Annotated in this window: 60 protein-coding genes (1 of these 60 running past the window's edge); 47 read left to right on the top strand and 13 right to left on the bottom strand. The window is 54.8% G+C overall.

The window, feature by feature from the left end:
- Positions 1-43, top strand: the final stretch of a protein-coding gene (locus tag GZ1_RS08260) for a 3'-5' exonuclease (RefSeq protein WP_013523550.1). Its footprint begins 686 nt before the window's first position; the window shows 43 of its 729 coding nt (coding positions 687-729); its start codon lies off the left edge, out of view; the stop codon is at positions 41-43.
- Positions 44-220: 177 nt separating this feature from the next.
- Here GZ1_RS08260 and GZ1_RS08255 read toward each other — a convergent pair whose 3' ends face one another.
- Together GZ1_RS08255 and GZ1_RS08250 are read right to left on the bottom strand one after the other, a co-directional pair.
- On the bottom strand, positions 221-691 hold the full coding sequence (locus tag GZ1_RS08255; RefSeq protein ID WP_369806429.1) for a PCYCGC motif-containing (lipo)protein: 471 nt from the start codon (positions 689-691) through the stop codon (positions 221-223).
- A 231-nt stretch (positions 692-922) separates the two neighbouring features.
- Complete coding sequence (locus tag GZ1_RS08250) at positions 923-1,897, bottom strand: ABC transporter substrate-binding protein (protein ID WP_013145575.1); 975 nt, start codon at positions 1,895-1,897, stop codon at positions 923-925.
- A 199-nt stretch (positions 1,898-2,096) separates the two neighbouring features.
- Here GZ1_RS08250 and GZ1_RS08245 point away from each other — a divergent pair, with 199 nt between their 5' ends.
- The 8 genes from GZ1_RS08245 (at position 2,097) to GZ1_RS08210 (ending at position 9,475) form a co-directional block, all read left to right on the top strand.
- On the top strand, positions 2,097-3,098 hold the full coding sequence (locus tag GZ1_RS08245; RefSeq protein ID WP_060788299.1) for a FecCD family ABC transporter permease: 1,002 nt from the start codon (positions 2,097-2,099) through the stop codon (positions 3,096-3,098).
- Positions 3,095-4,147 carry a FecCD family ABC transporter permease gene (locus tag GZ1_RS08240; protein ID WP_020756817.1) on the top strand — a complete coding sequence of 351 codons (1,053 nt, stop codon included), beginning with the start codon at positions 3,095-3,097 and terminating at the stop codon, positions 4,145-4,147. The genes GZ1_RS08245 and GZ1_RS08240 overlap by 4 nt, the downstream gene beginning before the upstream one ends.
- Before the next feature lie 12 nt (positions 4,148-4,159).
- Entirely contained in the window at positions 4,160-4,972 is an 813-nt protein-coding gene (locus GZ1_RS08235) for an ABC transporter ATP-binding protein (RefSeq protein WP_060788298.1), read from the top strand.
- Positions 4,972-5,709, top strand: a complete 738-nt coding sequence (locus GZ1_RS08230) for an IucA/IucC family C-terminal-domain containing protein (protein WP_060788297.1) — start codon at positions 4,972-4,974, stop codon at positions 5,707-5,709. The genes GZ1_RS08235 and GZ1_RS08230 overlap by 1 nt, the downstream gene beginning before the upstream one ends.
- Positions 5,710-5,843: 134 nt before the next feature.
- The gene (locus GZ1_RS08225; RefSeq protein WP_060788303.1) at positions 5,844-7,823 is read left to right on the top strand and encodes a putative bifunctional diguanylate cyclase/phosphodiesterase; all 1,980 of its coding nucleotides are present in this window, start codon (positions 5,844-5,846) and stop codon (positions 7,821-7,823) included.
- Between the two features lie 77 nt (positions 7,824-7,900).
- Positions 7,901-8,203, top strand: a complete 303-nt coding sequence (locus GZ1_RS08220; protein ID WP_033005359.1) for a DUF5634 family protein — start codon at positions 7,901-7,903, stop codon at positions 8,201-8,203.
- Between the two features lie 48 nt (positions 8,204-8,251).
- Complete coding sequence (locus GZ1_RS08215) at positions 8,252-8,713, top strand: GNAT family N-acetyltransferase (protein WP_020754740.1); 462 nt, start codon at positions 8,252-8,254, stop codon at positions 8,711-8,713.
- Between the two features lie 135 nt (positions 8,714-8,848).
- Entirely contained in the window at positions 8,849-9,475 is a 627-nt protein-coding gene (locus GZ1_RS08210) for a histidine phosphatase family protein (RefSeq protein WP_060788296.1), read from the top strand.
- Positions 9,476-9,680: 205 nt separating this feature from the next.
- On the opposite strand, the gene GZ1_RS08205 is transcribed toward GZ1_RS08210, so the two are convergent.
- Genes GZ1_RS08205 through GZ1_RS08195 form a run of 3 tightly spaced genes read right to left on the bottom strand, consistent with a single transcriptional unit; the run spans position 9,681 to position 12,025 of the window.
- Entirely contained in the window at positions 9,681-11,075 is a 1,395-nt protein-coding gene (locus GZ1_RS08205; protein ID WP_060788295.1) for a nucleoside recognition domain-containing protein, read from the bottom strand.
- Positions 11,044-11,778, bottom strand: a complete 735-nt coding sequence (locus GZ1_RS08200; RefSeq protein ID WP_033005361.1) for a FeoB small GTPase domain-containing protein — start codon at positions 11,776-11,778, stop codon at positions 11,044-11,046. The genes GZ1_RS08205 and GZ1_RS08200 overlap by 32 nt, the downstream gene beginning before the upstream one ends.
- Positions 11,768-12,025 (bottom strand): FeoA family protein, encoded by a 258-nt coding sequence (locus GZ1_RS08195; RefSeq protein WP_033005362.1) that lies wholly within the window; start codon positions 12,023-12,025, stop codon positions 11,768-11,770. The genes GZ1_RS08200 and GZ1_RS08195 overlap by 11 nt, the downstream gene beginning before the upstream one ends.
- A 237-nt stretch (positions 12,026-12,262) precedes the next feature.
- Between GZ1_RS08195 and GZ1_RS08190 the strand changes: the two genes are divergently transcribed.
- A complete protein-coding gene (locus GZ1_RS08190; RefSeq protein WP_060788302.1) occupies positions 12,263-14,251 on the top strand; it encodes an acetoacetate--CoA ligase in 1,989 nt (662 codons plus the stop codon).
- A 376-nt stretch (positions 14,252-14,627) separates the two neighbouring features.
- On the opposite strand, the gene GZ1_RS08185 is transcribed toward GZ1_RS08190, so the two are convergent.
- A complete protein-coding gene (locus tag GZ1_RS08185) occupies positions 14,628-15,014 on the bottom strand; it encodes an Mce/MlaD family protein (RefSeq protein WP_014195646.1) in 387 nt (128 codons plus the stop codon).
- A gap of 161 nt (positions 15,015-15,175) precedes the next feature.
- Here GZ1_RS08185 and GZ1_RS08180 point away from each other — a divergent pair, with 161 nt between their 5' ends.
- The 10 genes from GZ1_RS08180 (at position 15,176) to GZ1_RS08135 (ending at position 24,460) form a co-directional block, all read left to right on the top strand.
- The gene (locus GZ1_RS08180; RefSeq protein WP_011230983.1) at positions 15,176-16,147 is read left to right on the top strand and encodes an ABC transporter ATP-binding protein; all 972 of its coding nucleotides are present in this window, start codon (positions 15,176-15,178) and stop codon (positions 16,145-16,147) included.
- Positions 16,144-16,917 carry an ABC transporter permease gene (locus GZ1_RS08175; RefSeq protein ID WP_060788294.1) on the top strand — a complete coding sequence of 258 codons (774 nt, stop codon included), beginning with the start codon at positions 16,144-16,146 and terminating at the stop codon, positions 16,915-16,917. The genes GZ1_RS08180 and GZ1_RS08175 overlap by 4 nt, the downstream gene beginning before the upstream one ends.
- Before the next feature lie 2 nt (positions 16,918-16,919).
- Entirely contained in the window at positions 16,920-17,708 is a 789-nt protein-coding gene (locus GZ1_RS08170) for an ABC transporter permease (RefSeq protein ID WP_060788293.1), read from the top strand.
- A gap of 351 nt (positions 17,709-18,059) precedes the next feature.
- Entirely contained in the window at positions 18,060-18,449 is a 390-nt protein-coding gene (locus tag GZ1_RS08165; RefSeq protein ID WP_025950097.1) for a MerR family transcriptional regulator, read from the top strand.
- The gene (locus GZ1_RS08160) at positions 18,446-19,972 is read left to right on the top strand and encodes a class I adenylate-forming enzyme family protein (RefSeq protein WP_060788292.1); all 1,527 of its coding nucleotides are present in this window, start codon (positions 18,446-18,448) and stop codon (positions 19,970-19,972) included. Before GZ1_RS08165 ends, GZ1_RS08160 begins: the two co-directional genes overlap by 4 nt.
- Positions 19,973-20,067: 95 nt before the next feature.
- A complete protein-coding gene (locus tag GZ1_RS08155) occupies positions 20,068-21,750 on the top strand; it encodes an acyl-CoA dehydrogenase family protein (RefSeq protein WP_060788291.1) in 1,683 nt (560 codons plus the stop codon).
- A 126-nt stretch (positions 21,751-21,876) separates the two neighbouring features.
- Positions 21,877-22,818 (top strand): alpha/beta hydrolase, encoded by a 942-nt coding sequence (locus tag GZ1_RS08150; RefSeq protein ID WP_060788290.1) that lies wholly within the window; start codon positions 21,877-21,879, stop codon positions 22,816-22,818.
- A 96-nt stretch (positions 22,819-22,914) separates the two neighbouring features.
- Positions 22,915-23,598 carry an SOS response-associated peptidase gene (locus GZ1_RS08145; RefSeq protein WP_060788289.1) on the top strand — a complete coding sequence of 228 codons (684 nt, stop codon included), beginning with the start codon at positions 22,915-22,917 and terminating at the stop codon, positions 23,596-23,598.
- Positions 23,598-24,002, top strand: a complete 405-nt coding sequence (locus GZ1_RS08140) for a thiol-disulfide oxidoreductase DCC family protein (protein WP_060788288.1) — start codon at positions 23,598-23,600, stop codon at positions 24,000-24,002. The genes GZ1_RS08145 and GZ1_RS08140 overlap by 1 nt, the downstream gene beginning before the upstream one ends.
- Before the next feature lie 62 nt (positions 24,003-24,064).
- Positions 24,065-24,460, top strand: a complete 396-nt coding sequence (locus GZ1_RS08135; protein WP_060788287.1) for a hypothetical protein — start codon at positions 24,065-24,067, stop codon at positions 24,458-24,460.
- 12 nt (positions 24,461-24,472) lie between these two features.
- Here the strand turns inward: GZ1_RS08135 and GZ1_RS08130 are convergent, their stop codons facing one another.
- A complete protein-coding gene (locus GZ1_RS08130) occupies positions 24,473-25,663 on the bottom strand; it encodes an MFS transporter (RefSeq protein ID WP_015374684.1) in 1,191 nt (396 codons plus the stop codon).
- Between the two features lie 275 nt (positions 25,664-25,938).
- Here GZ1_RS08130 and GZ1_RS08125 point away from each other — a divergent pair, with 275 nt between their 5' ends.
- The 9 genes from GZ1_RS08125 to GZ1_RS08085 all read left to right on the top strand — a co-directional run bounded on the left by GZ1_RS08125 (position 25,939) and on the right by GZ1_RS08085 (position 35,225).
- A complete protein-coding gene (locus GZ1_RS08125) occupies positions 25,939-27,459 on the top strand; it encodes a bifunctional ADP-dependent NAD(P)H-hydrate dehydratase/NAD(P)H-hydrate epimerase (protein WP_015374685.1) in 1,521 nt (506 codons plus the stop codon).
- Positions 27,460-27,773: 314 nt separating this feature from the next.
- Positions 27,774-28,217 (top strand): GNAT family N-acetyltransferase, encoded by a 444-nt coding sequence (locus tag GZ1_RS08120; protein WP_033006629.1) that lies wholly within the window; start codon positions 27,774-27,776, stop codon positions 28,215-28,217.
- Between the two features lie 132 nt (positions 28,218-28,349).
- The gene (locus GZ1_RS08115; RefSeq protein WP_015374687.1) at positions 28,350-29,099 is read left to right on the top strand and encodes an IclR family transcriptional regulator; all 750 of its coding nucleotides are present in this window, start codon (positions 28,350-28,352) and stop codon (positions 29,097-29,099) included.
- Positions 29,096-29,788, top strand: coding sequence for a 5-oxoprolinase subunit PxpB (gene pxpB, locus GZ1_RS08110; RefSeq protein WP_015374688.1), 693 nt, complete (start codon positions 29,096-29,098; stop codon positions 29,786-29,788). Before GZ1_RS08115 ends, pxpB begins: the two co-directional genes overlap by 4 nt.
- Positions 29,781-30,752, top strand: a complete 972-nt coding sequence (locus tag GZ1_RS08105; RefSeq protein WP_033006630.1) for a 5-oxoprolinase subunit C family protein — start codon at positions 29,781-29,783, stop codon at positions 30,750-30,752. Before pxpB ends, GZ1_RS08105 begins: the two co-directional genes overlap by 8 nt.
- On the top strand, positions 30,749-31,519 hold the full coding sequence (locus tag GZ1_RS08100) for a 5-oxoprolinase subunit PxpA (RefSeq protein WP_015374691.1): 771 nt from the start codon (positions 30,749-30,751) through the stop codon (positions 31,517-31,519). Before GZ1_RS08105 ends, GZ1_RS08100 begins: the two co-directional genes overlap by 4 nt.
- On the top strand, positions 31,516-32,259 hold the full coding sequence (locus tag GZ1_RS19810; RefSeq protein WP_083509288.1) for a 2-thiouracil desulfurase family protein: 744 nt from the start codon (positions 31,516-31,518) through the stop codon (positions 32,257-32,259). The genes GZ1_RS08100 and GZ1_RS19810 overlap by 4 nt, the downstream gene beginning before the upstream one ends.
- A 303-nt stretch (positions 32,260-32,562) precedes the next feature.
- A complete protein-coding gene (locus GZ1_RS08090; RefSeq protein ID WP_060788285.1) occupies positions 32,563-34,245 on the top strand; it encodes a long-chain fatty acid--CoA ligase in 1,683 nt (560 codons plus the stop codon).
- A complete protein-coding gene (locus tag GZ1_RS08085) occupies positions 34,245-35,225 on the top strand; it encodes a phosphotriesterase family protein (RefSeq protein ID WP_015374694.1) in 981 nt (326 codons plus the stop codon). Before GZ1_RS08090 ends, GZ1_RS08085 begins: the two co-directional genes overlap by 1 nt.
- A gap of 227 nt (positions 35,226-35,452) precedes the next feature.
- On the opposite strand, the gene GZ1_RS18890 is transcribed toward GZ1_RS08085, so the two are convergent.
- On the bottom strand, positions 35,453-35,623 hold the full coding sequence (locus GZ1_RS18890) for a hypothetical protein (protein ID WP_155467694.1): 171 nt from the start codon (positions 35,621-35,623) through the stop codon (positions 35,453-35,455).
- Between GZ1_RS18890 and GZ1_RS08080 the strand changes: the two genes are divergently transcribed.
- From GZ1_RS08080 to thiE, 5 genes are all read left to right on the top strand, one after another.
- Positions 35,613-37,292 (top strand): DUF6044 family protein, encoded by a 1,680-nt coding sequence (locus GZ1_RS08080; RefSeq protein WP_013523628.1) that lies wholly within the window; start codon positions 35,613-35,615, stop codon positions 37,290-37,292. The genes GZ1_RS18890 and GZ1_RS08080 overlap by 11 nt on opposite strands.
- Position 37,293: 1 nt before the next feature.
- Complete coding sequence (locus tag GZ1_RS08075; protein ID WP_015374695.1) at positions 37,294-38,316, top strand: glycosyltransferase family 2 protein; 1,023 nt, start codon at positions 37,294-37,296, stop codon at positions 38,314-38,316.
- Positions 38,317-38,488: 172 nt separating this feature from the next.
- Positions 38,489-39,298, top strand: coding sequence for a hydroxyethylthiazole kinase (gene thiM, locus GZ1_RS08070; protein WP_060788301.1), 810 nt, complete (start codon positions 38,489-38,491; stop codon positions 39,296-39,298).
- An 18-nt stretch (positions 39,299-39,316) separates the two neighbouring features.
- A complete protein-coding gene (gene thiD / locus GZ1_RS08065) occupies positions 39,317-40,117 on the top strand; it encodes a bifunctional hydroxymethylpyrimidine kinase/phosphomethylpyrimidine kinase (protein ID WP_053413475.1) in 801 nt (266 codons plus the stop codon).
- A 5-nt stretch (positions 40,118-40,122) separates the two neighbouring features.
- On the top strand, positions 40,123-40,788 hold the full coding sequence (gene thiE / locus GZ1_RS08060) for a thiamine phosphate synthase (RefSeq protein ID WP_013145493.1): 666 nt from the start codon (positions 40,123-40,125) through the stop codon (positions 40,786-40,788).
- Between the two features lie 90 nt (positions 40,789-40,878).
- Here thiE and GZ1_RS08055 read toward each other — a convergent pair whose 3' ends face one another.
- Positions 40,879-41,874 (bottom strand): acyltransferase family protein, encoded by a 996-nt coding sequence (locus GZ1_RS08055; RefSeq protein ID WP_015374699.1) that lies wholly within the window; start codon positions 41,872-41,874, stop codon positions 40,879-40,881.
- A 125-nt stretch (positions 41,875-41,999) separates the two neighbouring features.
- On the opposite strand from GZ1_RS08055, the gene GZ1_RS08050 reads away from it, so the two are divergent.
- The 4 genes from GZ1_RS08050 to GZ1_RS08035 all read left to right on the top strand — a co-directional run bounded on the left by GZ1_RS08050 (position 42,000) and on the right by GZ1_RS08035 (position 43,363).
- The gene (locus tag GZ1_RS08050; RefSeq protein ID WP_223813664.1) at positions 42,000-42,161 is read left to right on the top strand and encodes a hypothetical protein; all 162 of its coding nucleotides are present in this window, start codon (positions 42,000-42,002) and stop codon (positions 42,159-42,161) included.
- A complete protein-coding gene (locus tag GZ1_RS08045; protein ID WP_060788284.1) occupies positions 42,162-42,341 on the top strand; it encodes an H-type small acid-soluble spore protein in 180 nt (59 codons plus the stop codon).
- A 108-nt stretch (positions 42,342-42,449) separates the two neighbouring features.
- A complete protein-coding gene (locus GZ1_RS08040) occupies positions 42,450-42,620 on the top strand; it encodes a twin-arginine translocase TatA/TatE family subunit (RefSeq protein ID WP_011231011.1) in 171 nt (56 codons plus the stop codon).
- Positions 42,621-42,787: 167 nt separating this feature from the next.
- Positions 42,788-43,363 carry a YitT family protein gene (locus GZ1_RS08035; RefSeq protein WP_015374701.1) on the top strand — a complete coding sequence of 192 codons (576 nt, stop codon included), beginning with the start codon at positions 42,788-42,790 and terminating at the stop codon, positions 43,361-43,363.
- Positions 43,364-43,560: 197 nt separating this feature from the next.
- Here GZ1_RS08035 and GZ1_RS08030 read toward each other — a convergent pair whose 3' ends face one another.
- Positions 43,561-44,922 (bottom strand): S8 family peptidase, encoded by a 1,362-nt coding sequence (locus GZ1_RS08030; RefSeq protein ID WP_060788283.1) that lies wholly within the window; start codon positions 44,920-44,922, stop codon positions 43,561-43,563.
- A gap of 457 nt (positions 44,923-45,379) precedes the next feature.
- On the opposite strand from GZ1_RS08030, the gene GZ1_RS08025 reads away from it, so the two are divergent.
- Positions 45,380-45,922, top strand: a complete 543-nt coding sequence (locus GZ1_RS08025) for a hypothetical protein (protein WP_255211280.1) — start codon at positions 45,380-45,382, stop codon at positions 45,920-45,922.
- 302 nt (positions 45,923-46,224) lie between these two features.
- On the top strand, positions 46,225-46,365 hold the full coding sequence (locus GZ1_RS19255) for a hypothetical protein (protein WP_013145486.1): 141 nt from the start codon (positions 46,225-46,227) through the stop codon (positions 46,363-46,365).
- Positions 46,366-46,439: 74 nt separating this feature from the next.
- On the opposite strand, the gene GZ1_RS08020 is transcribed toward GZ1_RS19255, so the two are convergent.
- The gene (locus tag GZ1_RS08020; protein ID WP_060788282.1) at positions 46,440-46,802 is read right to left on the bottom strand and encodes a hypothetical protein; all 363 of its coding nucleotides are present in this window, start codon (positions 46,800-46,802) and stop codon (positions 46,440-46,442) included.
- Positions 46,803-46,840: 38 nt separating this feature from the next.
- A complete protein-coding gene (locus GZ1_RS08015) occupies positions 46,841-47,944 on the bottom strand; it encodes a histidine kinase N-terminal domain-containing protein (RefSeq protein WP_060788281.1) in 1,104 nt (367 codons plus the stop codon).
- A 193-nt stretch (positions 47,945-48,137) separates the two neighbouring features.
- On the opposite strand from GZ1_RS08015, the gene cysK reads away from it, so the two are divergent.
- Positions 48,138-49,061, top strand: coding sequence for a cysteine synthase A (gene cysK / locus GZ1_RS08010; protein ID WP_033009303.1), 924 nt, complete (start codon positions 48,138-48,140; stop codon positions 49,059-49,061).
- On the opposite strand, the gene GZ1_RS19375 is transcribed toward cysK, so the two are convergent.
- Complete coding sequence (locus GZ1_RS19375) at positions 49,047-49,430, bottom strand: hypothetical protein (protein WP_015374709.1); 384 nt, start codon at positions 49,428-49,430, stop codon at positions 49,047-49,049. The two genes, cysK and GZ1_RS19375, sit on opposite strands and share 15 nt — an antisense overlap.
- 152 nt (positions 49,431-49,582) lie before the next feature.
- Here GZ1_RS19375 and GZ1_RS08000 point away from each other — a divergent pair, with 152 nt between their 5' ends.
- From GZ1_RS08000 to GZ1_RS07970, 6 genes are all read left to right on the top strand, one after another.
- Positions 49,583-50,716 carry an AbrB family transcriptional regulator gene (locus GZ1_RS08000; RefSeq protein ID WP_020755709.1) on the top strand — a complete coding sequence of 378 codons (1,134 nt, stop codon included), beginning with the start codon at positions 49,583-49,585 and terminating at the stop codon, positions 50,714-50,716.
- Positions 50,717-50,764: 48 nt separating this feature from the next.
- Entirely contained in the window at positions 50,765-51,403 is a 639-nt protein-coding gene (locus GZ1_RS07995; RefSeq protein WP_020755708.1) for a Bax inhibitor-1/YccA family protein, read from the top strand.
- Positions 51,404-51,584: 181 nt separating this feature from the next.
- The gene (gene hyi / locus GZ1_RS07990; RefSeq protein WP_083509287.1) at positions 51,585-52,382 is read left to right on the top strand and encodes a hydroxypyruvate isomerase; all 798 of its coding nucleotides are present in this window, start codon (positions 51,585-51,587) and stop codon (positions 52,380-52,382) included.
- Positions 52,379-53,284 (top strand): NAD(P)-dependent oxidoreductase, encoded by a 906-nt coding sequence (locus tag GZ1_RS07985; protein ID WP_060788279.1) that lies wholly within the window; start codon positions 52,379-52,381, stop codon positions 53,282-53,284. The genes hyi and GZ1_RS07985 overlap by 4 nt, the downstream gene beginning before the upstream one ends.
- 244 nt (positions 53,285-53,528) lie before the next feature.
- Positions 53,529-54,851, top strand: a complete 1,323-nt coding sequence (locus GZ1_RS07975; RefSeq protein WP_060788278.1) for an FAD-binding oxidoreductase — start codon at positions 53,529-53,531, stop codon at positions 54,849-54,851.
- Positions 54,851-55,940, top strand: a 1,090-nt coding sequence (locus GZ1_RS07970) for a (Fe-S)-binding protein (protein WP_157074363.1), incomplete at its 3' end; no start/stop codon positions are given. The genes GZ1_RS07975 and GZ1_RS07970, both read left to right, overlap by 1 nt.

Below are 55,940 nucleotides of genomic sequence, written 5' to 3'. Positions count from 1 at the left end.
CGACACGCTGCATGATCTGTACGCCGCGCTCAGCCGGTGTTGATGTGCCTGTGCGAAGCCTTTGTGAACTCTCCTTGAGAAGAGCGAAATCCAGTTTAAGCAGCCTGTTTCTGTTGATCGAAAAGCAGTGGGCGCTCGGCGGGGCAAAAAGGGGTTTGCAGGCAAAGGGGGCTGGTTGCAGTGAAAAAAGCGCCGGATTTGGCGCTTTTTTTCGTTCGTATTAGAGCGGCTTTGTCGGCGTCGGTTCGGCGTAGCCTTCTTTATATTTTTGATCGATCATATGCCGAATGTCTTTGATCGATTTCCCTTGATCGTAAGCGGCGATCGATTCGGCGGCGATCTCCAAGCAGACGCCGCATTTGGTCGCATGATCATCCCAGACGACCGAGCCGTCTTGTTTATTTTCATAGACGAAGCAGTCGTAATTGTTCTTATGGCCAGCTGATTGCCCGCAGCCGCAATAGCAAGGGATATTCTCAAGCAGCTCGCGGTGTTCAGCAGCCTGTTGGTACAAGACAGCCATCTCTTCTTCAAACGCGCTCAAAAAGCTTGGCAAATGCTCGATCGATTTTGTTGTTTCGCGAATATCGCCAGTAGCTGTTTTCGTTATATGCGAATGGCTTTGTTCTTGGCTGTTGCCATCTGCGCAGCCTGACAGAAGAACGCTAAACGACAACATACATGCCGCCATCCATACTGGACGTCTCAAATTTCTTCTTCCTTTCTTTTTGGTCGTTTCCTGGCTCGGTTATTGACAGTTTGAATGTATCATACTTTGTCTTGGGCGGCAACCATCTTGTAGCTAGGCGCGCTGCGCTCACCATTCCGGCATAAAAATGGCTGATCAAGGCAAGTGCGTTTTCAATAAGAAAAAAGAAGACGATGCAAAGGAAGAAGAGGCTTTGCATCGTCTTTCACTGCATTACTGGCCTTGCAGAAAATATTTTTCAATATCATCCAACATCAAATGAGCCGCGAGCACACCGCCAGCCGTGTTCCAAATCGTGTCGCTCACTTTGTACACCTTGCCTTGTTTCGCGACGTTTAAGTTTTGAAAGAGCGGGTCGTTGATCCATTCTTTTTCAAGTTCGCTCGCTTTGCCGTCCCCCGTCTCATATGTAAAGTAGAACAGGATGTCGCCATCCATTGCTGGAATGCGTTCTTTCGTCACGCCGGTTTCCGCAAAGTCGTTTACGTTTTGCGATTCCGGGCGGGCGAAGCCAAGTTGATCCAAAATGACGCCGGAGAACGAGTCTTTATGGTAAATGCGCACGTCGCCGGCCATAAAGCGGACGATCGATACTTTCATCTTCAGCTTGTCGCCAAGTTTTGCTTTTAAGTCTTCAATGCGTTTGTCATATTCAGCAATGATTTGTTTCCCTTTTTCCTCTTGGTTCACAGCTTTCGCATACAGCATAAAGTTGTCTTTCCAGTTGCCGCGCAGCGTTTCTGAGAACACGGTCGGGGCGATTTGGTTCAACTGTTCATAAATTTTTTCATGGCGCAGTTTGTTGCCGATAATCAAATCTGGTTTCAAGGCGGCGATCGCTTCCACGTTCGGCTCTGACTCCAAACCGAGCTCTTTGACGCCTTCCATTTTATCTTTAATATGGTCGTACCACGGATCGCCCGTCCACGATTTGACGGCGCCGACTGGTTTCACGCCTAGCGCGAGCAGCGCTTCCGTTCCTTCGTTCGTTAAAATGACGACTCGTTTTGGCGTTCCTTTGATTTCGGCCGTGCCCATGGCGTGTTCGACCGTGTAGCTCACTTCCGCTTTCGCCCCATTGTTTTCCGCTGGTTTGGCTGTTTTTTCTTCCTGCTTTCCGCCGCAGCCGGCAAGAAGCAGGAGGGAAAGGATGAAGGCGGAAAGAAGGGTGAGATGCCTTGATTTCATTAGCTAATCCCCCTTTGAATTTGATAATGAATTTCATTTACGTTGATATAATAAATAAAATTGAGAATCATTGTCAACTATAAATGAAAAAATGATAAAAAAATCATAAGAAAATGCGAAAAAACATTGACGATGAGAGTCATTATCAAATAGACTTGACGATAGAGATATAGAGAATGAAGCAAGGGAGATCTCAGAGATGCTGTCGACAAACCGTCAAAAAATGGTTGGCCTCATCGGTTTGCTGATTGTGCTGCTTGCCGCCATGTGGATGAGCATCGTTTGTGGATATACCGACACGAGTTGGCGGCAGGCGATGGCGGCTCTTATCGACAATAACGGATCGAACGCCCATTTAGTCGTGGCGACGGTTCGGCTGCCGCGAGCGTTGATTGCGGCAGTCGTTGGCGCAAGCCTAGCGATGGCTGGGGCGCTCATGCAAGCGCTGACGCGAAACCCGCTCGCTTCGCCAGGCATTTTCGGCATTAACGCCGGGGCCGGTTTTTTCATTGTTGTGATGGTCACCTTTTTTTCCATTTCTTCATTGCAAATGTTGTCATGGATCGCGTTTATTGGGGCGGCGGCCGCGGCGGCGATCGTGTTTGTGATCAGCGCCGCAGGGAAAGACGGGCTGACACCGCTGAAGATGACGCTTGCCGGCACGGCGGTCGCGGCTTTATTTGCCTCGCTGACGCAAGGAATGCTGGCGATGAATGAAAAAGCGCTTGAAGAAGTGCTCTTTTGGCTGGCCGGGTCGGTCGCTGGCCGGAAGCTCGAGTTGTTGACGGCCGTTTTTCCGTATTTGGCGGCCGCCTGGGCTGGGGCCATGCTGCTGGCGCGCCATGTCAACATCTTAATGATGGGAGACGATGTAGCGAAAGGACTCGGACAGCGAACGAATTTGATCAAGGCTGCCGCCGTTCTGTTAGTCGTGCTGCTGGCTGGCGGATCGGTCGCCGTCGCCGGTCCGATCGGCTTTATCGGTATCATGGTGCCGCATATGGCGCGGGCGTTGGCCGGCGTCGACCACCGCTGGCTGCTCCCGTATTGCGCCTTGCTCGGCGGGATTTTGCTTCTTATGGCCGATATTGGGGCGCGCTACGTTCTGATGCCGCGCGAAGTGCCGGTCGGCATCGTCACCGCCTTGCTCGGCGTTCCATTTTTCATCTACATTGCCCGCAGGGGGATCGCCGCAAAATGAAAAAATACATCACGGTCCGAATGGGAAAACACATCTCGTTTTTCTATGACAAAAAAGCTGTTGCGGTGCTCGCCGCGCTCATAGCAGCGGCCGTCTTCCTTTTCGTTATCAGCATTGGCAGCGGCGAAATGCGCATGTCCCCGCTTGAGGCCGCTGCCGCGCTGTTCGGATACGGAGAGGAAATTCATCAGACGGTGATTGTGACGTTCCGCCTGCCGCGCGTATTGGTTGCCTGGATGGCGGGGATGGCGCTGGCTGTCGCCGGCGCGGTTTTGCAAGGAATGGTGCGCAATCCGCTCGCTTCACCGGATGTGCTCGGCATCACCGGCGGAGCGGTGGCCGCGGTTGTTGGCTTTTTGGCGCTGTTTAGCGATGAAAACAACTCTCTCACCGTCAGCATCCACTGGCTGCCGCTTGCCGCCTTTCTCGGCGCTACGGCCGCTGCTTGGCTCGTATATATGCTGGCGTGGAAAAACGGCCTCGCCCCGCTTCGGCTCGTGCTTGTCGGCATCGGCGTTTCTGCGCTCATGCAGGCGTTGACGACACTGTTGATGATCACAGGACCCATCTATCGGGCGAGCCAGGCAAACGTGTGGATTACGGGCAGTGTGTATGGTGCTTCTTGGCAACACGTTTCGCTCATGGCGCCATGGGTCATCGGACTGCTCCTTGTGGCGATGTTGGCCGCGCGGCATGTCAATGTGCAGGAGCTGGGCGATGAGCTGGCGATTGGGCTTGGCGGGGCGGTCGAACGGCAACGGCTAGGACTTGTTTTGCTTAGCACCGCGCTCACCGGCGGCGCGGTCGCTTTCGCCGGCGGCATCGGCTTTGTCGGGCTGATGGCGCCGCATATGGCGCGCCGCCTTGTCGGTTCGGCGTTTGGCGCGCTTCTTCCGACCGCTGCGCTGTTAGGCGGTGTGTTCGTCATGGGGGCGGATTTGGCTGGGCGGCTGCTTTTGGCGCCGACGGAAATTCCGGCCGGAGTGTTTACCGCGGCGATTGGAGCACCGTATTTCATTTATTTATTGTACCGAAGTCGGAAATTATAAGGAGGGATGCGCATGCATGGGTTGCAGGCGAAAGAGTTGACGCTATCCTATGGCGAGGCGATCGTGATTGACCGTTTAGACTTGACGATTCCGAAAGGAAAAATCACGGTGTTCATCGGCGCGAACGGCTGCGGCAAGTCGACGTTGCTGCGCGCCTTGGCCCGGCTGCTAAAACCAACAAGCGGCGCTGTGCTGCTGGATGGAAAAGAAATCGCCAAACAGCCGACAAAAGAAATCGCCCGCCGGCTCGCCATTTTGCCGCAGTCGCCTACGGCTCCGGAAGGACTGACCGTTTTGCAACTTGTGAAGCAAGGGCGCTACCCGTATCAAACGTGGTTCAAGCAATGGAGTGACGAAGATGAGCGCGCCGTTGCGCGCGCCTTGGCGGCCACAGGGCTGAAAGAGCTTGCCGAGCGGCCGGTTGATTCGCTGTCCGGTGGCCAGCGCCAACGCGCATGGATTGCCATGACGCTGGCGCAAGAAACAGACATCATCTTGCTTGACGAGCCGACGACGTATTTGGATCTCGCGCATCAAATTGACATTTTAGATTTATTGTTTGAGCTGAATGAAAAAGAACGGCGGACGATCGTCATGGTGCTTCACGATTTAAATTTGGCGTGCCGCTATGCGCATCATCTCGTCGCCATTCGCAACAAAACGGTGTACGCCGAAGGGAAGCCGGAGGATGTCATTTCCCGCCAGCTCGTGAAAGATGTGTTCCAAATGGATTGCCAAATCACGTATGATCCGCTCTTTGGCACTCCGCTTTGCATTCCGTACGGCAAAGGGCGGCGCATCCTACAGAAAGAAGGCGTATCGTGATGAGGTTAAGTGAAGAAGAAGTGAAAGCGTTGGAAACGTACCGTTTTTCGAGCGAAGCTGCTGATGTCTCGTCATCGATGTTGTTGGCCTGGCTGCTGAATGATGACGGGCAGCTCGCGAAGTATGTGGCGCACGTCCACGCCGAGATGGGGGCGGCAAACGACGCGGTTGCCGCTTCGATGCTCGTCAAGCGCCTAAGCTTTTTGGCGCCGATGGCCTTATACGCCATGTCGGTGTGGAACAAGCGGCTTGTGCTCGATCCTGAGCGAATTTGGCTTGATACGGACGGCGAAGGGGAAATGTGGATGCCGCGCTTTCGCCTTGCGTCGCCGGAAGCGGAGATGTGCGGCATTGAGCGCAGCCGCTGGCGCGAGCAAGCCGTTCGCGACGTGTTCGCCGGCTTGTTCGCTCCGCTCATCGCTCGGTTGCGGCGTCTGACGCGCGTATCGCCGCTCGTCTTATGGGAAAATGTCGCGATTTACGTGTATTGGGTATATGAACGTTGGCTTGAGGATGAGTCGCTTGCCCCGGTCGCCGACCGGCTGCGCGATGATTTTTATTTCCTTGTTTATGACGCAGACGGCCGCCTGTTTGGCCAAAAAGACAATCCGCTCCGTCGCTTTTGGAAAGGCGCGAGCGGCATGCAGCGGACGACGTGCTGCCTGTACGTGAAAACAAATGGGGGAACGTGCTGTCAAACGTGTCCCATTCGCGCCCGCCAACGGCAAACCGGGTGACCGGAAGGCCGCCGGCGGGCAGTTCCATATTTTTGACAAAATGTTTGCGAAATTTGTTGATTTTTGCCGTGATTTTCGTGAAAATGGAAGTGTGGACATCGCTTATTTTGGTGAAACGGCGAGGTAGCAATTGCATGGACAAATATACGGCCTTTTTCCATCACTCCACAGAAGCAGTGGTCATCTTGAATTTGCAAGGCGTGATCATTTACAACAATCCGGCTTTTGCCGGCTTGGCGCTGAGTGAAGAAGAACAGAGGACGCTGTCCGTCGAAGGACGGGCGTTGGTTGAACGGGTGAAACAGCGCCCGGCTGCCTTTCGCTGGGAGTTGCTTGACGGCTTATTGGTTGCGGGCGTGTCGCCGATCATCGGTGAAAACGGACAGACGGCCGCTGTCCTATGCGTTCTTCGCCGCCAAGCGGAGGAGCGCGGCCTGCAAGCGCGGCTTGCCGAAGCGGAACGGCGTCTGCAGCTGATTGTTGAGCATTCGAACGATTACGTGTTGATTTTTTCTCCTAATCGTGAATTGTCATACATTCCGCCGTCATGGAAGCGAAAAACAAACAAGCGTCTTCCAGTGTCATACGAAGAGGTGCTGACGTTTGTCCACCCTGATGACGCCCCGGTCGTGGCACAAAAATTGGCTGAGCTGTACGATACATACGAGACGCAATCCGCCGAATTTCGCAAGCAAGGCGAGAAAGGCGAATGGGTTTGGATGGAGGCGCAAGGGAAGGCGATCATCGATGAAGCGGGGACGCTCGATTGCGTCATTGTGACCGTGAAAAACATCAGCGAGCGGAAGCGGTACGAAGAAAAGCTCCGTCAGCTTGCTTACTTCGATTCGCTCACGGGCATCGCCAACCGCAGCTATTTCGAGCGGCATATTCATAAGCTGATCGCGAGTCAGACGCCGTTTGCTCTTTGTTATTTGGATTTTGACAAATTCAAATGGATCAACGATCATTTTTCCCATCAAGCCGGCGATTACTTTTTGCGCGAGGCGGTCAAGCGCGTCGAGCGGGCGTTGCGTCCCGGCGACTTTTTTGCCCGCATCGGCGGTGATGAGTTTGTTCTCTTGTTGCCGAACATCACGAAAACGGAGATGACCGCCTTGGCGGAGCGGCTTGTCAGTTCGTTTCACGAGCCGTTTTATTACGAAAAACAGCTCATCCAATCGACCTTATCGATCGGCATCGCTTTTTTCCCGAAAGACAGCGATCGGATCGAGCAAGTGATGAAATACGCTGATCAAGCGCTGTACGAAGTGAAAGAGCGGGGGCGGAACGGCTATGCCTTTTACCGCCCGACCGAGCATCGGCAGGCGGTGATTGAGCAAGATTTGCCGTTTGCTATTATGCGCGGGCAGTTGTATTTATGCTATCAGCCGAAAGTGCAGCTCGCGAAAGGAAAGGCGATGGGGGTTGAGGCGCTGTTGCGCTGGCGCCACCCGGCGCTTGGCGACATTCCGCCGCTCGATTTCATTCCGTTGGCGGAGGAAAGCGGGTTTATTTTTGAAATTACATTATGGGTGTTGGAACTGGCGTGCCGCCAAGTGAAAGAATGGGAAAGAAAATTTCCCGGACTGAAGTTAGCGGTTAATTTATCGCCGTTTTTGCTCAACCGCCCCGAACTTGTCGAGCATGTGAAGCGCATTTTGCGCGAGACGGGGCTTGCGCCTAACCGGCTCATTTTGGAAGTGACGGAGAGTGGATTGATGGAAAACATTGAGACCGGCAGGCACATTTTAACCGAACTGCAGCGACTTGGCGTACAGGCGGCGATCGATGACTTTGGAACCGGTTTTTCATCATTGGCTTACATCCGCAATTTGCCGGTGTCGCTGTTGAAAATCGACCGCAGTTTTATTCAAGGCATTGCGGAAAACTCGAAAGATGCCACGATTGTCGATACGATCATTCATTTAGCCAAAAGTTTGGATATTGAAGTGTTGGCGGAGGGAGTCGAGACGGAGTCACAAGTGGCGCTTCTTTCGCAAATGCATTGCGACTATGCGCAAGGATTTTATTTCAGCCGTTCGCTTGAAGCGGAAAAGCTGCAACAATGGCTGGAAGAACACAACCGCAACGCTTGCGGCGAACCGCCGGCGTAGCCGATCTTTTCCGTTCATTCTTTTCCTCGTTTTGCCGCACACTAACATTGAGCATGGGCAAAGAGGAGGAAACGAAGATGGAATTTGCGCCAAGAAGCGTTGTGATCGAGGAGTTCATCGACACGCTCGAGCCGATGATGGAAGCCTATGGACTCGACCAAGTCGGCATTTTTGAAGAGCATGGTGAAGGCAATCGCTATTATGTCGGCTATACGATCAACAAAGACGATGAGATGATCACCATTCACATGCCGTTTGTAAAAAACGAACGCGGTGAACTGGCGCTTGAGAAGCAGGAATGGACCGTTCGAAAAGACGGTCGGGAGAAAAAAGGCTTTCATTCGCTGCAAGAGGCGATAGAAGAAGTGATTCATTCATGACAAGCGGCCGGGCTCGGCCGCTTTTTCGCCATCGAAAGGGAGAGGAGCATGATTGCGGAACTTCACATAACAGACGACGAAACGGCTGCTGCGGTGCTGCACCTACAACGGCGCGCGTATACGATCGAGGCGCAGCTCATCGGCAGCAAGGCGCTCCCGCCGCTTCGCGATACGATCGCTTCTCTGCAACGATGCGGCGAGCGCTTTTTCGGCTATTGTCAAGGCGGGCGGCTCGTTGGGGCGATCGCCTATGAGCGAAGCGGCCCGACGCTTCACCTTTGCCGGCTGATGGTCGATCCAGATTGTTTCCGCCAAGGGATCGCCAGTGCGTTGCTTGCCTTTGTCATCAAGCAAGAGCCATCGGCATGCGAAATGGTTGTAACGACCGGCAGCGGCAACACGCCGGCCATTCGTTTTTACAAACGTCATGGGTTTCAAGTGATTGAGGAGAGGGAGACGCCGGAAGGAATCAGACTGACAAAGCTTGTGAAAAGGAATATCAAAAGCTGAACATTACTTGTGTCGAGGCGCTAGGTCCGGCGGCCGCGTTGCCAACGGCATTCAAGCGGCAGTGGAAACGGACAATAGCGAATCGGCTGCACTTCGTCTGTAGTAGATTGATAGAGGGGAGACGTACGGAAGGATATGACGACAACATTGTATTTAACAAGACATGGGGAAACAAAGTGGAACGTCGAAAAGCGGATGCAAGGCTGGCAAGACTCGCCGCTCACGGAAAAAGGGCGGCAAGACGCCATGCGGCTTGGAAAGCGGCTTGAAGCGGTGGAATTGGCCGCGATTTACACAAGCACAAGCGGCCGGGCGCTGGAAACGGCCGAGCTCGTCCGCGGCGGGCGGCTCATTCCGATCTATCAAGACGAGCGGCTGCGCGAGATTCGTCTTGGCGATTGGGAAGGCAAGACGCATGACGAGATTCGGCAAATGGATCCGACTGGGTTCGATCATTTTTGGAACGCGCCCCATCTGTACGCTCCAAGGCGAGGCGAGCGGTTTTGCGACGTGCAGCAGCGGGCGCTTGAAGCGGTGCGGCGCATCATCGAGCGGCACGAGGGAGAAACGGTGTTAATCGTCACTCACGGCGTCGTGCTGAAAACGCTTGTCACAGCCTTCAAAGGCGCGCCGCTTGACCAGCTTTGGGCGCCGCCGTATATGTACGGCACGAGTGTGACGATTGTGGAGGCGGATGGGAAGGGGTTTTGCGTTGTCGTGGAAGGGGACGCATCCCATGTGGAGGAAGTAAAAGAAGTATAGAGGGTTGGTGAGTTAGTTCAAAAGGTTGCTGATCTCAGGCATTTTGTAATGGGAGAAAGCTCTGTGAGATCGTCTTTCTTTTTGGCGAGATATCGCTTGGTTTGCACGTGACCGTCCATATTCATCGGCCTTATCATGGATGGAGGTTTCATTTAATTAAAAAAACAGCCCCGTTTCCCTCGATCGGGAAGCAGGGCTGCGTCGTTTATACGAGCCCGAGCCATCTCGCCAGCTGTGCGGTCGTAAAGGTGACCGCAATGGCAATCGCTGTCGGCAAGGCAAAGGCGACGAACGTCCATTTCGCGCTTTTCGTTTCTTTGTAAATGTTGACGAGCGTCGTGCCGCATGGGTAGTGAAGCAGGGAAAACAGCATCATATTGAGGGCGGTGAGCCACGTCCAGCCGTGGTCGAGCAAAAGTTGTTTAAGAGAATGCAGACCATCGGCTTCAATGAGCGCCCCTGCGGATAAATAGCCCATCAGCAAAATCGGCACGACAATTTCATTGGCTGGCAAGCCTAAAATGAACGCCATCAAAATGTAGCCATCCAATCCCAATGCTTTGGCAAATGGGTCAAGCCAGTGGGCGAAAGCGGCCAGCGCGGTTGTGTCGCCGATATGAAGATTGGCGAGAATCCATGTGATTACGCCGGCTGGCGCCGCAACGGTGACCGCCCGTTTCAGCACATAGAGTGATTTGTCGAGGGTGGCCCGGATGATCGTCTCCATGATTTTCGGGCGTCGGTACGGCGGCAGCTCCAGCGTGTAATGGGTCGGAATGCCGCGCAAGGCCGTCTTGGATAAGACCCATGAAACGGTCAACGTGACGACGATGCCAAACAACACCATGGCGACGACCACACCCGCCGTAACGAACGTTTTCCATCCGCCTGTATAGCCGGCTGCCATAAATAAGGAAGAAAGCAAAATCAGCGTTGGCCAACGCCCGTTGCACGGGACGAAGTTGTTCGTCAAAATCGCGAGCATCCGCTCGCGCGGCGATTCGATAATGCGCGTCGACATGATGGCCGCCGCGTTGCAGCCGAAGCCCATGGCCATCGTCAGTGATTGTTTGCCATGCGCTCCCGCTTTTTGAAACAAGCGATCCATGTTAAAGGCGACACGCGGCAAGTAGCCATAATTTTCGAGCAACGCGAATACGGGAAAGAAAATCGCCATCGGCGGCAGCATCACGCTGACGACCCAAGCCGTGCCGCGGTATAGGCCAAGTACAATGAGGCCGTGCAACCAGTCGGGGGCGTGAATCGCTTGAAAGGCCATGGTGAGATACGTTTCGATCGTTCCGAACAAGCGGGCGAGCGAATCGGAAAATACGTTGGCGCCGGCGATCGTCATGTAAAGGACAGCGGCGAGAAGCGCCAGCATAATTGGAAATCCCCACCGCTTCGACGTGACGATCCGGTCAATTTGTTCCGTTCGATCGCGTTTTGCGACCGCTGTATGCGTGACACATTCTTGAGAAAGCGCAGCTGACGTTTGGAAAATGGCAGAAACGATCTGTTCACGCGTGTCAGCCGGTGCTAATGACTTGGCTTCGTTCATTAGCTGGTCAAACTGATTTGACAGATCCGCAGCAGGCATACGCGTTCCCCTCCTTGATCAATGGTTGCGGCGGTTGTTTCAGCGCTTGAAGCAGCGATGTATCGCCGTCAAGGAGACGAAGAGCGATCCAGCGAGCAGGATACGTGTCTCCCATTACGTCTTTCACGAGTGGAAGAAGTTTGGCAATGCCTCGTTCGATTTCCGGGCTGTACCGGATGGAAAGCGGGTTGGTGTTGATGCGGCCATGCGCCATGGCATCCACTGTATCAAGCAGTGCATCGATTCCTTCCCGGTTGCGGGCCGAGATCGGCACGACCGGCACGCCGAGTTTGGCAGCCAATTTTTTTGTATTGATATGAATGCCTTTCTTTTTCGCTTCATCCATCAAATTGATAGCGATAATGACGCGGTCGGTCATTTCCAATACTTGAAGCGCTAGATTCAAGTTGCGTTCTAATGCCGTAGCGTCGACCACAACGATCGTAACGTCAGGACGTTGAAACAGGAGAAAATCCCGCGCCACCTCTTCATCGGCTGAATTGGAATAGAGCGAATACGTTCCCGGCAAGTCGACGATCCGGTACAATGTGCCGCGGTGGCGGCATTCTCCTTCGGCATGAGTGACCGTTTTCCCGGGCCAGTTGCCGGTATGTTGGCGCAGGCCCGTTAAGACGTTGAACAACGTGCTTTTGCCGGTGTTCGGATTTCCCATTAAGGCAACGGTATATGTTTTATCCATCATGATCAATCGTCTCCCCGTAAATATAGTCGCTTTCTTCTTTCCTTAATGCGATCGTCGTGCCACAAACGCGATAGGCGGTCGGGTCGCCAAGCGGGCTTCTTTGTCCAACCTTCACTTCCCCGCCGGGTACAAATCCCAAATCAAGCAACCGCCTTTTTAACACAGGATCAGGAACATCAACCTTTTCGATGCGAAATCGATCGCCCGGTTTCGTATCGGAGAGGCGGCAACGTTTTCCTTGTGCCATAAAAGTTTCCCTCCGGTTAATATTTTTTACTAAAGACATTTTTTTTGCTTAGACCAACTTTTGAATTTATCATATTCCAGTTGCCTCGCTGTTGTCAACAAATTTGTTTCATCTTTTTCTGACAGAGTTGTCGAACCAACAACTATTCAAAACAGTAGGAAATCATGTTATCATATGAATAGTCTGAACAAATTATCGGCAGAAAGGCGGTGACGGCGTCCATTGACGCACGATGAAATGAAAGCGATTACGGAAGGGACGATTCTTTGGCAGCCGACGGAGGAACAAATCAAGAGCTCCAACCTTCATCGATATATGGATTGGTTGAGAGAACATAAAGGGCTCTCCTTCTCTTCATACCGCGAGCTGTGGACATGGTCGGTCGACGAGCTTGAGTCATTTTGGGAAACGGTTTGGGAATATTGTGGTGTTCAGGCGGCAACGCCGTATGAGTGTGTGCTGCGGGAGCGGAAGATGCCAGGGGCGGAGTGGTTTCCAGGCGCTGCGCTCAACTATGCGAAACATATTTTCCGGCATGCGCGCGCCGACCGCCCGGCCATCATTTTCCGCTCGGAACGCGTGCCGTACCGGGAAGTGTCATGGCAGGAGCTCGGCGAAAAAACGGCGGCGATCGCCAAAGCATTGCGAGCGATGGGAGTGAAGCGCGGCGACCGCGTCGTCGCTTATATGCCGAATATCCCCGAGACGGTGATGGCGTTTTTGGCGTGCGCCTCGATCGGCGCCATTTGGTCAAGCTGCTCGCCGGATTTTGGCGCTGGCAGCGTCATTGACCGGTTCGCGCAAATCGAGCCGACTGTCTTGTTTGCCGTCGACGGCTGCCAATACAACGGCAAAGAATTTGACAAAATGCCGGTCGTATCCGAATTGCGCGCCAAATTGCCGTCATTGAAAAAGACGGTGCTGCTTCCGTATTGGCGCGGGCAGATGGAAGCACCGGATGAGGGCGTCGTGCTGTGGGATGATGTCGTGGCGGACAAGGCGGAGCTCGTCTATGAAGACGTTCCGTTTGACCATCCGCTTTGGATTTTGTATTCTTCGGGAACGACCGGTTTGCCGAAGCCGATCGTCCAAGGGCATGGCGGCATTTTGCTTGAGCATTTAAAAGCGCTCACGATTTCCGAAAACTTGACGAAAGACAGCACGTTTTTCTGGTTTACGACGACTGGATGGATGATGTGGAACTTTCTCGTCGGCGGACTGCTGGCCGGGTCGACCATCGTGCTCTATGACGGCAGCCCGACGTATCCGGATGGCAACGTTTTATGGGAGCTCGCCGAGAAGGCAGGCATCACCCATTTCGGCACAAGCGCGGCGTTTATCAACATCTGCATGAAGCTCAGCCTGAAGCCAAAAGAGCAATATGACTTGTCAAAGCTCGAGGCCGTGCTCTCGACCGGTTCGCCGCTGACGGTCGAAGGGTTCGCCTGGGTGTATGAAAACGTCAAGGATGACATTTGCCTGGCATCATGCAGCGGCGGAACGGATGTGTGCACCGCGTTTGTCGTCGGTTCGCCGATTTTGCCGGTGCGCGCCGGCATCCTCTCGTGCCGCGCGTTGGGCGCGGATGTGCAGGCGTTTGACGAAAACGGCCAGCCGCTTGTGAATGAAGTCGGTGAACTTGTGATTACAAAACCAATGCCGTCGATGCCGCTCTTTTTCTGGAACGATCCAGACGGCGAACGGTATCGGAACAGCTATTTTGACACGTACCCGGGCGTCTGGAAGCACGGCGACTGGATTAAAATTGACGAACAAGGGGGATGCGTCATTTACGGACGCTCCGACTCGACGATCAACCGCGCCGGCGTCCGCATGGGCACGAGCGAAATTTACCGTGCGGTCGAAGCGGTCGACGGGGTGTTCGAAAGCCTCATTGTCGATTTGGAAATGATGGGCAAGCAATCGTTTATGCCGCTGTTTGTCGTCCTCAAGCCGGGCGCAGTGCTCGATGACGAGCTGAAAGAACGCATCCGCCAATCGATTCGGCAACACGTCTCGCCGCGCTTTGTTCCAGATGAAATTTACGAGGTGAAGCAAATTCCGAAAACGCTAAATGGAAAGAAAATGGAGATTCCGATCCGGAAACTGCTCTTAGGCTTCCCGCTCGAAAAGGCAGTCAACCCGGGCTCAATGGCCAATCCAGAGGCGCTCGACTTTTTCCTCGAGCTGGCGAAGACGCTGGCGGCGAAGACGCAGACAAGCTGAAATGCGAAAGGTTGTTATTAAGTGACGATGCTTAATAACAACCTTTCTATGTATTAGTGAATTATAAATAGAGGAGTCGGGGGCATGGAAGAAAGCAAGCGGACTAGGCCAGTTTGGAAATCCATCGGTGATTGAGGAGCGGACGACGGTGAAAGAGATGTTGGGGCGATGAGACGAGACGGTGTCCGTTTTCATGATGAGAAAGTCCGGAAGATCTGTTTAGGAGAACCTTCCGGGCTTCATTTGCGGCGACGATGATTCGGAGTTTTAGTATGACGTAAGCAGGGGGATGTTGTTTGATGATGGCTATGTTCACACAGGATATGGAACAAGCTTTAAACGTCGAAGAGATCAACGAAATGGAGCGGACTGACGTCTAGTACATATTGAGCGCCGTCTTGACCCGCTTGATCTCCTTTTTGTTTTCGAACAGCTCTTCAACTAAAATGTTTTGGCCGTTGGCGACATCGGTGATCCGTTTGTCCATGTCGGCCACTTGCTGGCTTAATTGGTTGAGTTGTTCATTCGTTTGCTGCACTTGTTTGGCGAGCTGGTCGACTTGCTCATGAGTTTGCTGTACTTGGTGGTTCAGCTGCTGCACTTGGCTGTTAAGGTGTTGGACTTGTTGGCCCAGTTGCTGTACTTGCTCATTTGTTTGTTGCACCTGTTGGCCCAGTTGCTGCACTTGTCCGTTCGTTTGTTGCAGCTGCTCGGCAAGTTCTTTAATGGCTTGCCAAATCATTTCATTTGAGATCGCTCCCATTCGACAATCCCCTTTCTGGTTCGATTCTCCTTCTATTATACATGACGAAAGAAAGAGATGATAGAAGAAAGATGACGAAACGTTTTTCTTTGCGGCGCGTCCTTCGAATGTGATATAACAAAAGAATGTCAGTAGTATGCACATACTGGAGGATGAACATGGTGATCCGTGTCAGCCATTTGCATAAATCGTTCCGCGTCCATCGCCGCGAAGCGGGATGGCTTGAGGCGGCGCGCAGTTTATGGCGGCGCGACTACCGCGTCATTGAGGCGGTGAAGGACGTTTCGTTTACGATTGAAAAAGGGGAGATTGTCGGCTTTTTAGGTCCAAACGGGGCGGGGAAAACGACGACGATGAAAATGCTTGCTGGCCTCTTGCATCCGACATCAGGAGAGATCACGGTCGGCGGGTTTGTGCCGTTTGAGCAAAAGCCGGAGTTTAAAAAAATGATGAGCTTGGTGATGGGGCAAAAAAGCCAGCTCATTTGGGACATCCCGCCGATGGAGACGTTTTTGGTCAATAAAGCCATTTATGACATCGACGATCGGGCTTTCCGCCAGACGCTCGAGGAATTGACGGAACTGCTCGACTTGGCGCCGCTGTTGGACAAGCCGACGCGCAGTCTGTCGCTCGGGCAGCGGATGCGCTGCGAGCTGGCGGCGGCGCTTTTGCATCGGCCGCAAGTGTTGTTTTTGGATGAGCCGACGATCGGGCTTGACGTTCATACGCAAGAAAACGTGCGTCGCTTTATCGTTGACTACAATCGGGAGCACGAGACGACGATTTTGTTGACATCGCATTACATGGGTGATGTTGCAGCGCTTTGCGACCGGGTGATGATCATCAACTACGGGCGATTGATTTACGACGGGGAACTGTCAGTGCTGACAGAGAAGCTGGCGCCGTACAAGCGATTGGAAGTCCGGTTTTCACGGGTTCCGGACATGGATTGGGGAGAGTATGGCGAAGTGGCGGAAATCGAAGAAGGAACAGTCGTATTGCGGGTGGCGCGCGAGAAGGCGGCGGGGACAGCAGCGCGGTTATTAGAGCGGTTTGATGTCCGCGACATCAATATTGAAGACCCGCCGCTTGAGGAAGTGATTACGCGCGCGTTTCAGGAGGAGCGTGTATGATTCGCAAATATATCGCTTTGTTGCGGATGAAATACATCGAAATGCTCGCGTATCGTTTGGCGACGTTCGTCTGGATGACGGGTGCGATCACGCAGCCGCTGATCACGATGTTTGTCTGGATGAACATTCATCCGGAAGAGAGCGATTCGTTTGTCTTTTATTTTATGGCCGTCATTTTTGTCGAACGAATGACGAGCGCGTGGGATGTATGGGAGCTGGACCGTGAAATTCGCGAAGGGACGTTTTCGAATTTGCTGCTTAGGCCGCTTCACCCGATCCATTGGGCGATCGCGGAAAACATCGTTTACAAATGGCTGTTTGCCGTCATTTTAGCGCCGGTTTGGCTGGTGGGGGCGGTGTTTTGGCCGCCGCTTCGCCCGCATATGACGGCAGGGCAAGCGGTGCTGTTTTTGGCGGCGGTCGTATTGGGTGCGGCGCTTCGGTTTTTGTTGAGCTACTCGTGCGGGCTGCTCGCGTTTTGGGTCACAAAGGTGGCGGCGGTGTACGGCGTGATCGATGTCATTTCGTTGTTTTTATCGGGCAGAATTGCGCCGCTTGAAATGCTGCCGCCGGCGCTTCGCGAATGGAGCGAATGGCTGCCGTTCCGCTATATGATCAGTTTTCCGATTGAAATCGCCACCGGGGCGGTGGATGGAGGAGAGTTGGCGCGCGGCTTTGCGGTGGCGGCCGGGTGGATGGCCGTGTTTGTCGCGGGGGTGCAGTGGCTTTGGAAAGCAGGAATGCGAAAAAACCAGGCGGTAGGTGGATGAACATGCGGCGATACGGGCGGGTGTTCCGCGAGTTTTTCCGCGCTTGTTTGGTCGAGGAAATGGAATACCGGAGCGAATTTTTCGGCAATTTTATCGCCAGCTTTTTTGGCGTCGGCATCGCCCTGCTCACCGTCCATATCTTTTTTTACCAGACGGACCGCTTGGGCGGCTGGACGTATGGGGAAGTGCTTGTGCTGCTCGGCGTTTTTAATACGCTGCGCGGATTCATTGACTTTGCGCTCCGCCCGAACATGCCGCGGCTGCTTGAGCATGTCCGGCGCGGCACGCTCGATTATATTTTGACGAAGCCGGTCGACAGCATGTTTTACGTCAGCTTCCGCCATCTTGTCTTTTGGCGGCTGATCGATGTAGCGCTTGGCCTCGGCGTCATCGGCTACGGCTTGTATGTCGAACGCTACGTGCCGTCGGCGGCGGACGTCTTGATGTTTTTCGTCGTGATGACCGCGTCACTCTTGCTTATTTATTCGTTATGGATGATGCTCATGACGACGTCGTTTTGGGTGGTGCGCATTGATGATTTGTCGTTTATTTTCGACTCGTTTTTTGACACGGCCCGCTTCCCGGGCAGCATGTACCGCGGCGCGGTGCGCTTCGTGATTACGTACGTTCTGCCGGCGGTGTTGATCACCAATACGCCGGCTTTGGCGCTGCTTGGGAAATGGAGCATGGCTGCGGTGCTGGCGGCTTTGGCTGTGGCTATGCTCTTTTTATGGGCTTCCCGCCGCTTTTGGCGGTTTGCCTTGCGCTTTTATACGGGAGCGGGCGGGTGAGAGGAAAAGCCTTCTTAGACGAGGGCTTTTTTTCTTTGGTCAATCACTGTTTCGCCTGCATCTCGACAGTGGTCGGTCAGCGGGGGTGGCGAGCGGCGCATCGTTCGTGGCCGGCTTGTGCAGATGGTTTGAGACGTGTTAGGTTGCGCATGAACTTAGAAGGCTCGTAAAAAAGCGGCCGTTTTTGCCGGACTCGTTGCTTTTGGCTGAAGGGGAAGCGTTGTTTGGGCAAAATGTTCATCCTATAATGGAAGGCCGTACTCCCGCTTCTTTGTATTCCTGCTCGTTGACTTTTACGTCAACGTCAATTAAAATAAAATTCAGAATATTACTTCTAGAAAAGGGATGGCTATGCACTATTTCACCATTTCCGATTTGGCGCACGAGTTTGATGTGAGCACCCGGACGATCCGCTATTATGAAGAACGCGGATTGCTTTCCCCGATTCGGACCGAGTCAGGGCAGCGGCTGTACACGAAAAAGGAGCGGGCGAAGCTCAAGCTCATTTTGCGCGGCAAACGGTTCGGCTTTTCGCTTGACGAGATTCATGAGATGATTTCGCTGTTTGATGAGGACCGAACGGGGAAGAAACAGCTGGAAAAAACGGTCGAATACGGGCGGCGGAAATTGAAGGAGGTGAACGAGCGGATTGAGGATTTGCTGCAGCTGAAGGCGGAGATGGAAGCGCTGCTTTCCGATTTTGAACAGCGATTGCGACAATGGGAGGGATCGGATGGATGAACATTTCAGAGCTGCTTGCCCGCAATGCGAGGAAATTTCCCGACAAGACGGCGATTATCGATGGGGAAACGGAGCTTTCCTACGCCGAAGTCAACCGAACGGTCAACCGTCTGGCGTCAGCGCTCGCGCGGCTTGGTGTCGGACGCGGCGATAAAGTCGCGCTGTATATGCCCAATACCAAAGAGTTTGCCGTTTCGTACTTTGCCGTTTTGCGCCTCGGCGCCGTGGTTGTGCCGATTAACGCGCGCTTGACGGCGGCTGAGGTGCAGTATATTCTCGGCCATAGCGAGGCAAAGGCGCTGATCGCTCATGATTCGGTTCATCAAGTGCTCGCCCCGCTCGTCGGCGGAAGCGATGTGATCTGGGTGAAGACCGGGAAGGCGGAAGGCGGCTGGCTGTCGCTCGAGGAGTTGATCGATTCGGGTGATTCCGACGAGATCGTCTGCCCAGCCAAAGAGGATGATGAGGCAACGATTTTGTATACATCGGGGACAACGGGGCGGCCGAAAGGGGTGTTGTTCACGCATCGCAATGTGATCACGGTTGCGGACATGATCGTGATCGAAACGAAAATCGACCGTCAAAGCCGCCTGCTGCATCTCATGCCGCTCAGCCACTCGGCGCCACTTCATTTGTTTTTCATAGGCGGCACGTATGTCGGCGCGACCCATGTCTTGGCTCCTTCCTTTTCCCCGGATGCCTTGCTTGAACTCGTTGAGCGCCATAAGATCACCCACTTTTTTGGCGCGCCGGTGGCGTACTTGTTGACGGCAAAGCACCCGCGCTTTGACGAATACGACCTTTCTTCGGTCCGCTGCTGGATGTACGGCGGGGCGCCGCTGTCGCGCGAGGAAGTGAAGTTTGTCGCCAGCCGTTTTGGCGCCGGGCGGATGATGGGTTTATACGGTTTGACTGAAGCGGGCCCGAACGGCACGTACTTGTCCCCTGAGGAGCATGGCGAAAAAGCGGGAAGCGTCGGCCGCTATGCCGCTCTTCATTGCGAGGTGGCCATCGTCGATGAGAACGGACAGGAGGTCGCGCCCGGCGAGGTCGGGGAGATCGTGCTGCGCGGGGAGAGCGTGATGAAAGGATACTATAAGGACGAAGAAAAAACGAACGAAGCGATCAAAGACGGCTGGCTGTACACCGGCGATTTGGCGCGCCGCGACGAAGATGGCTACATTTGGATCGTCGACCGGAAAAAAGATGTCATCATTTCCGGTGGCGTCAACATTTATCCAAAGGAAGTGGAAGATGTGCTGCGGACGCATCCGGCGGTCGCGGATGTCGCTGTGATCGGCGTGCCGCATCCGGAGTGGGGCGAAACGGCAAAAGCATTTGTGGTATTAAATCAACCGCTTGAACCGCTTGCGGAGGAATGTAAGCGCTTCCTATCTGACAAGCTGGCTGACTATAAAATTCCGCGTCTGTATGAGGCGATCGCCGAACTGCCGCGCAATGCGACGGGAAAAGTGTTGAAACAAGTGCTGCGGGCGCGGGAGGCGGTCGCGCAAGGAAGATAAGGAGCGTTGGGGGCGGCGCAATGGGATCGCCTAGCCGTCTTGATAGAGCTCCAAAAATTGTGAGGGGAACGAAAATCGAAGAAAGGGGAGAGACGATGAAACCGCTTTGTGAAGTCGATCCGAATTTGTTGGCGAATTTGAAACGGCATTTGGATGACGAATTGTATCGGTATGCGGAAGAAAAGCTCGCGTCGTTTTACGAATTTTGTTTGACAGACGTTGACCGCCGCGCTGTGCATACCGACCGCGAAGGGCAGCCGCGCCTGATCAAATATGACCGCTTTGGCAACGACATTTCCGAAGTATGGGTGAATGAAGGATACGAGCAGACGGCGAAACAGACGTACGAGACGGGGATTGTCGGCTATGTGCACAAGCCGATTCCTGAGCTTGGGAGAAAAGGGAACTATGTTTATTCATATGCCCAAGGGTACATTTTATCCCAAGCCGAGCCCGGGTTTTATTGTCCGGTGACGTTGACGATGGCGACCGCCTATGTGCTCGAGCATTTTGCCGATGAAAAGCTGAAGGCGACGTATTTGCCCCATGTCATCTCCACCGGGGAAGTCGAGTTGTACGAAGGAGCGACGTTTTTAACCGAGCGCCAAGGCGGGTCGGACGTTGGTGCCAATGCGGTGCGCGCCGTGCCGTGCGGCGATCATTATCAGTTATACGGGGAAAAATATTTTGCCAGCAACGCCGGCCGCTGCGGCGTAGCGCTCGTGTTGGCGCGCATCGACGGGAGCGGGCCGGGGACGAAAGGGCTGAGCTTGTTTCTCGTCCCATGGCGCAACGAGGATGGGACATTAAACGGCATCACCATCCGCCGCTTAAAGGATAAATTAGGGGTGCGCGCCGTGCCGTCCGCCGAAGTCGTGTTTGACGGCGCCAAGGCGTATGTCGTCGGCGATCCGGCGAAAGGCTTCTATTATATGATGGAAGCGCTTAATCTCTCGCGCGTCTGCAATGCGGTTGCTTCCGTCGGCATCATGAAGCGGGCGCTTGAAGAGGCGAAACAATACGCCGAGCGGCGCACGGCCTTTGGTCATGTGTTGACGAATTACCCGATGGTGCGCGGGACGCTCGCCAATTTGACAGCGAGACAGGAAGTGGAAACGAGCGCCTGCTTTGACATGATCGCCTTGTTTGACCGCGTCATGGCCGCGCCGCATGAAGCGAGCGAGGCGGAGAAAGCATGGCTCAGGCTTCTGATTGCGCTCCTTAAGATGCGCACCGCCGAAGAGGCGATCGCGTTCAGCCATGAGGCGATTGAAATGCATGGAGGCAACGGGTATATTGAAGATTTTGTTACGCCACGCCTGTTGCGCGATGCGCAAGTGCTGACGGTTTGGGAGGGGACGGCGAACATTTTGGCGCTCGAGGTGCTGCGTTTGATGCGCAAATATCGCATCCACGAACGGTTTGCCGCCGAGATGCAGGAGCGCCTTGAGCGGTTGACGGCCGAGGTTAAGCCGCTTGCCCGCCCGGTTGAAGAAGGGTTGAAGGAGTTGGTGGCCGCGCTCGCCCGTCTTGGCGGCCAAGCGGATGAGGTGCAGACGTTCCACGCGAAAGCGATTGCCAATCGAATGTGTGATCTGTATTTGAGCATCATCGCCCTTGAACGCGGACAGGAAAACGATCGGAATCAGCGGATCGCCGAGCTGTTTGTGCGTCATGTGTGGGAGCGCGGGCTCGTCGATGAACGCATGACGTCGGTGCGTGAGTTTGACTTGATCGTCAGATGTAAAGGAGCGTCTGCCCCGCTTGCCCATTCGTAAATTGGCGGCATGAAGCGGGCCGTGAGTGAAAGGGATGTTCGTGTTGGGCGGACATCTCTTTTTTTGATTGCCAAATGAGCAATGGAACAAGTAGGATGAAAGAAAAGGGAAAAGCGAGAGGGGGAAATGCGCATGGAATTGGTGCGCACGCCGCGCCGGACGAAACGGCGCGTGTGGATTTCGGCGGCCATTGGCGTCGTGATGTTGGGGGTGCTCGCCTGCGTCGGTTTGTCCGTTTATGTCGGCTGGCAGCTGACGCATAAACCGCGCGAGCCGATTACCATGACGCCGAAAGACTATGGCATGGCGTATGAAAGTGCGACATTTACAAGCAAAGATGGGAAAACGGCGCTCGAAGGCTGGATCATTCCGCCTAAAGGAGCGGCGAAGATGACGGTCATTTTTGCCCATGGGTATGCCGGCAACCGGATTCAGAAAAACGTGCCGTTTTTGCCGCTCGCCAAGCGGCTTGTTGACGACGGGTACCGCGTCATCTTGTTTGACTTTCGTGCGAGCGGTGAGTCGGAAGGCGATATGATTACGATCGGCGTCAAAGAGAAAGACGATCTGCTTGGCGTCATCGATTACGCGAAGCGGCACTATCGCGAGCCAGTCGCCTTATACGGCGTTTCGATGGGAGCGGCGACATCGATCTTGGCGGCGGCAGAAGACAATGACGTGCGCGGGGTGATTGCGGACAGCCCGTTCAGCGACCTCGAATCGTATTTGCGAGCCAATATGCCGGTATGGACGCATCTGCCGAACGTGCCGTTTACGTATTTGATTTTGGCGATCGTTCCGGCGCTGGCCGATTTGGATCTAGGCGTGTCTTCGCCCATCCATGCCGTCGATCGTGTCGCGCCGAGGCCGATTTTGTTCATTCACAGCAAAGACGACCGTTCGATTCCGTATGAAGAAAGCGTAAAACTGTACAAAACCCATCCGGATGCGTTTCAGCTATGGCTGACGGACAAAGCGGATCATGTGAAAAGTTTTTCTCTCTACAGCGATGAGTATGTAGAACGGGTGTTGGTGTTTTTGCGCTCATTGGAAAAGACTGCTTCCTAGAGACGGCTGCGATTCGTGTTCGGCCGCTTTTTGTATTATAATGGATGCAATAGAGGATCAAGATGGCATCGGCCAACTGGTCAAGGAGTGAATGCTGTGTGTGGCCGGTTTACGTTAACCGCTGATTCGGAAACATTGCAGACGCTGTTTCGTTTCCGTTATCAAGGCCTGCTCGCGCCCCGGTTTAACATCGCTCCGGGTCAAGATGTGTTGACCATCGTCGCCGAGGGGGGAGAAAGAGTCGGGAAAATGATGCGCTGGGGGCTTGTGCCGTTTTGGGCGAAAGATGCCCGCATCGGCGCCAAGATGATCAACGCCCGGGCGGAAACGGTCGATGAAAAGGCGAGTTTTCGCCATGCGTTCAAGCGGCGGCGCTGCCTCATTTTAGCTGACGGGTTTTACGAGTGGAAAAAGGAAGGAACGAAAAAAGTGCCGTACCGGTTCACCCTCAAAACGGGCGAGCCATTTGCCTTTGCCGGACTGTGGGAGCGCTGGAAAGGGCCGAGCGGGCCGCTTGAGACGTGCACGATCATGACGACGAGGGCGAACGAGCTCATTGCCCCTATTCACGACCGGATGCCGGTCATATTGCCTCCCGAGCGGCATGATGACTGGCTTGATGCAAGTTTTGATGACAGCGAGTATTTGAAATCGTTGTTGTTGCCGTATCCGAGCGAACTAATGCGAATGTACGAAGTGTCGCCGCTTGTCAACTCGCCGAAAAACGACGTGATCGCCTGCATCGAGCCGGTCGACAGCCGGTCAATGGAGGGAACGTGATGCATCCTGTCATCTTATTTGATGGCGATTGCCTGTTTTGCCATGCGAGCGCGCACTGGATCGCCGCCCGCGACCGCCAGGCGGTGTTCCGCTTTGCGGCGCAACAGAGCATCGTTGGCCAAGCGTTGCTGGCAAAGCAGGAGATGTCAGCAGAAGACAGCGTCGTCCTCATCGAGAACGGGTGCTGTTATGTAAAATCCGAGGCTGTCCTGCGCATCGGCCGGCGTCTAGCTTGGCCGTGGAATTGGATGGCAGCGGCTGGGTTTCTCATCCCTCGGCTGTTGCGCGATCATATGTATGATCAGATTGCGAAACGTCGGCATCGTCTCGCACCGAAGCACGATCATTGCCAGTTGCCGCCGCCTGAACTGCGGGCTCGTTTTCTTGATGAATTGCCGCGGTAAAGAAGGAAAATATGTTTGTTTGTCGTATTGAAAAGAGAAAGAAATAAGGGAGGTGAAATGGCATGGCGAACGAAACAAAACGGTGGCTCGAACAATGCACGGCTGCGGCGCTTGAGCAGTTCGCCGATGATTTGGCGGCATCCGCAGAGCAGGGCGAGGGAGACCGCCGCCGGTTTTACGAAGGGATGGCGGTGGCGGCGAAACTCATCGCGCTCCGTTGGGAAGGAAAATGTGCCTATATTGATGATCATTTGCTTGATAATGTATACGAGGCGTTGGCTGTCTTCTCATTGGAAAAACTTGAGGAAACGCTGGCCATGGAGACGGAAGAGGCGCATGGCGGCGTCCGCTGCTCGTTTTGTCTCAAAGAAAAACCAAGGCTGGCCAAAGGTCCGCTGGCGGCGATTTGCGACGATTGCCTGCAGTTTGGGCTGCAAGTGATCGCCAAGCAATCATGACGGAGGCGGCGGTCATCGCGAAGGCGATGGCCGCCGTTTTTCCGCATAGAAGATAAGCGGGCCGGACAGAGCGAGGAGTGTGATGACAAAAGCGATGACACCGCTCCAATGGAAATGCGTCCAGACGTAGCCGCCGGCTGTTCCGGCAAGGCTTGACCCTAAATAATAGAAAAGAAGATACAAGGAAGACGCCTGCGCCTTATAGACGTGCGCCTGTTCGCCGATCCAGGCGCTGGCGATGGAGTGGCAGCCGAAAAAGCCAAACGTAAACAGCGCCAAACCGGCTATTTTCACGAGCACGGACGGAGCGAGCGTGGCGAGCGCCCCGAGCGCCGTCAAAGCGACCGACAAACGCAAGGTGCAGGCGTGGCCGCGAAGATCCGCCCGCCGTCCCATATAGACAGAGCCGATGCCGCCAAATATGTAAACGATAAACAAAAAGCCGAGCACGGATTGTCGGAATGAATACGGAGGCTCGCTCAGCAAAAAGCCGATGTAATTGTACAGCGTCACAAACCCGCCCATGAACAAAAAGCCAAGCACTACGAGCGCCATAAGCGGCTTGTTGCGAAGGTGGACGGCGTATGCCTGCCGCAGCGTTTCCCTGTTCCGCCGCCGGACGGCCTGTCTTGGTGCGGGCAGAAAGACGGTAAAGGCAAGGGAAAGCGCCAATGATAGAAATCCGATCGTGATCAGCGCCGAGCGCCAGGAAAAAAGATCGGTCAGTACGCCCGTCAAAATCCGCCCGGCCATGCCGCCGATCGATGTGCCGCTAATATAGAGCCCCATGGCCTTGCCGATGCTGGCCGGATGGAACTCTTCGGCGACATACGCCATGGCCAAGGAAGGGATGCCGGCTGCCGTGATGCCAACGAGCGTGCGCGCCGCAAGCAGCGTCGGAAAATCCGGGCTGAACGCCATTGCGATGGCCAACAGCGATGTCAGCCACATCGAGGCGGCCATCACCCGCTTTTTGCCGATCCGGTCCGACAAGTTGGCCGCGGCCAGCATCGCGACGGCAAGTGCGCCGGTCGATGCTGATACGGTTAAACTCGCCGCTGCGGCCGAAACGTGAAACTGTTTGGCGAAAATCGGCAGCAACGGCTGGGGTGTATACAGCACGGCAAACGTCACAAACCCGCCGAAAAAGAGCGATATGCTTGCTTTCAGATAGGTGATGCTTCCCTTTTCGATGTATGTCAAGGTCGGTCGCCTCTTTTTTTCGAGTGAACGAAGACTGAACATTTCTACTTTCTACTATACTGCTTTTCCCGATTGATCGTCTACAAAAAGAAACACCCGCCGCCCGCAAGGCGGCAGATGTTGGTGAGATTTGAATTTGTCCGAGTCAATGCCCATCGGGGCGGTCGGTGCAACGATGGCCTCTAAAAGATCTAAGTGGTATTCTTTTGCGAAGTTTCCTGGTAAAATTGTACAATTTATATGTATGGGAAGAACAATCGAAAGGGGCAACGTATATGATTCCGATCGTAACGGCTGAGGAAATGTACGCCATTGACCGGGAAGTGGCAGAACGGATCGGCATCAGCGCTGACTCGTTGATGGAAAACGCCGGACAGGCGCTGTTTTGGGCGCTGAAGAAGCGGATTCCGCCCGCTGCCAAGGTGGCGGTGCTCGCGGGCACGGGCAACAACGGCGGCGATGGGTTCGTCATCGCGCGCATGTTGAAAAGTTATGGCTATGAAACCGATGTCTGGCTCGTTCCGCCAAAGGAAAAGGTGAAAGGGGCGGCGCGCACGGCGCTTGAGGTGTACGAGCGGTCCGGTTATGCATGGATCGCTTATGAAGGAAAAGAGCGGGAGTTGGCGGCGCTCTTGCCGCATTATGACATCATCATTGACGCCTTGCTTGGCATCGGCGTCAAAGGGGATGTGCGCCAGCCGTACAAAGACATCATTGAACAAGTGAATGGCTCGCGGGCGGTTGTATATGCCATCGATGTGCCAAGCGGGGTGCCGGCCGGTGGTGGGGATGTGACTGCAGCGGTACGTGCGGATGTGACATTTACCATTCAATGCCCAAAGCTTGGGGCGTATACGTTCCCAGCAGCCGATTATTACGGAGAAATCGCTGTTGTCGATATCGGCATTCCGCCGGCGGCGGTGCAGGCGAAGGCGGCTGCTCGGTTTTTGTGGGAAAAGAGCGATGTGGTGCGGACGATGCCGAAGCGAACACGGTCATCTCATAAAGGAACGTACGGCAAGTTGCTCATCGTCGGCGGGTCCAAGGCGATGGCCGGAGCGGTGACGCTCGCCGCGAAGGCGGCGCTTCGCAGCGGGGCGGGGCTGGTGACGATCGCCGTTCCGGAAACGGTGTATGAGGCGGTTGCCAACCGCGTGCCGGAAGCGATGTGCCGACCATGGCCGGCCGAGGGCGGCGCGTTTGCCGGCGCGGCCGATTGGGATGGGCTTGAGATCGATGCGATCGCTGTCGGCCCAGGGATGGGCCGGACGGAAGGGGTTCGCCGCTTGGTCAATGAGCTTGTGCGCCAGCCGGTGCCGCTTGTCATCGACGCCGATGCCTTGTTTTTTTGGGGCGATTACGCCGAGCTGGTGCGCGAACGGAGCGCGCCGACGGTGATCACGCCGCATCCGGGGGAAATGGCGCGCCTCCTTCGCCGCCCGGTCAGCGAGGTGGAACGCGACCGGTTTGGCGTGTCGAAGCGGCTGGCGATGGAATATGGCGTGTATGTCGTGTTGAAAGGGCCGTATACGATTGTGACGGCGCCGGATGGATCGCAATATGTCAACACGACCGGCAACCCGGCTTTGGCGAAAGGCGGGAGCGGCGACGTGTTGACGGGCATCGTGGCGGCGTTTTTGCTGCAGCACGAGGCGGTGCAGCCGGCGGTGAGCAATGCGGTGTTCGTGCATGGAAAGGCTGCTGATAGGCTTGTTCAACACGGTCATTCGCCCTGGGATGTATTGGCGTCGGACGTTGTGGATGCCTTGCCGGCTGTGCTTGCTTCGCTGACGTGATCAACCGCTTCAATGAAAGGAGCGCTGGGGGATGAACACGATTCCAGCCGGTTTGCGATGACCGGCTGGCGTTGTCTTTTTCCTGCGCATAAGGCATGCGGTTCGGGCGCAAACCGCTGAGGCCGTATTTGCGGCTGCGGCTGTAATGGTTGGTTTATCAGCCGACATTCAGCTTTCGCTGATCGCTGGGTTGCGCCCTTCACGCGCTTGAAGCGGGAGTCTTCTTTCGAAACGATGATCAACGTTGCGGAAAGGCGGCAGTTCCATTTTTGGACAAACATGGCTATAATGAATGTAGAAATAGAAGAAGGGAGATGGGAATCGTGCCGCAATTCGTTTGGCTTGAAACGGAGGAAGAAGTGAGAAGCGCCTTTCCGGTGATGCGCGAGCTGCGCACCCATTTGGATGAGGAAACATACACGGCGCTTGTGCGGGAAGCGCAAGAAAAAGAAGGGTATAAGCTTGCGGCGTTATATGATCAGGACAAAATGGTTGCCGTTGTCGGATTCATGCCGATGATCACGCTCTATAACGGCCGCTTTATTTGGGTGTGCGATTTGGTGACCGCTTCGAGCGAACGTTCGAAAGGGTATGGAAAAGCGTTGCTGTCCTATGTACACGAGTGGGCGAAGGAGCACGGCTACGGGATTGTCTCGCTCTCCTCCGGCTTGCAGCGGATTGACGCCCATCGCTTCTATGAGGAAAAAATGGAATATGAAAAAGTCAGTTATGTGTTTTTGAAACGCTTATCGAGTTGAATCCAACGGCGTCTGTTCAGCAGACGCTTTTCATTTTTGGAGTAGAAAGTTGTCCCACTTTTCATTATAATACGAAATATATAGGTCGTATTTTGGAATTGATATTCTGATATTCGGAACAGAGGGGCGACGATGAACAAAACGGTGTTAAAAACAAAAGAACTGCTTGATTTGTTTCTCGATTGCGAACGGTTGACATTGCCGGAGATGGTCGAACGGCTTCGGATGCCGAAAACGTCGGTGTATCGAATGGCCCAGTCGCTTGTTGTCCTCGGTTTTTTGCAAAAACGAGACGATCACTATGAGCTCGGTTTAGCCTTCTTGACGTTTGGCGCACTCGTCGCCGAGCGGCTTGATATTCGCCGGGCGGCGCTGCCCGTGATGAAGCGGCTGAAAGAGGAGACGAACGAAGCGGTGAATCTTGTCATTCGCGACGGTGATGAGGCGCTGTATATCGAAAAAGTCGAGACGTCCGAGCCGGTGCGCGTCTATACGAAAGTCGGGCGGCGCGCTCCGTTGTACGCCGGTGCGTGTCCCCGCGTGTTGCTTGCGTTTATGGACAAGGCGGAGCGGGAACGTTATGTAGAACAAGTCGAACTTGTTAAAATCGCCAAACATACGGTGACCGACAAAGAAGCGCTGCGCCGGTTGTTGGAAGAAGACCGGTGCCGCGGCTATACGGTCAGCTATTCTGAGCTGGAAAACTATTCGGCCGCCGTTGCGGTGCCGATTTTCAACCATGAAGGGACGGCGGTTGCCGGGCTGAGCGTCGCCGGGCCGGAACAACGCTTTTCGCCAGATGATGTGGCGCGCATCGTTCCGCGATTGAAGCAGGCGGCGATGGACATTTCGCGCGAACTCGGCTTTCGGGGGAAGGGATGACGGTGGAGTATACGTTGTTTCCATTATGCGAATATGCGGTGACGGTTCGGTTTTCAGACCGCATTGACGAGGACGTGAATGATATCGTCCACCAAACGGCCGCCCGGCTTCAGGCCGAGCGAAAAGAAGGCATCGAGGAGATCGTGCCGGCGTTTTCGTCGCTCACCATCTACTATGATCCATTGATGATCGATTACATCGGCATAGGCGCATGGCTAAGGAAAAACATCAGGCGGTCTGAACAAGCGGTGCGGCGTTCGGCGCGGACGGTCGTCATTCCCGTCTGTTACGGCGGCGAATTCGGTCCGGATTTGCCGGATGTCGCTCGTTTCCATGGGATGACAGAAGACGAAGTGGTAGCGCTCCATTCGGCCGGACGCTACCGAGTTTATATGATCGGCTTTTCTCCTGGATTTGCCTATTTAGGAGGGTTGTCGCCGCGCTTGGCGACGCCAAGGCGGTCGGTGCCGCGCACAAAAGTGCCTGCCGGTTCGGTCGGCATCGCCGGCGGACAGACGGGCGTCTACCCGCTTGCGACGCCGGGCGGCTGGCAACTGATCGGTCGAACGCCGCTGAAGCTATTTGACCCGCACCGAGAGAAGCCAAGTTTGCTTGCGGCTGGTGATATCGTCGCGTTTCAGCCGATTGGGGCTGATGAATTTGCACGTTGGAGCGAGGAACATGATTGACGTCATCGAGGCTGGGTTGTTTACAACCGTGCAAGATGGCGGGCGTTTTGGCTACCGGCATGCCGGCGTGCCGGCGGGCGGGGCGATGGATGCGTGGGCGTATCGCCTGGCTAATGCGCTTGTCGGCAACAACGGTGATGAGGCGGTGCTTGAGGCGACGATGGCCGGACCGACGCTTCGGTTTCGCGTCGAGGCCGTCGTTGCGGTATGCGGCGGCGATTTCCCGTGTACGCTCAATGGGCGGACGTTTGCACTTTGGAAGCCGATGGCTGTTGAGCCGGGCGATGTGCTCGAAGTAGGGGTGTGTCGGACGGGGTTTCGAGCGTATATCGCTGTATCAGGCGGCATCGACGTCCCGCCCGTGATGGGCAGCCGTTCCACGTACGTTCCAGCCCAGCTTGGCGGGCTTTCAGGCCGCCCGTTGCAGCGGGGCGATGCACTGCCGGTCGGCGTTACTCATGGGCGTCGTGTTATCGGCCGGATGCGTTGGGGTCTTGCTTCGGCCGCCCGCCGCTATATCGGTGGGAAAACGAAAACGGTGCGCGCGGTTCCTGGTCCGGAGTATGACGAATTTACGCCGGCGAGCCGCCGCCAGTTTTTCGCCGCCCGCTATGAGGTGACGACGCAGTCCGATCGGATCGGCTATCGGCTTTCCGGTCCAACGTTGGCGCTTGTGCGCGAGCGGGAGATGGTCTCGGAAGCGGTCGTTTTCGGCACGGTGCAAGTCCCAGCATCCGGCCAGCCGATCGTATTGATGGCGGACAGCCAGACGACCGGCGGCTACCCGCGCATCGCCCAAGTCGCGGCTGTGGATTTGCCGATTCTCGCGCAGGCTCGCCCGGGTGACTTTATCCAATTTCAGCCGATCGGGCCGGAAGAAGCGATGTGGCTTTATAAGGAACAACAGCAACGGCTGGCTCGATGGATTGCGGCCATTCGCCGTCAATGGGAGGGAGAACGGTGAGGACGATTGATTTGAATTGCGATTTCGGCGAAAGCTTTGGGGTGTATAGGCTTGGGCAGGAAGAAATCTTATCGTACGTGACCTCTGTCAACATCGCCTGTGGGTTTCACGCCGGCGACCCGCTCGTCATGCGGCGGACGGTGCAACTCGCCATCCAGCATGGCGTTGCCATCGGCGCCCACCCGGGGTTTCCGGATTTGCTTGGCTTCGGACGGCGCGCCATGGCCGTTTCGCCAGAGGAGGTATACGCCTATGTAGTCTACCAAATCGGCGCGCTGGCTGCGTTTGTGAAGGCGGAAGGCGGCGTGATGACGCATGTGAAGCCGCACGGCGCCTTGTACAATATGGCGGCGAAAGACGCGGCGCTGGCCGAAGCGATCGCCAAAGCGGTGCATGATGTCGATCCGATGCTTGTCTTATACGGCTTGTCGGGAAGCGAACTCATCCGCGCCGGCCGCGCCTACGGCTTGTGTACGGCGAGCGAAGTGTTCGCCGACCGGACGTATCAGGCGGACGGTTCGCTCACCCCAAGAAGCGATCCGCGCGCCATCATCGCGGATGAAGACGAAGCGGTCACGCAAGTGCTTATGATGATCCGCGACCGGCGCGTTCGCTCGGTGCAAGGGACGGACGTGGCGATTGAAGCCGACACCGTCTGTCTCCATGGCGACAATGAACAGGCGGTGCGATTTGCCAAGCGGCTCTATCAAGCCTTGCAAAACGAAGGCATCGCCATTCAGGCGCCGCGCCGAGAGGAAAGACGATGAAGAAAGCCGGAACACCATATTTGGCGCCCTTGCCGTCTTCTTTAATGGTGTATATGGGCGTGTGCACTGCCATGCAGCAGCTGCCGAATAAGCGCCTTAAGCAGGAAACTCGCTTAGGGCGCTGTTTTCATTTGGAGCTGTTTATTGCTTCTTCTAACTTATACCGATTTTTTGGCTGGCTCAATGAAATGGCCTTCATGACAGTCGATCTTCAATTGGTTACAATAACAAAGAGAGGTGACGGAACGAGAAAGGAGTACAAAAGGATGCACTACGCCATTCCGACAGTGGTGGTCAGCGAATGCCTCGGCTTTTCTGCCTGCCGGTATAACTGCGATATCATTCACAATTCGTTTGTCTCTCGTTTAGGGGAGTTTGCTCGGCTTGTGCCTGTATGCCCAGAAGTGGCCATTGGGCTTGGGGTTCCGCGGGAGACGGTCCGACTTGTGAAACGAGGCGAGGAAAGGCGGCTTGTGCAGTCGTCGACGAACCGAGATTGGACGAGGGAAATGAATTTGCCACCTCCTTTGTTTTTGACAGAGGCGGAGCGGGCCGCGCCCCCTGGATACTCTTTGTTCAGCGCGGTGCAGTTTGGATACGTTTTGATTTTGGCTGCCGCTTCGGCCGAACGGAACGAGTCGAAGAAAAAGCTGGCTGCGAGCGCAAAGGAAAGGACAAGCGGGATCACGAATCTCATCATGTGTTCCTCCTCTTTGCAACATAATGGTAAGCTTTTCTAGAATCATATTTTGCCATATTGGCTTTTGTCTATCAACCAAAAACGAACAAGCAAATGATGACGGGCCAAGAAAGGGGAAACGGTATGCACGGAGCAGACATCAAAGCGATCGTCTGCCGCCTGTTGTAGGCGGTGTATTTTTTTGTTTTGTATATTCAGAAAATTATTGAAAATATTCATGAAAGCGTGTACAATAAAAAATAGTCGGCTATATACCAACTGGTCAGTAAAAAAAGCTATCCAATGCTGCTTGCGTGGAGGCTGCCGCAGTGAACGATCGCGTGAAAAGGAGGAGGAAAACGGAATGAATACGAGACATTACCCGTATTGGCCGAAACGGCTCTCAAAAACGCTGGCTGTGCCGGAGACGACGCTGGTCGACCATTTGGAAACAACGGCGAAGCGCTATCCGAACAAAACGGCGATTTACTATTACGGAGCCGTGTATTCGTACAAACAGTTGCTCGATGAAGTGAACGCGTTGGCCGGCTATTTGCAGCAAAAGCTGTCCGTCAAACCGGGCGACCGCGTTCTCTTGTACATGCAAAATTCTCCGCAGTTTGTCATCTCCTACTATGCCATTTTGCGCGCTGAAGCGATCGTCGTGCCGATCAATCCGATGAACACCTCAGAGGAGCTTTCCTTTTACGTCCATGATTGCGAAACGAGAGTCGCCATCGTTGGACAGGAGCTGCTTGACAAAGCGGCCCCGCTCCTTGGACGAACGGCGTTGGAACAAATCATCGTCGCCGCTTATTCTGATTATGCTTCCGATGAATCGCCGGTTTCGCTTCCGGCTGAAGTGGCGGCGCCGCGGCGGGCCATTGGGGATGAGCGCATTCTTTTATGGGCGGACTGCCTCGGCGCCCAATTGCCGCCGCTTCCATACAACGGCCATGTTGATGACATCGCCGTCTTGCCATACACATCCGGGACGACCGGGGTGCCAAAAGGCTGCATCCACCCGCACCGGACGGTGAACGCCAACATCGTCGGCGCCTACCACTGGGGCGATGTGACGAGCGATTCGGTCGCGTTGGCGACGCTGCCGTTTTTCCATGTCACGGGGATGGTCCATAGCATGCATACGCCGATTTTCGCCGGCGCCGCCATGGTGTTGATGACGCGCTGGGATCGGGACGCGGCCGCCCGACTGATTGAATTGCACCGCTGCACGCATTGGGTGAACATCAGCACGATGCTGATCGACTTTTTGGCCAACCCGGCGCTTGGCCGGTATGACATTTCCTCGCTTTCGAGCATTTCCGGCGGCGGAGCGGCGCTTCCGGAAGCGGTCGGGGAAAAATTGTTCCAGCTCACCGGCGTCCGTTATTTTGAAGGCTACGGGCTGACGGAGACGATTTCGCAGACGCATTTCAATCCGCCGGACCGGCCGAAATTGCAATGTCTCGGCGTTCCGTCGTTTGACGTCGACGCGCGCATCATCGACCCGGCGACGGGGCGGGAGCTTGGCGTCGGCGAAGTCGGGGAGATCGTCGTTTGTGGTCCGCAAGTGTTCCGCGGCTATTACCGGCGTGAAAAAGAAACGGAAGAAGCGTTCATCGAGCTCGACGGCAAGCGGTTTTTCCGCACCGGCGACATCGGGCGGATGGATGAGGAAGGCTACTTTTTCATCGTCGACCGCGTCAAACGGATGATCAACGCTTCTGGATACAAAGTGTGGCCGACCGAAGTCGAGTCGCTTTTGTACAAACATCCGGCTGTTCAGCAGGCGTGCGTCGTCGGCGTGCCGGATCCGCGCCGCGGCGAAACGGTGAAGGCGTTTATCGTCCTTCATGACGAGTATGTCGGCAAAGTAACGGAAGAAGAGATCATTGAATGGTCCAAGACGCAAATGGCGGCGTACAAATATCCGCGCCTCGTCGAATTCCGCTCGTCGCTGCCGATGACGTCAAGCGGCAAGTTGCTTTGGCGAAAATTGCAGGAAGAGGAATATGAAAAAGCGGGGAAAGGGGTGAACGCCTGATGGCGAAGACGGTCGAAACCGTCCTTGGCCCAGTGCCGGTGGAACAGCTTGGCAAAACGCTCATCCACGAGCATTTCCTCTTCGGCTATCCAGGGTTTCAAGGCGATGTGACGCGCGGCACGTTCCGCGAAGACGAGGCGCTTCGCGTCGCAGTCGAGGCGGCGGAAAAGATGAAGCGGCACGGCATTCAAACGGTTGTCGATCCGACGCCGAACGACTGCGGGCGCAACCCGGCATTTTTGCGGCGCGTTGCTGAAGAGACGGGACTGAACATTATTTGCGCCACCGGCTATTATTATGAAGGGGAAGGGGCGCCGCCGTACTTCCAATTCCGCCGGCTTCTCGGAACAGCGGAAGATGATATTTACGACATGTTTATGGCCGAGCTGACCGAGGGCATTGCCGATACCGGAATCAAGGCGGGTGTCATCAAGCTCGCCTCGAGCAAAGGGTGCATCACCGAGTACGAAAAGATGTTCTTCCGCGCTGCCGCCCGCGCGCAAAAAGAGACGGGTGCGGTCATCATCACCCATACGCAAGAAGGAACGATGGGGCCGGAACAAGCCGCCTATTTGCTTGAGCACGGCGCCGATCCGAAAAAAATTGTCATCGGCCATATGTGCGGCAACACGGACCCGGACTATCATCGAAAGACGCTTGCTTACGGCGTTTACATTGCGTTTGACCGCTTCGGCATCCAAGGGATGGTCGGCGCGCCGACTGATGAGGAGCGGGTGCGGACGCTCCTTGCTCTGCTCCGCGATGGGTACGAGAAACAAATTATGCTGTCGCATGACACTGTCAACGTTTGGCTTGGCCGGCCGTTTACGCTGCCGGAGCCGTTTGCGGAAATGATGAAAAATTGGCATGTCGAGCATTTGTTTGTGAACCTCATTCCCGCGCTGAAAAATGAAGGAATCCGCGACGAAGTGCTTGAGCAAATGTTCATCGGCAATCCGGCGGCGCTGTTCTCGGCTTGACGCCGTTTGCAAGGTCGGTAAAAACCGCGCTTTCTGCAAAATCGTTGTTGCGAACGCGCGGAAAAGCGGTTGTTGATCATCCTGAACCGAGAAAACCCCCACTTCCACGCGTGAGCGTAGGTGGGAGAGCGTTCAAGAGCTCAAGAGCGAAATCTCCATGGTTCGCGCGTTTTTTCGTTCCATCACCAGCTTTTTTGGGCAACGTTGTGTTGCCTGCAAAAGGCTGTTCAAAAGGTGAATAGAAAACCGCCGTCATCAGGCTTCAATTGGCCGACGGCGGTTTTTTTGTTTGGACGGGAGTCCGTTTTTTTCCATTCCCATGAATAATTTTCCTGTTGGGTTGAACAATAAGGAAAGACATGAGTAAAAGCGAAAGGGGGAGAAAAGGTGCCGTCCATCGAAAAGAGACTCCTGCTCTTCTCTTTCGTTGCCATCGCCTTGTACGTGTCGCCGTACTTTGTGCTCGGTGAAGATGCGCATATGCGCGTTCATGACAATTTGGATTCCAACATCGCTTGGTATAAGGTGCTCACTCGAAGCGGTGAGCTGTTCGGACCGGTCGATGGGGTCATTCCGCAAATCATCAACGGCCTGCCGCGCAACGCGTTCGGCACAGAATTCAGCGGCATCGTTTGGCTTCACGCCCTGTTTCCATCCATTTACGCCTATGGGCTCAGTCAAGCCGCAACCCGCGTATTGGCGTTCATCGGCATGTATTTGCTGCTGCGAAAACATGTGCTGCCGGGCGAGCGCTGGGGATGGATTCGCATCGGCTCTTCGTTGACGTTTGCCTTGACGCCGTTTTGGCCATCGGGAATGTTAAGTACGCTCGGGATGCCGCTTGCGCTTTGGGCGTTTTTAAACATTCGGGGCGGCGAGCGTTCATGGGTGAACTGGGCGGTGTTGACGCTTTTGCCGCTCTATTCGAGCTTCGTGCTTGGATTTTTCTTTTTCTTGAGCGCGCTTGGGATTTGGTGGCTCATTGATGTCATCCGCGGCAAGGGTTGGAATTGGCGGTTTTTGGCGGCCATCGTCTATATGACGATGCTCTATTTGGCGGTCGATTACCGGCTTGTCCATTCGCTCTTGTTTTCCAATGAGCCGACAAGCCGCGACGAATATTTCCACGCCCGTCTGCCGCTTTGGCGCGTCATCCGGCTGACGTTCAAAAACTATGTGCTCGGCCATACCCACGTCATGACCGTGCATGGGCTCGTCATTTTACCGGTGACGCTCGTTGCCTTGTACATTGTATGGAAGCGGAAAAGCTGGCGGCGGGAGAAACTGTTTTTGATTTTGCACGGGTTGAACTTCGCGTTGTCGACATGGTATGCGTTTTGGTTTTACAAAGGATGGCTGCCGCTCACCGAACGGTTTGATTTGCTCGATAAGTTCAATTTCGCCCGCTACCATTTTTTGCGGCCAATGGTGATTTACGTCTTGTTTGCACTGGCGCTGAAAATTTTTTGGCAGGAAGGCCGAAGGTGGCGGGCGGTCGGTGCGGCGGCCATTGTCTTGCAGCTTGTCGTGCTTGCTTTATGCAATGAGGAAATCGTCTACCGCGACAAGCCGTCGTTTCGCGAGTTTTACGCGGAAAAGCAGTTTGCCGCCATTCGCCGCTATATCGGCCGCCCGGTGCATACATACCGTGTCGCCAGCATCGGCATCCACCCGGCGATCGCTCAATACAACGGCTTTTACACACTCGATACGTACAACAACTTTTATCCGCTCGAATACAAGCATCGGTTTCGCCGCATCATCGCCAAGGAGCTCGCGAAAAACAAAAAACTGCGCCAGTATTTCGATGAATGGGGCGGGCGCTGCTATTTGTTCGTCGATGAGCTGGGCAAGCGGTATATGTTTCAGAAAAACTCGAAGCGGACGATTCGCAACTTGGAATTGAACACAAACGTGTTTTATGACATGGGCGGGCGCTACATTTTTTCAGCGCTGCCGATTGAAAATGCCAGCAAAAACGCCTTGAGCCTTGAGCGGGTGTTCCGTTCCAAAGAGTCCGCGTGGACCATCTATTTATACAAAGTCGTGCCGGAGGGAGGAAGGTGACATGTTCGAACCGACGTTGGCTATTGTTGTGCCGTGTTACAACGAAGAAGAGGTGCTGCCGGAGACGATCCGCCGCTTACGGGAGTTGCGCGAACAATTGATTGAAGAGCAGCTCATTTCATCCAACAGCGCGCTTTTGTTCGTCGATGACGGCAGCTGTGATGACACATGGAAGATCATATACAAAGCGAGTTTGCGCCACCCGGAAGTGAAAGGGCTGAAACTGGCGCATAACGCCGGGCATCAAAACGCGCTGCTTGCTGGGCTGTTCGCCGCGAAAAGGCATGCCGATTGCCTCATTTCGATCGACGCCGATTTGCAAGATGATGTAGCGGCGATTCGGGAATTTGTGCAAAAGTTTCGCGAAGGCTATGACATCGTCTACGGCGTGCGCCGGCGGCGCGATGCCGATACATGGTTCAAGCGCCATACGGCGCAAGGGTTTTATCGGTTGATGAAGGCGTTTGGCGTCGATATCGTTTACAATCACGCCGACTATCGCCTTATGAGCCGGCGCGCTGTGGACGCGCTTGAACAGTTCGGGGAAGTGAACTTGTTTTTGCGCGGCATCGTTCCACTTTTGGGCTTTCGGTCGGCGACGGTTTATTATGACCGAAAAGAGCGGCCGGCCGGGAAAACGAAATATCCGCTGAAAAAAATGATCGCCTTTGCGCTTGACGGCGTGACGTCGTTCAGCGTCACCCCGATCCGTTTCATTTCGCTCGTTGGGTTTCTCTCGTTTGTCGTCAGCTTGATGTTTGGCGCCTATTTTCTTTTTCTCAAATGGGTCGGGCATACGGAAACGGGTTGGACGTCGCTCATTACGTCCATCTGGCTGTTAGGGGGCTTGCAGCTGATGGCGCTCGGGCTGATTGGTGAATATATTGGAAAAATTTACAAAGAAACGAAACGGAGGCCGCGTTATATCATCGATTTGGATTTGTGGAATTGGCCGCTGCCGCAGCGGCTGTCGCCGGCGGCGCCGCCCGAAGAGGGAGGCGCGGCCGAATGGCCGCGTTCGTAATGGAACAAAAAGGGAGGTGCGCTTTGGCGGCCGCCTTTTTTCTTTGTCTTGCAATTCAAAAAAAGAAAGAGTAGACTGATGGATGGGGAGAATGGATCATTCCATTGGCCGAAAATACGGCGAAAGTCAGTGTATGGCCGGCGAAAAGGCTTGGAAAGGGGAGAAACCGGAAATGGCCAATTGGCATGAATGGGCGGAACTGCTCGAGCGGGTAAGAGAGGAGAATCCGCTCGTCCATAATATCACGAATGTCGTTGTGACGAATTTTACGGCAAATGGGCTGCTTGCGCTTGGCGCTTCGCCGGTGATGGCGTATGCGAAAGAGGAAGTGGGCGAGATGGCGAAGCTCGCTGGAGCGCTTGTCCTCAATATTGGGACGTTGAATGACAAAGAGGTGGAAGCGATGCTTGTCGCCGGCCAGGCGGCCAATGAAGCCGGCGTGCCGGTCATTTTCGACCCGGTCGGGGCCGGGGCCACGCGCTACCGGACGGAGACGGCGCGCCGCATCGCGGAACAAGTCAAGCTCGCCGTGATCCGTGGCAATGCGGCGGAGATCGCCAATATGATCGGTGAGGCGTGGGCGATTAAAGGAGTCGATGCCGGCGGAGGAAGCGGCGATCGAGTGGCATTGGCCAAACGGGCGGCGGAGCAGCTCGGCGCCGTTGTCGCGATTACTGGAAAAGAGGACGTCGTTGCGGACGGACAGAGGACGTATCTGATTCAGAACGGCCATCCGTTGTTGACAAAAGTGACCGGAGCGGGCTGCTTGCTGACATCAGTTGTCGGAGCGTTTGCGGCCGTGGAGCGCGATGCGGCGGCAGCGGCGGTGGCCGCTCTTGTGTATTACGGCGTCGCAGCGGAGCAGGCGGCGGCCAAAGCCGGGGAGCGCGGACCGGGCAGCTTCCAGACGGCGTTTTTGGACGCGTTGGCGTATACAAGCGTCGATGATGTCAAACGGTATGGCCGGGTGGAACAACGGTAAAAGGGGAGGAGAAACACGATGGTGTACAAAGCGTTGACGATTGCCGGGTCGGACAGCGGCGGCGGCGCCGGCATCCAAGCCGATCTCAAAACGTTCCAGGAGCTCGGCGTCTTTGGCATGTCAGCGATCACGGCGGTGACGGCGCAAAACACACTTGGCGTGCAAGGCGTCTTTCCGCTGTCGGCGGAAGCAGTCGCCGCCCAGATCGAATCGGTGGCCGCCGATTTAGGCGCGGATGCGGTGAAAACCGGCATGCTCTTTAGTGCCGAGATCATTCGTACGGTTGCTGAACAAGTGAAAAAACAGAAATGGGAGCGGCTGGTCGTCGACCCGGTGATGATCGCCAAAGGCGGCGCTCCGCTGTTGCAAGAGGAAGCGGTGGCCGCGCTGAAAGAAGAGCTGCTGCCGATGGCGCTTGTCATTACACCGAACATTCCAGAAGCGGAAGCGTTGACGGGCGTTGTCATCCGCACGATGGATGACCGCCGTGAAGCCGCGCGCCTCCTCCACCGGATGGGCGCCCGCTATGTCGTCGTGAAAGGCGGCCATGACGATGATGGCGAAGAAACCGTCGACTTGCTGTATAACGGCAGCGAATTTTCCTATTTTAAAAGCAAGCGAATTGACACGCGCCATACGCACGGAACCGGCTGTACGTTTGCCGCGGCGATCGCCGCTGAGCTGGCGAAAGGGCGGCATCCTGTCGACGCTGTCGCGACGGCGAAGGCGTTTGTGCAATCGGCGATTGCCCATCCGCTCGGCATCGGCCAAGGCCATGGGCCGACGAACCATTGGGCGTACCGCCAATACGGAGAGTGAGAACGATGGCGCGCATCGCGAGCGGTGAAATGAAGGAGCGGCTGGCTGTTTACTTCATTATGGGAAGCCAAAACAGCGAACGTCCGGCCGCCGATGTGCTGAAAGAAGCGCTTGACGGCGGTGTGACGTTGTTTCAATTCCGCGAAAAAGGGCCGGGCGCTTTAAAAGGGGCGGACAAAGAGGAGCTCGCCCGGCAGCTGCAGCACCTTTGCCGCGCTTATGGGGTACCGTTTATCGTCAACGATGACGTCGAGCTGGCTCTCGCCATTGATGCCGACGGCGTCCACGTCGGTCAAGACGATGAGGACGCGCGGCGCGTGCGGGAAAAAATCGGCGATAAAATTTTGGGCGTCTCAGCGCACAACGTCGAAGAAGCGATGGCGGCCGTTGAGGCGGGCGCCGATTACCTCGGCGTCGGCCCGATTTACCCGACCAGTTCGAAAGAGGATGCAAAGGAAGCGCAAGGACCGGATGTTCTCCGCCGCTTGCGCGAAGCCGGCATCACCATTCCAATCGTCGCCATTGGCGGCATTACGGCTGCGAACGCCAAAACCGTTGTGGAAGCCGGGGCGGATGGGGTATCCGTCATCAGCGCCATCGCTTCGGCTCCGTCGCCAAAGGCGGCGGCCGCCGCCTTAGCGGAAGCGGTGCGGGCAGCTCGCACGCGCTGAATGAAAAAGTCGGTTTCCACTTGTAGGCAAAGCGCCATAAATGAAAAAAGGTGTCCCGTTGATAGTTCGGGACACCTTCTTTTTTGACGGCTAGGTCGTTGTCTGCCGCCAGTTCGGCCATCGCCATTCCAACAGCGGCCGCACGAGCCGGACGACCGGCTTGCTTCCAAGGATGAGCATCATGGCAACCGACAGTGCAAGCAGAAGCGGATAGCCGTGCACATCCATAATAAAGTCTGGGAATGGCGTCTCGTGCAAATATTTTAAAATAAACCCGTGCAAGATATAGATGTAAAACGTGCGCGCCCCGAGCACGGAAAAGGAGAAGCGACGGCTCGGGATGAGCGACAGAAAGCCAAACATCATGAGCAGGCTCGCCCCATAAATGGCGAGGCGGCTCGCAATGCCGGCTGGTTCCGAGACGCCGAGCGTATCGTACGATTTCGAGCCGTACAGCCAATCTTGCGGCAAATCCGGAAACCCGAAATGGATGACGAAAAACATGCTAACAAGCACAAATAGCGAAACGAGGCGCACTGGGGCGGCAAACAAGCGCTCGATCGCCGACTTTTGAAAGAAAAATCCAAGCAAAAAGAACGGGAAAAACGTGAGCGTCCGCGACAAGCTCAGCCATTTTTCCGCTTCCATCATGCCGCTGGTCAAGCCGAGAAGAAGCGCCATCGGCAATGCGATCCGCTTTGGCAGCCGGCCGAACCATAACAGCAGCACGTTCCAGCTAAACAGGCTGAGCAAAAACCATAAACTCCAATGCGGGGTCAATAAGTCAAGTTCCAGCGACTGTTTGTCATACAGGAAGAAATAGTAGATCGAATACAGCAGCTGGAACAGAACGTACGGGATGAGCAATTTTTTCGTGATTTTTTGCAAGTAGCCGTGCTCATGGAATTTTTTGGCGAAATAGCCGGAAATGAAAATGAACGCTGGCATGTGGAAAAAGAAAATCCACGTATACAAGCTGTGCACCCATAAGACGCCGTCAATATACGGGCGTAGAAAGTGGCCAAACACGACGAGGAGCATGAGCGCGCATTTCGCGTTGTCAAAATAATAGTCCCGCTCCTTCATAGTGTTTCCTCCTTTCTATACACACCAATTCGAATCATACTCCTTCTTTTTGAGGGAGTCAACGCAGGAAACGAAGCGATGGGATGGCCGCTGTCATCAGTTTGCCAAAGAAAGGGGATGATTCGGTGAAAAACGATCGGCGCGAAATGGACGATATGACGCAGTTGCTTGAAATCATCAACGCCAAAGGAGACGAAGGAGAGCTTCATGAGATCGTCTGCAGCGACGAGTTGTTTTGGAAAAGCTTGCGGGCGCAGGCGGAGGACAGTGCGAAAGGAGGGGAGTAGATGGAACTGTTGCGGGCGAAGCGAATGGCTGAAGCTGGGGAGATCGTTCCGGTGATGTATAAAGGGAAACAAGTGGTGATTCAGCACGTCGATGATGAGCGCGAAATGGCTCGCGTTTATTTCACCGATGAGCCGGAACACGAACAAGACGTACCGGTGCGACTGTTTGAGGAACAATGAGAGATGGGCAAATTGTCGCCGTTTTGTCAAGGGAAAGACGATGACACCGTCCGTTCTTCTATGGTATAATGATTCAAGAAACGACGCTTGAACATGGGAGTGACAAACATGAACATCGGCTTTGGAGAAATTGCGCTCATCGTCTTTTTCGCTTTGCTCATTTTCGGACCGAAAAAGCTGCCGGAGTTAGGACAAGCGGCCGGGAAAACGTTGCGCGAATTTAAGAATGCGACAAAAGGCATCATCGACGATGACGAGACGACAAAAGCGCAAAAATAAGAGGTTGGGCATAGAGGCCTGGCCTCTTATTTTTGTATTTCGTCCGTGACTAGCCATTTCCTCCGCGATGCGGCAAAAAAGAGACAAGCTCTGTCAAGGGGCGCCATATACATATATATGGAGGTATGTTGGCTCGTTGGGATAAGCCGTGGCGGAGGGGTTTCGTGATGATCAAAAAAATGGCGGCGGTGATTGTCGGCAGTCTGCTTCTTGGCGTTGGCATCAACGTCTTTTTCGTCCCTCACCATTTGCTTGATGGGGGGATGATCGGGCTCGGGCTGATCGCCAAATACGTGTGGCACGTTCAGGCTGGGTTGACGATGATCGTCTTAAGCGTTCCGCTTTATGCAGCCGCATGGTTTTACTACCGCCCGTTTTTTTACAACAGCTTGCACGGACTTTTATTTTCCTCATGGATGATTGACGTATTGTCCGTTTTGCGCGGCGTGGTGGTGTTGGATTCGCTTCCAAGCGCGGTCATCGGCGGGGTGCTGGTCGGCGCGGGCATCGGCTTGATGCTGCGCGAGGAGACGAGCACGGGCGGGACCGACCTGCTCGCCCAGTTTATCGCTAGATGGACGAACTGGAACGTCGGGATCATCATTTTTGTCATTGACGCCTGCATTATTTCAGCTGGGAGCATGATCATCGACTCAGTGCCGTTTGTCCACTCGCTTGTCGTTGTCACGGTCGTCGGGGCGGTGACGACGATGTTGACGCGCGAAAAAACGATGGGGGTATAGCTCGAATCCCCATCGTTTTTCGTTTCAGCAGATAGGCGCTCCTCTATGGGAATGCGGCACCGAAGGCGCCGTTTCCGGCTGTTTGCTGATTGATGCTGTGGGGGAGTTTTAACATCGTTCGCACAGGAGATGAGAATTTTGTCCGTTTGACCTTTCCCAGCGACGAGTTCCCCAATCATTGGCGGAAGGAGCATCGGTTATCGCTTAGCCAGCTCGAGCGCGCGGTAGACGTTAATCAGCCCATAGCCGTAATACGGATCTTTTCCTCTCTCGCCTAAGTCATCAGCGCTTTCGAGAATAATGTCGCGCACTTCATCGTTCGAAAGCCGCGGGTTGACGGAGCGGATCAAAGCGGCGAGTGCGGTGACGTGCGGCGCGGCCATCGACGTGCCGGAAAGGGCGGCGTACCGGTGGCCGGCAAACGTGCTGGCAATGTTCGTTCCAGGCGCGACGACATCCACATAGTCGCCGTAGTTGGAATAAAGTGCATAGGAAAGATCCGGATTGACAGCGCCAACACTGATCACTTCTGGATACGCGGCCGGAAAGCTCGGCTGTGATGTGCTGTCGTTGCCGGAAGCGGCGACAAGCACGACATCATGGGCGTCGGCGTAGCGGATCGCCTCTTCAAGCACCGAGGACGGTTGGTAGTTGCCAAGGCTTAAATTGATGACCTTTGCCCCGTGGTCGACCGCCCAGCGGATGCCTTTCGCCACGTCGATGCTCGTTCCATAGCCGTCCGCATTTAATGCTTTGACGGCCATGATCGGGTTGAACCATGTTATGCCGGCGACTCCTTCGTCGTTGTTCGGCTGTGAGGCGATAATGCCAGCGACATGGGTGCCATGGCCATTTTCGTCATTCGGAGAGCGGTCGTCGGCCAATACGTTGTATCCGGGACCAAGGCGGCGGATTAAATCGGGATGGGTCAAATCGACCCCGCTGTCAATGATGGCGACAGGCACGGTTTGTTTGCCGCGCGACAACGTCCAGCCGTCTTCAGTATGAATGGTCGGCAAGTTCCACTGGTAGCGGGCGTAAAACGAATCGTTCGGGATCAGCGCCGGCTTGTTCCACTCATTTTGCATGTAAATGTAGTGCGGTTCGCAATAATCAACCATCGGAAGGGATCGGAAATAGCGGCGCATCTCTTCGTACGTTTGCCCGCGCGAACGGAATACAAACACGTGGTCGACCTGCTTGATGAGCTGGCCGGCGATGGCTGCCTCCATTTGTTGAAGACGGCTTTCCGATGGCAATGCCCGAAAGCGGACGACGATCTCATTGGCGAAATAATGGCTTCGGTCACCGCGGCGATTATGGAGGATTTCCCGAATGCGCGGGTGCTTGTTCAACTGCTGTTTCAGCTGTTCGCCTGCGCTTAAGCTGTCTAAGGCGACAACGGTTGGATGGGTGGGTGCGACCTCGGCGTCAAACGGCTTCAGCCGTGGTGGAGCCGGGGCGTTTTCTTCTAGAGCCGGTCGCCCCAAGGCGGCTGCGGCAACGAGTAGAGCAACAACCGCGCTGGTCGCGGCCCATATTCGGTATCGGCGTTTCACGCTGTTCACCTCCTTGTTGTTAGGATGGGCGATTGACGGACAAATCATGAAAAATGGGATTCACCTTTTGCCATGGTGAAATCCCATTTTCTTCTTCAGCGGCCGACCGATTGCATACAGATGCAATTTGAAGTTTTCACATTTGCGGCTTTTGCCGAGCATTTGATCGACTGTCGGGAGACCGAACAACGCCGCTTTCAGCCTCATGTATGGGTCTAGGAAGCGGGTGGTTGTTCAGTCTTCCGCCACGCCAAGGCGTGACGGGGGCAAGCCTGTGGCTTGCCCTCGACAGTCGAAAAATAGATAAGCGGCTTTTCTGTCCAAGATATGTTAAACGTTTTGATTGCATCTAGTGTGCTAAGCGTTACTGTTCTCCTTCTCTTAGCCGCCGGCGCCGTTCTTCTTTTGCGCCGGGGCGAGTATGCGTTTGTGCCGGATGGGAGCGATATTGCGCCGTATGAAGCGAGCAAACAGAGATGGGTTGATCGTCAGCGAGCCGGGTTATCGGTTCAATGAGCAAAACAATGCCGTGGCCGCTTGGCAAAATACGCTCAATCCGCCGCCTCCAAATGAACGGATCAGCGAGGAGCGGGCGGCGAGAGGAAGAGAGGTGTTTGTCCGCGCCGGCTGCATCCGCTGCCATGCCGGGGCGTATTTGACGAACAACCGAGTCATCGCTGCTGATGTAGTGGGCACCGAGCCGTCGCGGGCGAAAGCGCTGAAGAAAACAGAAAAAGTGTTTGGAGAGCCGGTGTTGTACGCTCCTGACACGCCGGTGCCGATTCCAAAAGGGGCGAAAGTGTTGAAAGTGCCAACTGATCAGTTAGACCGAGAACAAATCCGGCTCTCCTTTGCTCATGGCGATTCACCGGGCGGGTATAAAGTGCCGAGCCTCATCGGCCTGGCGTGGAGCACTTCGTATTTGCACGATGGTGGCGTGGCGGTTGGGCCGAAGGTGAGTTCGGGCTTTCGAGCACGTTCAAAAAGGCATCGCCCCTGATGCGCGCAACAGTCTGCGGGCGCTGATCGACCGGACGTGGCGCGAGCGCGTCATCGCCGCCAACGCCAAGGACTCCGACTTGCGGACGGTGCATGTGACCGGCGCCGGGCACCGGTATTGGATCGACCGTCAAGCCGGATTTACGAAGGAAGAGCAAGAGGCGGTATTGGACTATTTGTTGTCGCTCACCTCGCGCTGACCGCATTGTGCGGTCGTTTATTCTGCGCTCATGCCGCTGGGAATAGTTCCCTTGCAACGCTGTTATAAGACGGCTCACACTAATAGGCAAGGGAGGGAAAGCGATGAGCGAAACATGTTTTTACTGTCAGTGCGAGTGCGATGACAAGGTGCATTACGTATCGTTCCATACGAATGGCGAAGAACGCGAAGAAACGCTTTGTCCGGAATGTTACCAAGAATGGCTGCAGGGCATGAAAGGTTGACATTTCTTCCTGCTTTCGTTTCGCTTGGAAGCGGGGCTTTTTCGCGAAATGATGATGAAGAAACCGCACCGTGGTCAAACCGGTGCGGTTTTTTGGGACAGCGGCGGAGTGGCGATGATGTCCGCCAAATCACTGTCTTCGTCATAGGCGCGGTAGACAGCGGCTTTCGTACGCGGAGCATGGACCGATAAAAAGAGAATGCGCTCCTTGCCTTCGCGGGCGACTTTCGTTTCCATTTTCAATGACACTCCGTTTATCGTGAGCGAGTAGAACCGGTACGTCAAGCCAAGCCATGTGCGTTCTTGTCGAACGGTATCCGGATGATGGCGGATGAACGCAGCGAGTTCGGCGAACGAATGCATTTCCCGCTCGAGCCATTCGCGGATGGCACTTGCCGCCTGCTCCAACCAGCCTTTCCAAAATGATTTCATCGGCATCACCTTTTTTCATCCATCATGCCCATTTCCGCTGTTCATTATGCAGGGAGGCGGATGGAAAACGTCGTCATGTCTTCATCCGATGAACAGCGGATATCTCCGCCATGGTCTTCAATCACTTTTTTGCAAATGTACAGGCCGATGCCGGTTCCGAGTTTTTTTGTCGTAAAAAACGGCTCGAAAATCGTTTCCACAATGTCGGCCGGAATGGACGGACCGTTGTTGGCGATTTCGATGATGATGCTTCCGTCTTGGCAACGGGCGTCGATGTTGATCCGCCGCGGTTTTTCCCTCTCTTTCACCGCTTCGATCGAGTTGAGCAAAATGTTTACCAGCACCTGGCGCAGCTGATCTTTATAGGCAAATATATGTATGGATTCATCGATCGCCACCGAAAGGTCGACATCGCTGTCGACGATCGTGGCGTATAAAAACTCGATAATTTCCTCCAACAGCTGGCGCAGCGAAAACGTTTCTTTTTCGCTTTCAACAATTTCTTTGCGTGAGGCATGCAAAAATTGCGAAATGCGAAATTTCAGCTGCTGCAACTCATGGTCGATAATGTCTAAATAAGGAAGATGCGGATGCTCAAACTTCAATAATTGAATAAAACCAATAATAGCCGTAAGCGGATTGCGAAACTCATGGACAAAACTCGATGACATTTGTCCGAGCAGCGTCAGCCGGTCTTGATGCGACCGGGCAATGAGCGCATTTTTCTCATGCAGCTCCTTTTCTTTTAACTCATTGTATTTGGTGACCGCATGAAACAAAAACTGGTCAAACAACTCGTTCATATGGTCAATGAGCGGGGCGAGCTCATCGACGGACAGCGGTGCGGCCAACGCATGGTTGATGATCAGGCGCCGTCCCAAGTTTACGTTGTAAACAAGGGCGCCGATGCCGGCGTTCATCTCCGCCCGTTCTTTGGCGATTTTGTTCGCCAGCCGTTCAACCATCTCGCCGGGCCGCGACTGCAGCAGCGCCTCTTTGACCAAGGTGAACACCGCCAAGCCGTTTTGTTCGACACAGTCGATATATTTGTCATCGTCGGCAATTTTCATTTGCTGCCGCCAATAGGCGAGGAAGTCCGGCAAATGGGTTTCCAAATGGGTGACAAGCTGCTGTGCGGCAGATGCCAACAAAGCCACCTCGCTTTCTGTCGTTTATTTTTATTATAATTGGGAACATCGAACTAGAACAGAGGGAAAATGGCTGCATATCCGAGAAAACTAGTTTCCTTCCGCGAAAAAGGCGGGTGGTTTGAACAAAAACGGAAAAATCATTTATAATGAATGGGACGAACAAATATTTTGCAAAAGGTTGGGGACGATCGTGAAATTGTATGACTCGATTTTAGATTTGATCGGTGGCACGCCGATCGTGAAGCTCAACCGTCTCCCGGATCGGGAGGGAGCGGACGTATATATAAAACTCGAATCGTTCAACCCAGGCGGCAGCGTCAAAGATCGGCCGGCTTGGGAAATGATCCGCCGGGCAGAGGCGGAAGGGAAAATTACGCCTGGAAAAAGCACGATCATCGAACCGACGTCCGGCAACACCGGCATCGGGTTGGCCATGGTGTGCGCCGCCCGCGGGTATCGCTGCATCATCACGATGCCCGACAATGCGACGGTGGAGCGGGTGAAAATTTTAAAGGCGTACGGAGCCGAAGTTTATTTGACGCCGGCGGAGAAGCGGATGCAAGGGGCAATTGATGAAGCGAACCGGCTGGCTGGCGAAATCCCTGACAGCTTCATTCCGATGCAGTTTGAAAATTCGGCCAATCCGGATGCGCATCGCCATACAACGGCGGTGGAAATTTACGAGGCGTTTGATGGGCGGCTCGATGCGTTCGTGCTCACCGCCGGCACCGGCGGGACGGTGACGGGAACAGGGGAGGAACTGAAAAAGCGCATCCCAAATTTGCGCATTTACGTCGTTGAACCGTACGGTTCGCCGGTGTTGTCGGGCGGGAAGCCGGGGCCGCACAAAATTCCCGGCACGGGTCCGGGGTTTATCCCGAAAATTTTAAACCGCTCGATTTACGATGACATTTTTTTGATCAAAGATGAGGATGCCCAGCAAATGGCGCGCCAACTGGCGGCCAAGGAAGGCATTTTGGTCGGCGCCTCAGCGGCGGCGAGCGCTTATTACGCCATCAAAGTGGCAAAACAGCTCCCGAAAGGCGCACGCGTCCTTTGCATGGCGCCCGATTCCGGCGAGCGGTATTTGTCATCCGATTTATTCGCCGATTAAGCGGACGTCGATCGACGAAAAAAGCGAGGATTTCTTGCCTTTCATTGGGAAGTGAAGCATTCCTCTCTGCAAAACAAAGAGGAATGCTTTTGTTTGATCGTTTGCCGGTGTGGAGAACAAAAAAACCGACCGGTCGTTCTTGATGAAGGATAACAATCGGCTTTCTTTCTGGTTCCTTGGCGCATGCGTTGAGCGCCTCAGCGGGGAGTGCGGTGAATCGTTGCTGTTCTTTTGGCAGATCGAACGAGCGCAGCGCTGCGTCATGGTCGGAATGATAAAAACAGTGACGGATTTCATGAACCATTTCGAATTCCTCCATTTTTGATAAATCAGACAATATGATACCAATAACCCTTTTTGTTTTTTCATATTTTTCCTCTTGTTGGCACGGTCTCATCGCTGTGTGTTGACTATAGATTGACGATGGACGGCTGAAGGCTTTCGCTATGTGCATGAGGGAGAGCACAGAGAATGGTTGATTCGGTGAAAGTCGTTGTGAAAGGAAGAGAGAAGGTGTTCGCTTGGCCTCGAAAAGACAAGAGAAGTGGAACAACATGGCGCGCATCGCGTTGACGCTGGTGATTGGGGCGCTCGGCGGCTTTATTTTCGCCTTGTTCCGCATTCCACTCCATTGGATGCTCGGCCCAGCCGCCGCGTTGCTTTTGGTCGGCCGTTTTTGGAAGGGAGCGTTGTATTGGCCGGTCGGCATTCGCAACGCTGCGCTTATTCCGATCGGCTATACGCTAGGGGCATCGATGACGGCAGGAACGCTTGTGGAGATGGGCCGGCAATTGCCGGTGATGTTGCTGGCGACGGTGTTGATTTTGCTGTTTAGCTTCCTTGTTTCTTGCCTTGTCGCGAGATGGACAAAGATTCCGCTCCGTTCAGTCGTCACCGGCAGCATCCCCGGCGGATTGTCGCAAATGCTTGTGTTGGGCGAAGAGCTCGACGGTGTCGATGCCACGATTGTCACGTTTTTTCAAGTCATGCGCCTGATGGGCGTTGTATTTCTCGTTCCCCTCATCGCCTTAAGCCCGTTCTTTTCCGGCGGCGCTGAGGCAGGGACGGGCGCAGAAAGCGGACAAGAGGCGCATTGGAGCGTTGGTCTTGTTTGGCTGTATGTGATCGTCACAGTCGCCGGCGCGATCATCGGAAGACGCATCAAACTGCCGACTGCCTATTTGCTCGGCCCGATCATCGGAACAGCGGCTCTGGTCATGGCCGGGGCGCCGGCGCCGCCTTTGCCTGCTCCTTTGTTGGATATCGCGCAAATCGCGATGGGGGCTTACCTAGGCGTCATGCTGAAACCGGCCCGCATCGCGGAAAAAGGAAGAGCGGTGCTGGCCGCGATGGCCACCGGCCTTGCGCTCATTTTGTTTTCCATGGCTTCCGCATTTGTCTTAACGGTTTTGCATGGCGTGCCGTATTTGACAGCGTTCATCGCTTTGGCGCCGGGGGGTATGGATCAAATGGGGATTTTGGCGCGGGAAGCGCATGCCGATCTTGCTGTTGTGACAAGTTATCAAATGTTCCGCATTTTTTTCATTTTGCTTGTCGTTCCGCCGGTGCTGAAAAAATGGTTTGCCGCCCGCTGGTTTCGATCGATTGAACGATGGGTCATGCCGTCTGCGTCAATCCAAAAGAAAGGGCTGTGACAAGAAACAAATATATGCTAAACTAGAAAGAAAAAGGAGGGGGTTGCCATGAACCATTCGACCGTTTATCGTCCGCACAGCCCGGTGGCGAAGTTGGCGGTTTCCTTTTTAGCGGCGCTGGCTGTTGCGACCGCAGGGCTGTATGCCGGGCAATGGGTGCCGGCCGGGATGTACTTGCCGCTCTATGGCTTGGAACTCATTTTGCTTTTGGTGATGATCTTCGCCCGCAGCAAAAAAGCGGTCGGCTATCCGCTCATGTTTGCGTTTATGTTTGTCTCGGGGGCGACGCTCTATCCGCTCATCGGCTATTACTTGTCCGTCATCGGCGCAGCGGCGGTGTTCAAAGCGTTTGCGCTGGCCGTCGTCTCGTTTTCCGGCGTTGCCATTTACGCGGCGAGAACGAAAGAAGATTTTTCGTTCCTCGGCGGGTTTTTGATGCTTGGCGCGTTTGCGCTTCTTGGCTTGCTGATCATCCAATGGTTCATTCCATTTTCCAGCGTCGGGCAAATGGGCATCGCTGCTTTAGGGATTTTGATTTTCCTTGGCTTTACGATTTACGACATCAACCGTTTGGCCCGCTACGGCTTTACGGAAGCGGATATCCCGATGATTGTCGTCAATATTTACCTTGATTTCATCAATTTGTTTGTCTACATTTTGCGTTTTTTCGCCAGCGATGAGGATTGAGTGCCAAAAAGGGCTGCCAAAAGGAGCAGCCCTTTTTCTATGACGATGGCACAGATCAAAGCGGCAAGTCGAAATGGTGCGGCTGTTTTTTTACGGCATGAAAGGTGAAACGCGGTGAGGCAGGAATCGGCAAATGGTGGGGCGAATAAAAGAAAGAAATGGAGAAGAAAGGGGCCTCATGATGAAGTTTGCCGTCAATGTTTCGACGATTTTCACGGAAGCGCCGTTTCTTGCCCGGTTTGCCAAGGCGAAGCAGCACGGGTTTTCGCACGTTGAGTGCCAGTTTCCGTACGCTGCGGCGCCTGAGGCGGTTGCCGCTGAACTGGAGGAATACGGGCTGTCGCTCGTTACGATCAACTTGCCGGCCGGCGATTGGGAAAAGGGGGAGCGCGGACTGGCGATTCTTCCCGGCCGTCATGACGATTTCCGCCGTGCGCTTGAGGAAGGGGTGCGCTATGCGCTCGCGCTTGGCGCGCCGCGTCTTCATTGCATGGCTGGAGTGTTGCCAAGGGACTTGCCGCGCGAGCGGGCGAAGGAGACGTATATGCGCCGCATTGACGAAGCGGCTGCAACGCTTGCTGTTCATGGTTTGACGCTGACGATTGAACCGATCAATCCGTTCGATATGCCGGGCTACTTTTTAACGGATATTGATGAAGCCGTGGCCATCATTCGCGCTCTTGGCAGGGCAAATGTGAAAGTGCAATACGACATCTACCATATGGCGCGGCTTGGGCGCGATGTGACAGCGACGTTTGCGGCCTATGAACCATTGATTGACCATGTGCAATTTGCCGATGCCCCCGGGCGGCATGAGCCGGGGACGGGAGCGCTTCCGTATCGCGAGATTTTCGCATTTTTGCAAGAGCAAGGCTACAATGGAGCGATTGGACTTGAGTACATTCCATCAGGGAAAAGCAGCGAAAGTTTTGCCTGGTATGAGGAATACCGTGGAATGAAAGGGGGAGGCGGACGATGATGCGCGTCGGCTTTATCGGATTGGGCGTGATGGGATCGCGCATGGCGAAGCGGCTGCTTGAAGCGGGATTCAATGTTACGGTGTACAACCGCACGACAGAAAAAGCGGTTCCGCTTGTCAACCTTGGCGCCCGACAGGCGGCGACAGTGGCAGAGCTGGCTGGTGAGGCGGATATCATTTGCACGTGCTTATCGATGCCGGATGATGTCATCGAGGTGTATACAGGTGAAGGCGGCGTCCTTAGCGCGGCCCGTCCGGGGACGATTTGCCTTGATTTTACAACCGTCGGTCCGAAAACAAGTCGGTTTGTCGCTCGGCGCGCCGATGAGCACGGCGTCGCCTATTTGGACGCACCGGTAAGCGGCGGGCCGGAAGGGGCGGAGCAAGGGGCGCTGACGATCATGGTCGGCGGGGCGAAAGAAGCATGGGAGCAGGTGCGCCCGTTGCTTCGGGTGTTAGGAAAAACGGTTGAATATTTAGGAGAAAGCGGCGCCGGCAGCGCGGCAAAAGTGATCAACCAGTACTTAGTCGCTGTCCATTCCGTCGCCGCGGCGGAAGCGATGGTCGCTGGCGTCGCTTATGGGCTTCATGCCGGGAAGCTGTATCGGCTGTTAAAAGAAAGCTACGGAGACAGCCGGATGCTGCGCCGCCATATGGAGCAGTTCGTGCTGCCGCGTCAATTCACTCCTGGCGGGGCGGTGAAGTATGTGCACAAGGACGTGCGCCTGGCGAACGAGTTGATGGACGAGATCGGCCTTGGCCACCGTCTTGGCATGCAGGCGGAAAAAGCGTTTGCCGCAGCGATCGCCGCAGGCCTTGCCGACTTGGATATGGCCGCGGTCATTCAGCCGCTCGAGCAGCAGGTCGGGGTGGTGGTAAAAGAGACAGAATGGACAAAATGATCGTCAAATTCAAAAAATTCGTTGAAAAAATGGAGGAGCGATGGTTTAATAGAAGTAGCAGGGAGGGTTGGCTCCAAAGGTTGTTTTGCGCTAAATCACTTGTATATATGACGGTGATCAGAAAAGGTGTCCTGATTCTTTTGGGACACCCTCCGCCTGATAAAGAAAACGGTTCGAGCGGTTCGCTTTTTTTTACAGATAAAAAGAAACGATGTTTCTTATTACGAAACGAAGGAGGGCGCTCATGCTTTCATTGACATGGATTGAGGAGCTGCAGGCGTTTTTGCATCCAGAACAGATCAAACGGAATGAATCGTTCCATCCCCTCGGCAATGATGGGGCGGTGGCCGTCTATCCGCGAGCAGAGGAAGAAATCGCTGCGGTGCTCCGCTATGCCGACCGCCATGGCAAAAAAGTCGTCATCGCTGGACGCGGCACAAAACGGGGATTTGGCGGGCAGCGGGAACAGGCGGACATCTTGTTGTCGCTTGAACAGTATACCGGCATCGTCGAACATGCGGCCGCTGATATGACGGTCACCGTCAAGGCAGGAACGAAATTTGGCGATTTGCAGCGCGAGCTCGCCCCGTATCGGCAAAAGGTCGCCTTGGATCCGTTTTGGCCGGAGGAAGCGACGATCGGAGGGGTGATTGCGGCGAATGACAGCGGCCCGAAGCGGCTCGGCTACGGGTCGGCGCGCGATTCCGTCATCGGGATGCGCATCGTGTACCCAGATGGGACGATCATCCGTTCAGGCGGCAAAGTCGTGAAAAACGTCGCCGGCTACGATATGAACAAGCTGTTCATTGGAGCGATGGGGACGCTCGGGGTGCTGAGCGAGATTACGCTCAAGCTTCGACCGCTCGCGAAATATGAAAGCGTTGTGTTGCTGTCGTTCCCAAGCGGCGATCTTCATGACATTCGCTCGTTTGCCGTTTCGTTCCTTGATACAATGATGGAGCCGATTTGTTTTGAACTGCTCAATCCGGCGCTTTCCGAGCGGCTGACGGGACGGCCGGTTTATACGCTTGTGATCGGGTTTGAAGATGTGGAAAACGCCGTCCATTACCAAGAGCATTGGGTTGAACGACTGCGGCCGAAAGCGGTGGAAATGTCCATTTTAGCCGGCGAAGAGACAGCGGCGTTTTGGCGGACGTTTTACACGATTGCACCGAACGGGCGTCTGGAGCAGGCGGAAAACAGTGTTGAAGCGGCAGTGAAAATCGGGGTTGTCAACTTGGATGTGCTTTCGGTCTTGCGTGAAAGCGTTTTAATCGCTGACCGTTGCCATGTCCGCATCGAGGCGCACGGCGGATTGGGCCACGGGCTTTGTCAGGCGTATGTACATGGGAGTGAAGAAGGAGTGTTGGCGGCAATAGAGGAGCTGCGTCAGGCAGCGGTTCGCCTGGGCGGCTACGCGATTGTGAAACATTTGCCGCTTTCGCTGCGCCAGCGCGTCGACGTCTGGGGCGGAAAGCCGTCGTACTTTTTCCTGCTCGAAGGCATTAAGCGAAAAATCGATCCGAACAAAACGGTCAACGATCAACGCTTTATTGGGGGGATTTAATGATGAGCACGATGACCAATGAGCGGGCGGACAGCCCGGCGTGTGCGACCGCGAGTCTTGGAAACTATCGTTTTCACGATTTGCCGGACCCGAGCAAGTGGGCTGATTGCGTTCATTGCGGCATGTGTTTAGAATCATGCCCGACGTACGAACAGACGGGTGAAGAACAGCACTCTCCGCGCGGCCGCGTTCATTTGATGAAGTCGGTCGGCGAAGGGAAGCTTGAGTTGACGCCTGATTTGCTCGATCCGATTTTTACGTGCCTCGATTGCCGTGCATGCACGACGGCTTGCCCGGCCGATGTCGATGTCGGTGGGCTCATTGAACAAGTGCGCGGCCAGCTCCGCCAGGCGGTTCCGCTCACCGGTTGGAAGGCGCTTGTCAGCGACGTTTTCTTAAAAGGCATTTTTCCGCATCCGTCGCGCCTCGATTGGCTCGGCCGCCTGCTGAAATGGTACCAAAAAAGCGGCTTGCAGACGGTGGCGCGCAAAACCGGACTGCTGCGTGTCATGCCCGATCACTTGGCTGAGATGGAGGCGATTTTGCCAGCGGTCGGTACGCCGGTTCGGAGAAAGTATAAACATCAGCCGCTCATTAAGGCGAAGGGGGAAACAAAGCGAATCGTCGCGATTTTGACCGGATGCGTCATGGATGTTATGTTTAGTGATATTAACGAAGCGACGATCCGTGTGTTGACCCATAACGGCAACGATGTCGTCATCGTCCCGAACCAGACGTGCTGCGGGGCGCTTCACGTTCACGCCGGCGACCGCGAAACCGGCCGGAAGCTCGCCAAGCAAAATATTGAGGCGTTTCAAGATGTCGACCATGTCATCGTTAACGCCGCCGGCTGCGGCTGCATGTTGAAAGAGTATCCGGAACTGTTCCGCCATGACCCGGAATGGCATGAAAAGGCGGAGCAATTTGCCGCCAAAGTTGAGGACGTGTCCAAATTTTTGCATGACACGGGCTTCAAACCACCGAAAGCGGAATTGAACGTGCGCCTCACCTACCATGATGCGTGCCATTTGGCCCATGGCCAGGGCATCCGCCAAGAGCCGCGCGCTTTGATTGAAAGCATTCCGGGGG

It is taken from the genome of Geobacillus zalihae NBRC 101842, assembly GCF_001544135.1.
Taxonomy (GTDB): domain Bacteria; phylum Bacillota; class Bacilli; order Bacillales; family Anoxybacillaceae; genus Geobacillus; species Geobacillus zalihae.
Note: the sequence above shows the minus strand (reverse complement) of the source record. Positions and strands in the feature narration are given on the sequence as shown.

Bases quoted from the DNA above. Each gene is read 5' to 3' on its own strand.
- pxpB (WP_015374688.1), top strand. From the start codon at position 29,096: ATGACGGTGGAGTATACGTTGTTTCCATTATGCGAATATGCGGTGACG.
- GZ1_RS08140 (WP_060788288.1), top strand. From the start codon at position 23,598: ATGCATCCTGTCATCTTATTTGATGGCGATTGCCTGTTTTGCCATGCG.
- GZ1_RS08040 (WP_011231011.1), top strand. From the start codon at position 42,450: ATGAACATCGGCTTTGGAGAAATTGCGCTCATCGTCTTTTTCGCTTTG.
- GZ1_RS08200 (WP_033005361.1), bottom strand. From the start codon at position 11,778: ATGATGGATAAAACATATACCGTTGCCTTAATGGGAAATCCGAACACC.
- thiD (WP_053413475.1), top strand. From the start codon at position 39,317: ATGGTGTACAAAGCGTTGACGATTGCCGGGTCGGACAGCGGCGGCGGC.
- GZ1_RS08115 (WP_015374687.1), top strand. From the start codon at position 28,350: ATGAACAAAACGGTGTTAAAAACAAAAGAACTGCTTGATTTGTTTCTC.
- GZ1_RS08120 (WP_033006629.1), top strand. From the start codon at position 27,774: ATGGGAATCGTGCCGCAATTCGTTTGGCTTGAAACGGAGGAAGAAGTG.
- GZ1_RS08220 (WP_033005359.1), top strand. From the start codon at position 7,901: ATGGAATTTGCGCCAAGAAGCGTTGTGATCGAGGAGTTCATCGACACG.
- GZ1_RS08025 (WP_255211280.1), top strand. From the start codon at position 45,380: ATGAAGCGAGCAAACAGAGATGGGTTGATCGTCAGCGAGCCGGGTTAT.
- GZ1_RS08020 (WP_060788282.1), bottom strand. From the start codon at position 46,802: ATGCCGATGAAATCATTTTGGAAAGGCTGGTTGGAGCAGGCGGCAAGT.
- GZ1_RS08055 (WP_015374699.1), bottom strand. From the start codon at position 41,874: ATGAAGGAGCGGGACTATTATTTTGACAACGCGAAATGCGCGCTCATG.
- hyi (WP_083509287.1), top strand. From the start codon at position 51,585: ATGAAGTTTGCCGTCAATGTTTCGACGATTTTCACGGAAGCGCCGTTT.
- GZ1_RS08215 (WP_020754740.1), top strand. From the start codon at position 8,252: ATGATTGCGGAACTTCACATAACAGACGACGAAACGGCTGCTGCGGTG.
- GZ1_RS18890 (WP_155467694.1), bottom strand. From the start codon at position 35,623: ATGGACGGCACCTTTTCTCCCCCTTTCGCTTTTACTCATGTCTTTCCT.
- GZ1_RS08085 (WP_015374694.1), top strand. From the start codon at position 34,245: ATGGCGAAGACGGTCGAAACCGTCCTTGGCCCAGTGCCGGTGGAACAG.
- GZ1_RS08150 (WP_060788290.1), top strand. From the start codon at position 21,877: ATGCGCATGGAATTGGTGCGCACGCCGCGCCGGACGAAACGGCGCGTG.
- GZ1_RS08225 (WP_060788303.1), top strand. From the start codon at position 5,844: ATGGACAAATATACGGCCTTTTTCCATCACTCCACAGAAGCAGTGGTC.
- GZ1_RS08155 (WP_060788291.1), top strand. From the start codon at position 20,068: ATGAAACCGCTTTGTGAAGTCGATCCGAATTTGTTGGCGAATTTGAAA.
- GZ1_RS19255 (WP_013145486.1), top strand. From the start codon at position 46,225: ATGAGCGAAACATGTTTTTACTGTCAGTGCGAGTGCGATGACAAGGTG.
- GZ1_RS07975 (WP_060788278.1), top strand. From the start codon at position 53,529: ATGCTTTCATTGACATGGATTGAGGAGCTGCAGGCGTTTTTGCATCCA.
- GZ1_RS08185 (WP_014195646.1), bottom strand. From the start codon at position 15,014: ATGGGAGCGATCTCAAATGAAATGATTTGGCAAGCCATTAAAGAACTT.
- GZ1_RS08175 (WP_060788294.1), top strand. From the start codon at position 16,144: ATGATTCGCAAATATATCGCTTTGTTGCGGATGAAATACATCGAAATG.
- GZ1_RS08235 (WP_060788298.1), top strand. From the start codon at position 4,160: ATGCATGGGTTGCAGGCGAAAGAGTTGACGCTATCCTATGGCGAGGCG.
- GZ1_RS08210 (WP_060788296.1), top strand. From the start codon at position 8,849: ATGACGACAACATTGTATTTAACAAGACATGGGGAAACAAAGTGGAAC.
- GZ1_RS08195 (WP_033005362.1), bottom strand. From the start codon at position 12,025: ATGGCACAAGGAAAACGTTGCCGCCTCTCCGATACGAAACCGGGCGAT.
- GZ1_RS08255 (WP_369806429.1), bottom strand. From the start codon at position 691: ATGGCGGCATGTATGTTGTCGTTTAGCGTTCTTCTGTCAGGCTGCGCA.
- GZ1_RS08125 (WP_015374685.1), top strand. From the start codon at position 25,939: ATGATTCCGATCGTAACGGCTGAGGAAATGTACGCCATTGACCGGGAA.
- GZ1_RS08035 (WP_015374701.1), top strand. From the start codon at position 42,788: ATGATCAAAAAAATGGCGGCGGTGATTGTCGGCAGTCTGCTTCTTGGC.
- GZ1_RS08165 (WP_025950097.1), top strand. From the start codon at position 18,060: ATGCACTATTTCACCATTTCCGATTTGGCGCACGAGTTTGATGTGAGC.
- GZ1_RS08170 (WP_060788293.1), top strand. From the start codon at position 16,920: ATGCGGCGATACGGGCGGGTGTTCCGCGAGTTTTTCCGCGCTTGTTTG.
- GZ1_RS19375 (WP_015374709.1), bottom strand. From the start codon at position 49,430: ATGAAAAAACAAAAAGGGTTATTGGTATCATATTGTCTGATTTATCAA.
- GZ1_RS08090 (WP_060788285.1), top strand. From the start codon at position 32,563: ATGAATACGAGACATTACCCGTATTGGCCGAAACGGCTCTCAAAAACG.
- GZ1_RS08160 (WP_060788292.1), top strand. From the start codon at position 18,446: ATGAACATTTCAGAGCTGCTTGCCCGCAATGCGAGGAAATTTCCCGAC.
- GZ1_RS08135 (WP_060788287.1), top strand. From the start codon at position 24,065: ATGGCGAACGAAACAAAACGGTGGCTCGAACAATGCACGGCTGCGGCG.
- GZ1_RS08045 (WP_060788284.1), top strand. From the start codon at position 42,162: ATGGAACTGTTGCGGGCGAAGCGAATGGCTGAAGCTGGGGAGATCGTT.
- GZ1_RS08205 (WP_060788295.1), bottom strand. From the start codon at position 11,075: ATGCCTGCTGCGGATCTGTCAAATCAGTTTGACCAGCTAATGAACGAA.
- thiM (WP_060788301.1), top strand. From the start codon at position 38,489: ATGGCCAATTGGCATGAATGGGCGGAACTGCTCGAGCGGGTAAGAGAG.
- GZ1_RS08105 (WP_033006630.1), top strand. From the start codon at position 29,781: ATGATTGACGTCATCGAGGCTGGGTTGTTTACAACCGTGCAAGATGGC.
- GZ1_RS08245 (WP_060788299.1), top strand. From the start codon at position 2,097: ATGCTGTCGACAAACCGTCAAAAAATGGTTGGCCTCATCGGTTTGCTG.
- GZ1_RS19810 (WP_083509288.1), top strand. From the start codon at position 31,516: ATGAAGAAAGCCGGAACACCATATTTGGCGCCCTTGCCGTCTTCTTTA.
- GZ1_RS08190 (WP_060788302.1), top strand. From the start codon at position 12,263: ATGAAAGCGATTACGGAAGGGACGATTCTTTGGCAGCCGACGGAGGAA.
- thiE (WP_013145493.1), top strand. From the start codon at position 40,123: ATGGCGCGCATCGCGAGCGGTGAAATGAAGGAGCGGCTGGCTGTTTAC.
- GZ1_RS08075 (WP_015374695.1), top strand. From the start codon at position 37,294: ATGTTCGAACCGACGTTGGCTATTGTTGTGCCGTGTTACAACGAAGAA.
- GZ1_RS08250 (WP_013145575.1), bottom strand. From the start codon at position 1,897: ATGAAATCAAGGCATCTCACCCTTCTTTCCGCCTTCATCCTTTCCCTC.
- GZ1_RS08230 (WP_060788297.1), top strand. From the start codon at position 4,972: ATGAGGTTAAGTGAAGAAGAAGTGAAAGCGTTGGAAACGTACCGTTTT.
- GZ1_RS07985 (WP_060788279.1), top strand. From the start codon at position 52,379: ATGATGCGCGTCGGCTTTATCGGATTGGGCGTGATGGGATCGCGCATG.
- GZ1_RS07995 (WP_020755708.1), top strand. From the start codon at position 50,765: ATGAACCATTCGACCGTTTATCGTCCGCACAGCCCGGTGGCGAAGTTG.
- GZ1_RS08240 (WP_020756817.1), top strand. From the start codon at position 3,095: ATGAAAAAATACATCACGGTCCGAATGGGAAAACACATCTCGTTTTTC.